Raw genomic sequence first — 43,565 nt, forward strand, 5'->3', positions numbered from 1 at the left:
GATGATCTCTCCCGTCACAGGATCGATCATCACCCCTGTCATCTCGGTCGTGGACTCTGACACGGCCGTCTCCTTTCGGATCAGGCCGGACCCTCACACACCGTTTTTCTTACAGTCCCGTGCCGTCGGCGGGCAGCCGGCGCATGAAGTTAAGGTGCAGCTCGGTGGTAACTACCCAGTCGAGGTCATCTACGTTCATGCGGAGGGATGCTGAAAGGGTGTTATCCAGGATGACTGCAGCGGCGGCCCCTGTCGGCCGGCCGTCCATATCGAGGACCCAGTGGCCGGTGTCCATGGACCCCATGTGAACGCCAAGAAACCCGTCGGGGCGGTCGCTGAGCAGGCTGACCCTCATCATCTTCTCGACATGGCCCCTTATCATCGGGCGCGTGACCGGCAAGTTGGGTCCATCTGAGAGTGGCGCAGTTTCGTTGCGCCCCATTGTGGCGGGGGCGGATCGTGGGTGGTGGCCGGAAGCGGTCATTGACAAAGAGTCACACCTTCGGGTTCGTTGGACGGTCAATTCGGCAAACTAGCAGAGTGGCGAGCATGTCTGATGCATCGATCTTTCCTCGGGAAGTCACTCGCGTGAGCAGGACAAGAGCGTCAGCAGGCTAATAGTCGGTCTGCAGGCGGGCATTACGGCTTTGCACCCACAAGGTGGAGATGCCGTTCACGTCGGGCATGACACATCCCTGGCCGAGAAACCGGGACGGCATGGTTTGGGCCTGCTCCTCTGACTGTAGGGGTTGCCACCAGCCAGTCTTGGGGCAGTGCTCACCCGTGTGGATAGCGAGCGTTTCGGTTCGCGTAGTCATAACGGTCCTAAGAGGAGAAGTAGGGGTTGATGCACCGCTAATTGCGGTGTGTTGTACGAAGAGAGCCTGAAGATCTAGGGGATAGGGCAGCAGAAGGCGGCAGGTACAGGGAAGACGGTCCCGGGGGTGTTGGGTTATTTGCTGACCTTGCCCATGCGGGTGGCGATTGGTGTGGTGAACAGTGGTTGGGTGAGGAACCAGGCGGCAGCGACCACGGCCAGCGATGCTAGGAAGACCACTAGGCCCCACCAGTCCACAAGGTCCCGGGAGGTGTACATGTGGTTCAGGTTCCGTAGTGCCCCAGTGAAGAAGACCAGGAAGATGTGCACGATGGTGAACGCCACGAAGTAGAGCATCACCGGGAAGTGCACTGCACGGGCCCACTCCACCGGGTAGGCCTTGTTGAGCCGTTCGGCTTTCTCCGGCCACCAGGTGGAGAACCGCATCCCGGAGAGGACAGCCAGTGGGGCAGCGATGAATACGGTGACGAAGTAGGCCATGACCTGAAGGGCGTTGTAGTGTGCCCACCCGTTCTCTGAGGGCCAGTCCAGGGAGGCGTATTGGATGGCTGCGGAGGCCATGTTGGGGATGGCGTCCCAGTGGGTGGGCACGATCCGCATCCACTGCCCGGTGGCGAACAACAGCACCACGAACACCAGGCCGTTGGCGACCCAGAGTACGTCCAGGCACTGGTGTAGCCATTGGGTCAAGGAGACCTTCTTCGGGCTGTTGCCCCTTGGAGCGAAGAAGGAGTTCTTCTTCGCCGTCCAATAGCCGGGGGGTTTGCGCTCGGTGCGGACCTGCAGGCCGGTGCGGATGATCAGGACGATGAAGAACATATTCAGGAAGTGCTGCCAGCCCAACCAGGCTGGGATGCCCTCAGGGGCGGACGTCGGTTGGGAGGCGTGCCCGTCATAGGTCGCAATGAACTGTTGCACACCCTCCAGGGTCCGCAGCCACCGGACGCCCAACACGACCGCTGCAGCCACAACCAGCAGCCCGGCGACAGTCAGGGCTGGCTTCAGCCACCTCCGCCGAGCGGTCGATGGCTGGGCCATTCGGGTCGTGGTGGGGGTGCCAGTGCCTTGGGTGGCGGCGGGGCTCCCCGCGCCCGGCGGGGTCTGGGCGGCAGCATGGGTTTGCGCGGCGGACGGTTCCGCAGCTGGCTTGGAAGCTGGGGCGCTTCCCATACGTGTTTTCGGAGCAACATTTTTTTGAGTTTCCGACGTGGCCGTGCCCCGGGCGTCCTGGGTGGATGTTGCCGCGGCTGACGGGGCCTCGGAAGATGTCGGGGTATTGCCCATGCGCCGTTTCCGTGCAGAAGGTGCCGCTCCCACCGTCGCTGGCCTAGTCGTGTCTGCAGTGGCTTGGCTGTGTGCTGCGGCCGGTGAATCCGCCGGCGTCAGGGAGCTCGATGATGTTGCCGCAGTGGGGCCGGGTGTGGGCAGGGGGTGCTCCGCCAGGTGTTCGGCTGCCGGGGCCGGCGCCGGAAGGGGCGAGGACCCATGGTCGGGTTCCTGTTTGTCCGGCGTGGAGGTGGGCCGTGTGTCGCTTGCCGGCACGCCTGGGGGAGTGTCCAGCGGCTTGTAGCCTGCCATGCGGCGCCGTGCCGTGGGCCTGCCTGGGTTGTGATCGCTGGTCATGGTAAGTCTCTGTCCTTGGTTCGGGGGATGGGATGGCCCGCGGCTGCGTCCGGGCGTGCTGTCAATTGCGGCGGTTGTTGATTTCCTTGATGAGCTGCGGGACCACGGCGAAGATATCCCCGACGACCCCGAAGTCAGCGATGTCGAAGATTGGGGCGTCTTCGTCGCTGTTGATTGCCACGATTGTCTTGGCGGTCTGCATTCCGGCGCGGTGCTGGATCGCTCCGGAGATCCCCAGGGCTACGTACAGTTGGGGTGTCACGGTCACGCCGGTCTGGCCGACCTGGTAGGACTGCGGCACGTATCCGGCATCCACTGCCGCCCGGGAAGCACCCACTGCGGCGCCAAGAGAGTCAGCGAGATCCTCCACGAGAGAGAAAGCGTCTTTGGATCCAACACCCCGGCCGCCGGAAACCACGGCCTTGGCCCCGCGCAGCACCGGCCGGCCGGTGTCGGCCGGAATATCCGTGAGCTCGACGATCTTCGCTCCGGGAGCCACCCGGGTTGCCACGGGCGCTGTGGTGACCTGCGGGGCTTCCACAGCCTGCGCGCGGGCTTCGACCGAGCCTGGACGCACGGTCACGATCATCAGCCCGCCCTCCACGGTGGACTCGGTGGTGAAGTCGCCACCGAAGACCGCGTGTGAGGCGATGGCCTCCTGGTCGTCCTCGTCGTAGCGCACAGCGACTGCGTCCGCGGCCACAGATCCACCGGTTACGATGGCCAATCGGCCGGCCACTGCCTTCGAGTCGTTGGTTGCAGGTACCAGCACCACGCGTGCCGAGTAGGCCTGGATCGCGTCGGCCAGGGCACCGACCTGTGCTGAGCCCAAGCCTGTGGCCGCAGGGTCGGCTTCGGCCACGTAGACGTGGGCGGCGCCTAGCGCCCCCAGCCGGGCAGGCAGGTCCTCATCGGTCCCGGGGGCGGCGACCACGACAGCTACGGGGATGCCGAGTCCGGCTGCCGCCCCGAGCAGGGACGCCGCTGTCGACTTGGGCGATCCCGCGCCGGTGGTCTCGATCAACACGAGTACATTTCCAATGTTTGCCATGATGGGTTCCTTTTACCTCTTGGGTAGCACCGGCCAGGGACGCCGGGGGCTGCGGTGGGGCCGTGTTGGGCCTTAGGGATACGACTAAAGACAGGACAGGGAGTGTGTGCCCGGTCAGAGCAGGCGGTTCGAGACCAAAAAGTCGGCCAGCTGGGCTGCTGCAGTGCCGTCGTCTGGGATTTTCGGGCCGGCCTGCTTGGGTGGGCGCGCCGCAGCCGAGACCATCACCGAACGCACGGCCGCGGCCTCCGGCCCGGCCTGGATTCCCAGGTCAGCTAAGGACCACGTCTCCAGCGGCTTCTTCTTGGCCGCCATGATGCCTTTGAAGTTCGGGAACCTGGCCTCCGCGGTTTTCTCCGTCACGGAGATCACCGCCGGGTACCCCGCGGCCACCCGGAGCGTGCCTCCGTCCACCTGGGCCCGTCCCGACGCTTCGCTGGTGGTGATGGCAACTTCGTCCAGTCCCGGCAGCACTGGCCAGCCCAGAATCTCCGCAATCATCGCCGGGACCATTCCTCCCCGCCCGTCGGTGGCCTCGTTGCCGGCCAGCACCACATCGACCGCGCCGATCTTGTCGATCGCGGCGGCCAGTACGCGGGAGGTCTGGACCATGTCCGACCCCGGCAGGGCCGGGTCGTTGACGAGCACCGCCGAATCCGCGCCCATCGACAACAGCTTCCGGAGCGCCTTGTTGGCGTCCTCCGGACCCATGGCCAACACCACTACTTCCGTATCCTTATTGGCGTCCTTGACCAGCAGCGCATTTTCCAAGGCACGCTCGTTGATCTCGTCCGGTATCGGATCGGACGCGGTCCGGTCCAACAGTCCGGACTCCAAATCAATCTTCCGGTTCGACCAGGTATCCGGAACTTGCTTAACCAACACGACAATCTTCACTTCAGTTCTCCTTCTAATAACGCTTTCATCGGGTCCCAAGGCTGTCACTGCTGAGGGGACGGAGAGCTGAGCAATAGCTCAGCGACGGTTGGACCGGTTTGTTACTTGCCATAGGAGGGCGCTGGCAACCAGGGTCAAGGCCCCGAAACCGCCGGACATCACCACGAACGGCGTCGTGCCCAACGGAACAAGGCCCAGTGCAAACGTGCCTAGGGCCGTGCCGGCGTATAGGGCGGAGTTGTTCCATGACAGTGCATAGGTGCGGTTCTTGCCGGCCGAGTGGGCCAGCATTTCCTGGCCGTTACTGACGAAGGCTGATCCTGCCGCAAAGGTCAATCCCCAGCCGGCCAGGGACAACCAGAGGTGACCCGACGCGGTAGCCAGTGTGATGAAGGCGGTCATCACAACGGCGAAGACAAGGTTCAACAACTGTTGCGAGCCTTTCCGGGCTCGAACTGAGTCCACGAGACGGCCTCCGATGGTGGCTCCTATCAGGGAACCCACTCCTACGGTCGCCCCCACGAGACCGAGCTGGGCCGTATCCAGGCCGAACCGGGTGAAGAGTAACGCCCCGGCGAAGGTGTAGGTGGCATAGCGGGTGGCCTGCGCAAAGAAATTCGCCGTCAACAGGAGGCTGAACTCCTGCCGAGCCCACAAATTCAAGGAGTCCGCGAACGCCGCCGTGATCCCGACCTTCTCCGGGACACGGGCTTCCTTGCCCAAACGCAGCCCGATCAGCACAGCCAGCGCTGCACCGAACACGCTGATTGCCAGGAAGGTCCACCGCCACGATGCGAAGGAGGCGATAAGTCCTCCCAGGGGAACACCTATGATCTGCCCGGCAGCAAAGGTCGATGCCACGCCCGCTACGGCCTTGCCCGCCTCGTGGGGTGCCGCAGTCTCTGTCGCAAATGACCACACCGGTGGGCCCATGATCGAGGCGCCTACGGCAGCAACCACCCGGCCCGCTACCACCAGTTCAAGCGTTGGCATGAGCGCCGCCCCTACAACTCCGATACTGAATACCGCCGCGCCGAACCACATGGCCGAACGCCGTGTGAAGCGGTTGGTGACCAAGGCGACTGCCGGGCTGAGCAGGGCGTAAACGAGGGAGAAACTCCACGCAACCACTGATGCCTCGCCGATGCTTACCCCGAAGCCCGCGCTGATCTGTGGCAGCAGCGGCGAGACCATGAACATGTCCATGCCGAGGACGAGGAACAGCGAGGCGGCCAACCGTTGCTTGCCCCACGGGGTGGTCATGACCCTTGAAGTGGTTACCATTGCCCGGCTCCCTGTCCCTGTTGCAGTGCTGCTGTGCACGAAGTGTCATGGTGGTCACGCCTCATGGGCGAGGGCGGGCCTGCCGGCCCGTCGTCGTGGGTCAGAGGCCCATCCTCTTGGCCAGGACGTTCCGCTGGATCTCGTTGGTACCGCCGCCGATCGGGCCGACGCGGGAATCCCGGAAGTACATTTGCATGTCGTATTCCATGGCGTAGCCGGATCCGCCATAAACCTGCAGGCCGATGTCGGAGACCTTGAAGTTGTTCTCTGTGGCGATGATCTTGGCGATCGAGGTCTCCTCGATGGCAGACTCACCGGCATCCAGCAGTTCCGCCACCCGGTAGGTGGCCTGGCGTGCCTGCTCGGCCATGATCCACATGTCGACCAGTTTGTGCTGGATCACCTGGAACTTGGAGATCGGCTGGTCGAACTGGATACGCTGCTGTGCGTACTCGGCGGCATCCTCCGTGATCCGGTAGCAGTTCCCTGCCGAGATCGCGGCCAGGCCGAGTCGTTCCAGGCCGAGCGCCTTCATGAGGTTCTTCCAGGTTTTGCCCTCCTCACCGATGCGGTCTTCGTCGGGGACGAAGACGTTCTCCAGCACAACTTCGTTGGCATGTGTGGTGCGCCGCCCCAGCATTTGCAGCGGGTTGACTGTCACTCCGGCGCTCTTGGTGTTGACCAGGAAGGTGGTGAAGCCTTGGTGCCGCTCAGCGTTCGGGTCCGTCTTGGCGACCACAACGAGGTAGTCGGCCACGTGGGCGCCGGAGATCCAGACCTTGGTACCGTTGAGTACCCAGCCGCCATCCTTCCTGACTGCCTTGGTTCGAAGGCCGGCTACGTCAGAACCGGTTCCTGGTTCGGACATGGCGATGGACATCTTGATCGAGCCGTTGATGATGCCCGGGATGATCCGGTGCTTGAGCTCCTCGGTGCCGAACTTCGCCACGTGCCCGCCAGCGTAAATCGATGTAATCATCACCGCTTGCCCGATGCCGGCGTAATGGTAGCCGAGGGTCTCCATAAAGTTGGTGATGTCCTTGTAGCTGGCGCTTGCGCCTCCGTATTCCTCCGCGAAGAAGAGTCCCAGGAAGCCACTTTCTGCAAGTGCATCGTAGGCGGCATGCGGGAATTCCTTGGCTTCGTCGATCCGACGGATCTCTTCCCGGGGCAGCGTTGCTTCCAGGATCTCCAGGACCGCCTCGCGGACCGCCTTCTGATCCTCGGTGAGCCCCGTGGTGTTGACCAGTAACTTCATTGTTTTGTCTCCAGTGGTAGTCATTTGTGCTGCGGTGTTTGTCGTGCCGATGGGCCGTTAGTTGGCAGCGGGTTCCGGCACGGTTGCCGCTTGTCCTGCCAGCCCGGCCCTGGTGTAGGCCATGGTCTTCATCAGGCCCCGCTGGACTACGGTGTCGTCCTGATTCACGAGCTCCATCAGCCTGACGACCACGCCGCGGTCGAGTTTCGATGTCACCTTGGTGCCCTGGACGGTGGTGCGCAGCCGCACGGTGTCCCCGATGAGGATCGGTGCGAGGAACTGCCATTCGTCCACGCCCAGCGCCGCGATGGCGGTGCCGTCGAAGTCACCCATGCGGGCGCTGAGTCCGGTGACGATCGACATGCCCAGGGTTCCGTGGGCGATCCTCTGTCCCAGGGGGGAGCGTCGGGCGTACTCGGCATCCGTGTGCATGGGGTTCGAGTCCCCGGAAATCCACGAGTAGATGACAATGTCCGTCTCGGTTACCGTTCTTGCCGGGCTTTCGTTGACTTCACCGACGACGAAGTCTTCTACGCATTTGCCCATTCCGCTGTCCCTTCTGCGTGGGCGGCGACCGGTGTGGCATCGACCGGTTGCGGTGCGATGCCGTGTTCCCGAGGTGTCAGGACGATGAGGGCGTCCACAGCCATGGGTCCGTGGTCCCGGGTGATGCGGACGGGGTTGAGTTCGATTTCGGTAGCCAGGCCGTCGAGGTCCCGGACGAGCTGTGAGAACGCGACGATGGTGTCGGCGAGGGCATCAATGTCGTAGGGGGCTTGGCCCCGGGCTCCCTCAAGGACCTTGACCAGCGTCATCTCCGCTATGGCTTCAAGGGCCGTCGGGCGGTCGAGCGGGGTGAGGTAGACCTTGACGTCCTTGAGGATCTCGACCCAGGTGCCCCCGGTGCCGAGCAGCACCAGGGGACCGAATACCGGGTCGAAGCGGGCACCGAGCAGGATTTCGGGTCCGTCTCCGGCCATCTGCTGCACGCTGTAGCCAACGATATGGGCGTGGGCGGCCTCTGAGACTATGCGCGTGGACATGGTGGTGAACGCGTCGTGGACCTCATCGGCGCTGGCAAGCCCGACCTTTACGCCGCCTACCTCGGACTTATGCAGGATGTCCGGGGACACGACCTTAAGTACCACCGGGTACCCCATGGATTCCGCAGCGGTTACTGCCTCGTCCGGGGTCTGGACCACCTGCTCCCCGGGGACTTTGATGCCGTAGCGGGCCACGATCTCCTTGGCTGCAGTTTCCGTCAGGGCAGCCGCCTCGGTGGTCGCAGCCTCCAGCAGTCCGGCCGCGGGATTTCCGGATACGGCATTCGCGGCGGGCTCTGACAATGCTGACCAGTCGGTGCGGGCGTGCCAGTCCATCCACCGTCGGATCGTCCACATGCACCGGGAGGGGGACCGGAAAACGGTGACGGAGGCGTCGCTGTCCAGGTCGCGGCTGCCCGGCCCTTCCAGCCACTCGTTCATCCAGACGGCGGCCAGCGCCGTCGAGGTTTCGCTGGCCACCTCTGCAAGGTACCGGGCCCGCACGCCTGTGGTTGTTTCGTGGACAAAGGTTAGTGGCACCACCACGGCCCCATAACCGGGATCGTCGCAGAAGGAGGTCACTGCTGTTTTGAACGTGGAGATGTCCTTGAGTACCTCGGCGGTAAGGTCCGCCGGGTTGGCCATGGAACCGAAACCCGGGACGATGTCCTGGAGGATGGCAGCGGTAGCGTCGTCCAGCGGAGTCAGTGGCAGGCCGTTTTCTTCGGCCTTGTCGGCGCAGATCACTCCTGCCCCGCCGGAGGTTGCCATTATCCCCACGCCTTCCCCGTTCGGACCCTGGGGATTGCGGGCGAAGAATGTGGCGACTTCCAGGAGCGCCTCGAAGTCCTCGACCAGGACGGCGCCGGCCCGGCGGAAGGCTGAGCGGTAAGCGTCGGCGGAACCGGCGAGTGTCCCGGTGTGGGACAAGGCGGCCTGGCTGCTGGCCTCGCCGTTGGCGGCTTTGTAGACGATGACGGGTTTCCCGGCCCGGCCGGCCTTCAGGATGGCGTCTATGAAGCGGCGGCCGTTCGAGATGCCTTCCAGCAGGCAGACGATGACTGAGGTGTCCGGGTCCTCCGCAAGGTAGGAGACGTAGTCTGCGACGTCCACATCCACCGAGTTTCCGCAGGCGAGGAATTTACTGAAGCCCATGCCGCGGTGGACGCCCTGCAGGAGTGAGTATCCGAGAGCGCCGCTCTGCGAAACCAGGGAGATGCTGCCGGCCTCACCTGAAATCATGCGTCCGCAGTCGGTCATGAAGTTCATGGCGGCCTTGCTCTGGGCATTCACCATGCCGATGCAGTTGGGGCCGGCGAGCCGCAGCCCGCCTTGCCGGGCGGTGTCGAGCAGACGGAGCTGCGCAGCTTCGCCGTCAACATCCCCGGTTTCCCGGTAGCCGGAGGCGTAAACCACGGCCCCTCCTATGCCCAGGCGGGCGGCTTCCTGGATGACCGGCTCTGCCAGGTGCTGGCCCACGCAGACGATGACGCAGTCAGGGACCTCCGGGAGGTCGGCCAGGTTGGCAAAGGTGGGCCGGCCGAGGATCTCGCTGTGCTTCGGATGGATGCCATAGACGGTCCCCGTGAAGTTGGCGAGGTTCTCTAGTGTCCGGCGCCCGAAGCTGCCTTCGGTGGGCGATGCGCCCACCACGGCGATGCTCTTCGGCTCAATGAGCCGGCGCAGATCGTCGCGCCCGTACAGGGGCCGCTGCTGAATCATGTCTCTCCTGAGTGTCAAGGGTTGAACCATTGCAATTGTGGCGTTAGTCTCAAGATACGTCAAGAGCATTCCTTCAAGGCCGCCGCACAGAAACGGCCAGGATTCGTCAGGAGCAAAGAATGGGCAGAGTGGCAGTCATTGGATACGCGGCAACACCGGTAGGCCGGTTACAGCCACGACCAGGGGAAGTCGGCTCCCTTGAGCACGAGGTCCTGGCCGACGTCGTGCTCCGGGCCGTTGAGATGGCCCAAGTGGACAAGACCGATATTGGGGGTCTGAGCTTCGCGCAGCCGCGTCCGTATACCCAGCAAAAGTACTTCGGGACATTCATGGCCAGCTATTTGCAGCTTCCCTGCGACGGGTTCGTGGCTGAGGTCCTTGGCAACGGGATGACTGGTGGCCTCGCCTTTGAGCATGCTGCCGACAACATCCGTTCGGGGCGTGCCAAGGTGGCGCTGGCCCTCGGCGTGAACTACGAAACCGCTGTGACCTCCGGCGAGCACATGATGAGCTCCATGCGCGCCGTCGGGGACGTGGACTTCCAAGCCCCCTTTGGGATCACGCCCATCGCCTGGTACGCCATGGACATGATGCGCTACTTGCACGAGTTTGGCGCGACCCGCGAAGACGTAGCCACTGTGGCAGTGAAGAACCGCCACCATGCCAGCCTGAATCCGCTGGCACAATACCGCAAGCCCATTACCCTCGAAGAGGTCCTGGCCCAGCCGACGATCGTCCACCCCCTGGGGCTCTACGAAGTGCCTCCGCGAAGTGACGGGGCAGTATGCCTGGTCCTGGCCGACGAGGATGTGGCCCGCGCCAGCGGCCGACCCTACGTCCTGGTCCGCGGCACGGGCTTCCACCATGAGGGCGCCCACCAGATCACGGCAACACCCAATGACATGATCGCACTGAACGCAGCACAGAAGGCCGGTGGACAGGCGTTCGACGAGGCCGGGTTGAAGCCCTCCGACCTGGACTTTGCAGAACCTTATGCACCCTGCACGATCGTAGAAGTCCTGGTCAGCGAGGCGCTGGGAATTGTTCCGCGTGGTGCCGGCGCCAAATTTGCGGCAGAAGGCAGGACCTCCCTGGGCGGGGACATTCCCATCTCCACCTCGGGTGGACTGACGTCCCGGGGCCACCCCGCCTACGTGACCCCGCTGTACAACCTCCTGGAAGCCGTGGAGCAGCTGATGCACCAGGCGGGCGGGCGTCAAGTCCAGGACGCAGCGATCGGCCTCGCCACCGCCGAACTTGGCAACTACAACGCAGCTCTTGTACACATCCTTGAAAGGGTTTCCTGATGATAAACACCGTGACGCTGGATCATCCCCACCCGTACCCACCGCGTAAGACCCCTTTTACCACCCCGTTCTGGGAGGCCCTGGCGGAGGGCCGCTTTATCACCACCCGGTCCGGCGCGGACGGGTCGATTACCTTTCCGCCGAGGGACTTCGATCCGGCCACGTGGAACAGGAATATCGAATGGGTGGAGCTGTCGGGCCGCGGAACCTTGTACTCGGTGACCTCGGTCCACGCGGCTCCAGAGGTATTCAGGGAGTTCACGCCGTACCAGGTGGCGATCGTCGATCTGGACGATGGTCCCCGTTTGGCCACTGCGTTCCTCGGACCCGTGGAAACCCCGCTCGACTCCCCGGTGGAAATCGTTGCCCTGCGCTACAGCGACCAGGTCGCTTTTGCTGCCAGGCCGCTGGTCGCATGAAGCCGTGACGGAGGTATTCCAGCCATTCGCAAACGTCAGGCCCCGGCGTGCGGTGGATGAGATCCTCGAACAGATTCGACGTCGGATCCAGTCCAATGAGCTCAAGCCGGGTGAAAGGCTGCCCAGTGAACGGGACCTGGCGGAGCAGCTCGGTGTCAGCCGTAACACTCTTCGTGAAGCTCTCCGGATGCTGGAATCCTCCGGTCTCGTCACCCTGAAAAAGGGCTCCACCGGCGGCGCGTTCCTCAACGATTCGAATTCGGCCGCCCTGACCCAAAGCCTGCTCGATGGGATGGGGCTGCGGCAATACGACGCCAAGGAGCTCATCGATGTCCGGGCGGTGCTGATTAACTACGTTGCTCAGCAGGCGTGTCTGCATGCCACGGACGCTGAAATTGAGGAACTGGCCGCCGTTGTCAGTTCCTCAAAGGAAGCGGAAGCCAACAACATCGAATATGCCGATCGGCTGGAGCTCCACATCCGGTTTCACCGGAAGCTCGCACAAATCGCCCACAATGGAATCTCCGAAGCGCTGATGGGACCGCTCCTGGAGATCACGCGGCAATTCCACGAGGACGCCGGCCCCACCGGCGGACTGGAGACCCACGGAAGCCGCCGCAAACTCGTCCAGGCACTGCGGGACCGCGATCCGGTCGCCGCACAGCAGGCATTGGCCCGGCACTTTGACGCGCTTCACCGAAGCGTCCGGGCCAGGTCGCTCGGGTAGCCCCCGGACACGAAGGAAGCCAGTTCCGGGTTGTACGCCCGGGACTGCTCTTTGCCGTTCAAGCCGGCTCGCACGTCCAATTTTTCTGCAGTTCCTTCATGATCATCCCGCGACTGCATTCGCTGTCGACGAGATGTCATTCGCGTGGTGGTCCGAGAATCGCCCCAGCAAGATGAACTTCCAGATCACCCCACTGTCAAGGCTTCGTGAAGGACATGCGTCAGCAAAGGCCAATGTGTCGCGGTTAGGCCGCCAACTCTGTATGGTTGATCCATTACAAGCGGGTTGAGATTTCGACGCCTGCCAGCTCGAGGAGAGTTGTCGCTGTGGCGATGTCACTCAAACGGCCTGGCCTCACCCGCGCAAGGCTTAACGAAGGTGGACAGTGGATTTCTCAGCACAGCCGTTCGCGCAGGTACAGCCGCGCCGCGCCGTCGATGCAATCATGAAGCAGATCCGCGACCGCATCCAATCAAACGAGCTCAGGCCCGGGCAAAAGCTTCCCAGCGAGCGGTTGCTGGCGGAGCAAATGGGCGTAAGCCGAAACACCGTGCGCGAGGCTATCCGTATGTTGGAGGTGTCCGGCCTGGTCACCTTGAAGAAGGGGGCGACAGGCGGTGCGTTCCTCAATGATTCGAATACGGCTGCCCTGTCCCAGAATATTCGTGATGGGATCAACCTTAACCAGTACGACGCCACGGACCTCATCGATGTGCGCTTGGTGCTGGAGACTTATGCTGTCGAGCGGGCCTGCCTCCATGCGACCGACGAAGAGATTGATGAATTGGCTGCCATTGCCGAGCAGTCGAAGGGTGCCGAGAGCTCCGAACCAAGTTATGAACGCCGGCTGGTTCTGCATATGGATTTTCACCGGAAGCTCGCCGCCTTTGCCCATAACCGCGTGCTTGAGGTATTGACAGAGCCGCTGCTGGAAATGACCCGGCAGTTCCACCTCAAGTCCGGACCAGCCGCGGGAATGGAAACCCACGATATCCGTGCGCGCCTGGTTCAGGCGGTCCGGGATCGCGATCCTGAAACTGCCAAAAAGGTGTTGGCTGAACACTTTAAGGCACTGCAGGACCGCATCTTTGCTGTCTCCCTCCACAGCTGAAAATGACTGATGCTCCGGAGCCCTTGGCTGGGCTCCGGAGCATCAGTGATCAGAATTACACGACGATCCCGGCGGCACGCTCCGCAGCACGGCGCGGCCGGACTCCGCGGCCAGCGCCGCGATGTCCCGTCCCATGCGGTAACCAAACACCAGGGCGGGGCCGATGTGCGAGCCATACCCTGGGTAGCCGCCGCCGAATACGGAGACTGCTGCCGCTCCCACAGAGAACAGTCCCGGGATTCGTGATCCGTCAGCCCGGATCACCGCGTTGTGCGAGTCGACGTCGATTCCGGCGAAGGTGCCCAGGTCACCCATGCGCACTTTGGCGGCAAAGAATGGGCCCTTGTCCAGCGGTGCCAGGTTGGGGTTGGGCTGATGCTCCATGTCGCCACGGAAGTGGTTGTAGGCAGTAGAGCCACGGCCGAACTCGGTATCTTCGCCGGCCACGGCATCCCGGTTGAAGCGCTCGATGGTGGCCCTCAGCCCGGCTGCGTCCACCCCGATTTTCCGTGCCAGCTTCTCCAAGGTGCTGCCCTTGACCAGGTAGCCCATCTTGTAGAAGAGCGCGCGGGGGATTGGCCAGGGTTTGGCATAGCCGATGCCGTACTTGTCCATGAGCTTCCGGTCGCCCACAATCCAGGCGTAGACCGAGTCCTCGTCCTTCATGTGCGCCAGCATCTGCCCGCCGAAATCGTGGTAGCTCAGGGCTTCGTTCCCGAAGCGCTTACCGTGGCGGTCTACCGTGATCATGCCCGGCAGCCCGATCTGGCGCAGGTGCGGGAAGAGCCTCTCCGCGCCGGTGCTCAGATATTTGAATACCGTGACCGGGGCCCAGGAGCCGACCGACGAGACCTCGGCGCTGATCCTGCCTCCGGCCTCTATGGCCATGCGCGCAGAGGAGCCATCGTGGCCCTGGGTGGGCGTGAAATGCTCCCCCCCGTTACGGTCATGCGGAAAGTACTGCCTGCGCAAAGCAGCGTCCCCGGAGAAGCCGCCGCCGGCCAACACCACGCCCAACCTTGCCTGCACCCGGCCTGTATGTTGGCCGCCGAGCATCGCGCCGGTGACCGTGCCGGCGTCGTCACTAACCAGGTGCTCCACGGGAGTGGAGGTCCACACGCGCACGCCGGCGTCCAGGGCGGAAGCGACCATCCGTGTCATCAGGGCCGAGCCGTTGGTACGCCTCAGGGGCTGCTGGAAGAGGGCCGTGTCCGCCCAAGTCCTCAGCAGCTTGCCGGCGGTGTAGGTAAAGGCCTTGAACGACTGGTTGGCCTTCAGGATCGTGCTCAGGTCCGGTCCGACCTGTGGCATGTAGCCGAAAACAGTGTAGGAGCTCAGGTACGGCTGAAGTTCCTTGCGGCGGCTGCCGAGCATGCGGATGTCCGCGTCGGTGGGCAGGATGGCGCGGCCGCCCAGTTTCGCGCCCGGTAAGTCCATCTTGTAATCCGGTGCCTTCTCCGGATAGCTGAAGGTGACCCTGGTGTGGTCCTCGAAGAAGTCAATGGCTTCGGGAACAGTGTCCAGGAATCCGGTGACGCCGTCTTCGTTGAAAGTATTCGGCGCAAGGGCCTTCAGGTACGTTTCGGCCTCGGCACGGGTGTCCCCGGTGGCCTTGGCCCCCTTGCGGTTGCCGGGGACCCAGGCCCACCCTGCGGATAGCGCAGTGGTGCCGCCAAAGTGCGGGGACTTTTCGGCAACGATGACGTTCAAGCCGTCGTGGGCTGCCCGCAGTGCGGTTGCCATGCCGGCCGCACCGGAGCCGACGACGAGTATGTCGCAGCGGTAGATGGGTGTGGAGGTCTCAGTCACGGTCGTTTTCCTAGCGGTTGGAGGTCAAGGCAGCGTTGCCCGAAGAGGGGAGCAGCGTTGCTGCACCGTCAAGTTCGAGGTCCACGTAGGCCAGGTCCTGCACGTTAGGCAGGGAGTAGGGCTTGATGGCCTCGTGGAGGGGATGGGTGTTGTAGACGGTGAGGGCGTTGCGGTCCTCGAAGTCCGCAACGATGACGTGGTCCCATGATTTGTCCGTCTTTAAAACATCAGGTCCGTGGACCAGTGCAAGCAGGCCGGGGATGTTGCCTTCCAGCTGCTCCAGGCCGGCGATCCAGCTGGCGCGGATTTCATCGGTGAAGCTGTCCTTCCAACGGAACATCACGATGTGCCGGATCATGCAGACACCGCCTCGGCGTCGGCCGTGTACTGGGCCGGTTGGCCGGCAAGCCGGCGCCCGGCGAGGTACGCCATGGTCATCAGCGGACCCAGGGTGGCCCCGGCACCAGGGTATCCGGCAGCGTAGGGGCTCTCAGTGGTGTTTCCTGCGGCGAAGAGGCCCGGGATGGGGTTCCCATCGACGTCCAGGACCTGGCCATTGCCGTCAGTGGCCACGCCTCCGCATGTCCCGAAGGCGCCGTTGACCACCTCGAGGGCGTAGTAAGGACCGTACTGCAGGGGACCCAGCGAGGGGTTCGGCCATTGGTTGTCCGCGTCCCCCCAGTAGCGGTCGTATTCCGAGGCCCCGCGGCCGAAGTCCGGGTCCTCGCCCGTGAGTGCGTTGGCGTTGAACCGCGCCACAGTCGCTTCAAGGTTCTCTGCGGGGACGCTGATCCGGGTGGCGAGGTCGGCCAAGGTCGGTGCTTCAATGAGCCAGTCGGGCGTGGGCTGCCCGGCGCGGTGGTCCATGATGCCGTAGCGCTCCAGATAGGACTGGTCGAAGACCACGTGGGCAGGGGTGTTAAGAGTCTGGTTGTTTGCCGAGTCCCAGGAGTGCAGCACGCGCGCGAGGTCGTTGTAGTTCTGGGCTTCATTCGCGAAGCGCTGGCCGTGGCGGTTGATCATGATGGAGCCGGGGCCCTGGCGCTCAAACCGCAGCAGTGAACCGACGGGTTCGCCGTCCCGCATTGTTCCGGTCAGAGACATGGGAGCCCACCAGGCTTCGCGGGTGCCGCGGGTCATGGCGCCGATGCGTTGGGCCATCTTGAGGGCGTCCCCGGTGTTTGAGGGCGGGGAGCACATGGTGTAGAGACGGGTGGCAAGCATGGAGTCTGCCAGTTGCCGGTCCCACTCGAAACCGCCCGCGGCAAGCATCACACCTGCGCCGGCTTCCACCTTGGTGCCATCGCTGAGTACGACGCCGGTCACGCCGCTCCCGCTGGTGAGGAGTCTTTCGGCCCGGGCCTCGACGGCGAAATGGACGCCATTTTTGAGGCATGCGCTAATGAGCATGGCTACCAGTGCGTGGCCCTTGGCTGCAAACCCGTTGGCTTGGCGCTCGTTCAGTTCGTCCCAGGGGAAGGCGGTGAAGGCACCCCAGTCCTCGTATTCCTGCATGGTGTAGGGGAGCCGGCCGTCCGTGCGGACGTGTTCGGCGATCCGGCCGAGGGCCTCGTGACAGTTGAACAATTCGGGTTCCACCGTCCTGCCGCCTTTAACGGCCCCGGGCAGATCCTGGCGGTAGTCCGGAAAGTTGTCCAAAAAAATGAACCGCACGCCGAGCTCGTCGGCAGCGAACCGGAGCATAGTGTCGCCGTGGTCCAGGGCTGCGTCGAGCAGTTCGGAGCGGCCGCGGCCGCGGGCCACAGCCTCCACATAGTCGCGGCCGGCGGACTTGGAGTCGCTGATGCCTGCTTCGCGGGCATAGTGGTTGTCCACCACCCAGAGCATGCCTCCCGACACGGCGGAGGTGCCTCCCAGCAGCTCCGACTTCTCCAGAACGATCACAGACTTGCCCGCATGGGCTGCGGTGGCAGCGGCTGTGAGTGCGCCCGCACCGGAGCCCACCACGACGACGTCATAGCGGCCGGCGTTCTCAGCATTGAGGATGCGCATGTGGTTCTTTCACTCTCCATGGGTCTCACCTCCAGCGGGGATGGCTGGAGCAATGCCCTGATCGTGGCATGTTCACAGGTGCCAGGCCCACATGGTGTTCCATTCATTCGAACAGCAGGTTCGGGATTGGAGCAGGCGCTGCGCTTTCCAGCAAGAAGACCCATAGCCGCAACGTGTGGGCCCAAGGGAGCGCTCAGTTCGGCGCGGCGAGCCTCCGGCCCATTGGACTGATCGGTGCCGGGTTGTAACCAAGGCGGCGGGTTACGGCGCGGGCGGCCATTTGCATTTGGGGTACGAGGGCGGGAACATTTTCCTGGCCCCTGGTGACAATAGCGGTGAGGCACGCCAGGGGTTGTTCTCCCTCGGCGAAGATCGGCACCGAGATCCCACTTGACTCGTCCACGATGATTCCGGCCATGGAGCAATATCCGGTCTGGCGGATGATGGCCAGGACTTTTCGCAGCTCCTGGGGATCCGTCACGGTGGCATCGGTCAGTTTCTCCAGCCGTCGGCTCAAGAACCGTTCCTGGTCCGCTTCTGGGGCGAACGCCATGAAGACCAGACCGCCCGAACAGCCGTGGACCGGCAGGCGGCCGGCGATCTTGGTGATGTTGACGACGGATTCGTTCAGCACCAGGCGCTCAACGTACAGCACATCAGTGCCCTCGAGTACCCCCAGCGACATGTTGTGGCCGGTATGGGCGGCAAGATCCTCCATGACCGGCAGGGCGGACTCACGAAGGCTCGCGGCCCGGGAGCCGCGGGAGGCCAATTCCCAGAGCCGGTGGCCATGCCGCAACCGTCCGGACGGGTCCCGGACCAGCAGGCCCTCAATCTCCAGTTCCCCTACGAGTCGGTGCACGGTGGATACCGGCAGATCGACTTTACGGCTTAGCTCCCGCAAAGGAAGAGCAGGGGCGTCATCGGCGAACGCACCCAGAATCCGCACGACACGGTGTATGACGGATTCCCCGGAGGTTGAATTGGCCACGGACGCCTCTCAATACGGAAGGTACATTTATCATACCGTTGAACGGAACACCAGCCCGGGTGGCATTAGTCGGAGCGCAAAGCGTGCGGCGGCACGAAGGACCCTGCCTGCCAGATGCCGTGCGTGCTATGAAAGACCTTCTCCTCTGGCAGCGCTGCGCCCCGTCCGGTATTGACTATATGGCTTGGATCACTATTATTGTCTCAATGGTTCCTCCATTGACATCCCTGTGATGATTGCCTTCTCCAGCTTCTGAGCTGCTGGAAACCCATGCTTCAATTCACCGCCCCGAGCACCATCCTCACCGGGCCTATCCTTATACAAAGGAGTTTTATGTCCACGACAAATGATCAGGTGCGCGCGTTGACGCCTGAACAGAAGGACAAGGAAGTCCGTCGTGTCGTCGGTTCAAGCTTCCTCGGAAGTGTCATCGAGTACTACGACTTTTTCGTCTATGCCTCAGCCGCATCGCTCGTTTTCGGGTCGGTGTTCTTCTCCAATCTGGATCCGTTGGCAGGAACGATTGCCTCGCTGGCAACTTTTGCGGTCGGTTACGTTGCCCGCCCGGTCGGAGGCCTGATTTTCGGCCATTTTGGTGACCGGCTCGGCCGGAAAAAAATGCTGGTCCTCTCTATGGCAGGGATGGGTGTCGGGTCATTCCTGATGGGCCTGATTCCCCCTGCTTCAGCCATTGGGTCGTGGGGGGCAGTCATTTTGGTTGTACTGCGCCTGGTCCAGGGGATCTGTGTGGGTGGTGAATGGGGCGGTGCCGCGTTGATGTCCCTGGAGCATGCCAAGTCGAAGAAACGCGGCTTTGCCGCTTCGTTCGCGACCGCCGGCAGCTCGTTTGGTACGTTCCTGGGAACCGGCGCCATGGGTGTTGTCGCCCTTCTGCCCCATGAAGCTTTTATTTCCTGGGGATGGCGCCTGCCCTTTATTGCCTCGGCTGCCCTGCTGGTGATCGGCCTGGTGATACGCTCCAAAGTCTCGGAGAGCCCGGTATTCGAAGCCGCCATGGCTGCTGAAGCAGAAAAGAAGAAGGAATCCGCTCCACTCGTGGAGGTGCTTCGCCAGCCCAAGATTCTGATCCTGACCACCCTGAGCTGTATCGCGTTGTTCAGCTTGTCCGCCATGCTCAGCACCTTCGGTGCGACCTATGCCGTCGCTGGCGGTGCCAGCAACTCCGATGTGCTCTTCGCGTTGTCCATTACCGGGCTATTTTCGTCAGCTGGGGTCCTGGTGTTCGGCAAACTGTCTGATACCCTCGGCCGCCGTTGGCTCATGATGGCCGGCGGAACGGCAATCGCGCTGTTGGCGTACCCAGTGTTCGCGGCCATGGGGTCGGGCAACGTGGTCTTGGTATTCGTCGCCTTTGTGACCATTAAGGTCCTCTACTCGATGATCTATGGGCCAATGGCGGCATTCCTTGCCGAGCAGTACCCGCCGCGATCGAGGTACACCGGCATTTCTCTCAGTTACCAACTTGCCAGTTTGATTGGCGCCGGGTTCACCCCCGTCATCCTTGCTTCGCTGTACGCTGCTTCCGGCAAGGACATCGGCCCTGTGATCTGGTTCATCATGGGCATGTGCGTTATCAGCACAGTGGCAATCTTTCTCACACGCGAAACCAAAGACAACGACATTATGACGGGCGCTGCGGTCAAGGATCTTGAAAACAGCCGATAGCAGCACTGGTTCCGGCCGCTGAGCTGAAACAGGGACGCACAGCAGATCTGAACGGGCTTGGCAACAACCAAGGTGGAAACCTTGGTTGTTGCCAAAGGGTTACTGAATGCACGCAGGCCCGGACGAAGGATCTCCCTCTGTCTGGGCCTGCATGCGTTTATGGCAACCAGCGCCTTGAGGCTGTCCCCGCCTCGGCGACGTCGGCCTGGTCCGGTCTGCCGCGACGGAACCACAAGATCGACGGGGCCCAATGAACGGAATTCAAGTGACGCCGTTCGCTGCCGCACCCCCACACTAATTCCAAAGTCACTCACCCGCCCCGGGCGGCAGCAACGAAGCGAGACGATCCATGACAAGAAACATCATTTCCACGCAGGTGGCCATCATGGGCGCCGGGCCCGCCGGGCTGATGCTCTCCCACGTCCTGGCCAAGGCCGGCATCGAGTCCACGGTCATTGAAGTCCGCAGCCACGAGGACATCGCCGAAACCGTCCGCGCCGGCATCCTGGAACACGGCACCGTCAACCTGCTGGTGGACAGCGGGGTCTCGGACCGGGTGCTGCGCCAGGGCGACCGGCATGACGGCATCGAACTGCGTTTCAACGGCGAGAGCCACCGCGTGGACTTCAAGGACCTCGTGGGCGAATCCGTGTGGCTGTACCCGCAGACGGACGTCTTCCTGGACCTCGCCGCACGCAGGAAGGACGACGGCGGCGACGTCCGCTACAGCGTCACGGACACTTCCGTCCACGATCTTGAGGGCAAACCCAAGGTCTGGTTCACCGACGCCGACGGCGTGGAGTTCGAGATCCAGGCGGACTTCCTGGTGGGCGCGGACGGTTCCCGCAGCCACTGCCGGTTCCAGATTCCGGAGGCGCACCGCAAGTGGTACTTCCACGAGTACCCCTTCGCCTGGTTCGGGATCCTCGCCGAAGCCCCGCGCAGCTCGGATGAGCTGATCTACGCCAACTCGGACAACGGCTTCGCCCTGATCAGCCAGCGCACCGAAACCGTGCAGCGGATGTACTTCCAGTGCGATCCCAAGGAGATCGTGTCGGAGTGGGATGACGACCGGATCTGGGCCGAGTTCCGCAGCCGGGTAAACGGCAACGGCTTTGAGCTGAAGGAGGGGCCGGTCATCGAGAAGATGGTGCTGCCGTTCCGCAGCTTCGTCCACACCCCCATGCGGCACGGCAACCTGTTCCTCGCAGGGGACGCCGCGCACACGGTTCCGCCCACCGGGGCCAAGGGCCTGAACCTGGCCATCCATGACGTCAAGGTGCTCTTCGAAGGGCTGGACAGCCACTACAACTCCGGCTCGGACCGGCTGCTGGAGACCTACAGCGACCGCGCGCTGGAGCGTGTATGGAAGGCCCAGCAGTTCTCCTACTGGATGACCACCATGCTGCACACCCCCGCCGACGCCGACGACTTCTCCCGCGCCCGCCAGCTGGGCGAACTCAACTCTGTGGTCTCATCCCGGCACGGCATGGCCTACCTCGCCGAGGCCTACACCGGCTGGCCGGGCGCCAGCTGATCAATCCCCATTCTCCCCTTATTCCTGGCCGGCCCGGCAACCCCAGACCTGAAGCGGCCCCAACCGGAAGTGTGATCCTGTGCAATACAACAAACTTCGTGACCTCACCGTCTCCGCAATTGGTCTCGGGTGCATGGGAATGTCCCATCTCTACACGGGCCATAAGCAGGAGGAGGAAGATTCGATCCGTACTATCCATCGTGCCTTTGAGCTGGGAGTCACCCATTTCGACACGGCGGAGCTCTACGGGCCCTTTAAAAACGAAGTACTTCTGGGGAAGGCGCTGAAGGACCGCCGGGACCAAGTGGTCATAACGTCCAAGTTCGGGCTGATCTCGCACGTGGGAAATCCAGGTCCGGTGGACAGCTCACCCCCAAACATCCGCGCCGCTGTGGAAGGCTCGCTGACCCGTCTCGGCACCGACTACATCGACCTCTACTACCAGCACCGCGTCGACAAGACAGTGCCGATTGAAGATGTCGTTGGAACACTGACTGAACTCATCGCCGAGGGCAAGATCCGCCATATTGGCTTGTCCGAGGCCGGTCCGGACACCATCCGGCGGGCGAATGCCGTCTATCCGATCACTGCCCTGCAGTCCGAATATTCACTGTGGACCAGGGACGGCGAGGACGGCACCCTGGAGCTGTTGAAGGAGCTCGGGATCGGCTTTGTGCCATACTCCCCTCTGGGGCGGGGCCTTCTTAGCGGAAAGATCCGGTCGCTTAGCCAACTCGACCAGGACGACTGGCGCCTGAGCAACCCGCGCTTCATGGATGGAGCGTTGGAAAAAAACCTCGTTCTATTCAGGGAAGTGGAAGCGGTTGCTGAGCAAGCAGGTGCCACTCCGTCCCAGGTTGCCCTGGCCTGGCTGCTGGGCAAGGGCGGGGACTGGTCGCCCATTCCTGGCACCATTCGGGCAGATCATCTGGAAGAAGACCTGCTGGCTATTGACGTCAAGCTCACTGAGGAACAAGTAATGGTTCTGGACAACATCACTCAGCCCGTGGGCGACCACCATACAGCGGCCCAAATGCGGCTTTTCGACCGGAAAGACTCGATCAATTCACAAAAGAGCGCAGCAGTCCGATGAGTGGGCACGCCAAGATAGTCCTGCTCGGCCACAGTGAAGCCGGGTCCGCGGTTGCCGGTGAACTTGTAGCGGGCCCATTCGATGTTGTGGGCTTCAACCCAGGGTCGAAAGTAGCTTCCACCGCCCGGGTCGCCGGGAGCCTAGAGGATGCCATGGACGGAGCGGCGGTGATTCTTGCCCTGGGGTCGACCGTCGCGCCCACCCGGATCGCCGAGCAGGTGGCGCCCCTTCTCGGCAAGAATGCGGTTTATGCGGACCTGGGCCCAGGTGTTCCTTCGTTGAAGAAGGATCTCGCTATGCTTTTTGAAGAGGGTTCGTTTGTGGATGCTGCAGTCCTTGGGAAGGATGATGCCTCCGCCGAGGTGGCTGCCCTGGAGGTCGCCGGCGCCGGCGCCAGGAAACTCATAGAATTGCTCGAACCGTCCGGCCTGCGCCTTGAATACGTTTCGGAGGTACCGGGGGAAGCAACGGCACGTCGTCTTATCCGCAGCCTGTTTGCCAAGGGCATCGCCGGAGTCATCACGGACACCCTGTGGGCTGCGGAAAACATGGGGATGCACACCTGGGCTTACCAGGAAATTCTGGAGACCTTCGAAGCCAGCTCAGCGGAGACAGCCCAGCAGTACTTGTCCGGTACTGCCCAGCACATTAAGCGCCGGCAAATTGAAATCATGGATGTGGTGTCGATGCTTAACGAGACCGGGTATGAGAGCACGATGCTTGCAGGGATCGAGTTCAACTACGGGCGCATACTGCACGGAAAGAAGATTCCGTTCAGTAAGCGCCCGTAGTCGGGCGTTTTAGTATTCGAGCTGCCGTTGCAGGGCGTCGAGTACCACATAGCAGGGAAGGACCTGGGCGACGCTGGAGTTGGGTTCGCGCTTTTCCTTGATGGCTGCCACGAACTCGCGGTCCTGCAGCTCGATGCCGTTCATTGACACCGCCACCTTGGAGACGTCGATGGGGTTTTCCTTGCCGTCGACGAGGTCGTCATACCGGGCTATGTAGGTTTCGGTGTCGCCGATGTAGCGGAAGAAGGTCCCGATGGGGCCGTCGTTGTTGAAGGAGAGTGAGAGCGTGCAAATTTTGCCGTTCTCGCTTTGAAGCTGGATGGACATGTCCATGGCTATGCCGAGGTCAGGATGTTTGGGTCCCTGGATGGCGTTGGCCTTCACAATCTTTTCGCCGGTCTGGTACTGGAACAGGTCGACAGTGTGGGCAGCGTGGTGCCACAGCAGGTGATCGGTCCAGGAGCGGGCCTGGCCGAGGGCGTTGGTGTTGGTCCGGCGGAAAAAGTAGGTCTGCACATCCATCTGCTGGATGGAGAACTCGCCCGCGCTGATCTTGTTGTGCACATACTGGTGTGACGGGTTGAAACGCCGGGTGTGGCCTGCCATGGCGATGAGACCAGTTTCCTTCTGGGCGTCCACGATCTCCTGCACGCCCGCAAGTGAGTCTCCCATGGGGATCTCGACCATGACGTTCTTACCGGCCCGCAGGGCCTCCAGGGTCTGCGCGTGGTGCATCTGGGTTGGGGTAGCGAGGATGACGCCGTCGAGGTCATCCTGCGCCAACAGCTCAGAGTAGCTGGCGAAGGCGCCTTCGGCCCCGTACTTATCGGCTACCTCCTTGGCCTTTTCCAGCGTGCTGTGGGCGACGTACTGGATTTTGGCGTCAGGAATCTGGGCAATAGCGTCGAGGTGCTTGTGGCCGAAGGCGCCCAGGCCTACGACGGCGAGATTAACGGTCATGCTGCCTCCGTCGGTGTAAGGATCAGGTGCCCAACTGAGGTGTTGGACGCCGGTACGTGGTTGAAGCGGTAGACCTCGTCGACTTTGTCGCCGAGGGCGCCGCGCATGATGAGCCACATGATGAGTTCAACACCTTCGGATCCGGCTTCCCTCATGTATTCGAGGTGGGGCTTGTACTGGAGGATTTCGGGCTCGTTAATCAGATCGTCCATGAACTTCTGGTCCCATGGCAGGTTAATGAGACCTGCGCGGGCGCCTTGGATCTGGTGGCTCATGCCGCCCGTCCCCCAGACCTGGACGTTGAGGTCCTCGTCGAACTCCGCCACCGCCCGCCTGATGGCCTTGCCAAGGGAAAGGCAACGTTCCCCGGAGGGCTGGGGGTACATTACAACGTTCACGGCCAGGGGAATGACCTTGGCCGGCCATTTGTCCGGGCTTCCATACATCAGCGACAGCGGGACGGTGAGGCCATGGTCCACTTCAAGCACGTTCAGAACGGTCAGATCGAAGTCATCGAGGATAAGAGACGCAGCCAGATGTGTTGCCAGTTCGGGTGCGCCTTCCACGTCGGGGACAGGGCGCGGTCCGTAGCCTTCATCGCAGATGCCGAAGGATTCGGCGACGCCCACGGCAAAGGTGGGCATGATTTCCATGCCGAAGTAGGAGGCATGGTCGTTATAGACGATGATCGCCACATCCGGGTTGTTGGATTTGATCCAGTCCTTTGAGAACTCATACCCGTCGAACATCGGCTTCCAGTAGTCCTCCTGGGTGCGGCCCATGTCGATAGCTGCCCCAACAGCGGGCACATGGCTGGTCGCAATGCCACCGGTGATCTTTGCCATTACGCTTCGCCTCTTTCTTCTTTGGAGCGCCAGCCTTCGATGTTGCGGCCGCCGGCCAGCATCATCGCCTGGTACTGCTCCACGTTCATGTCGGTCATGGTGCTCACTGCCTGCACGTACGAGAGTCCTTCCGCCGCAAAAATCTTGGACAGGAAGTAAACGTTGCCTCCGGTGTCGAGCATCCTTTGGAAGTCTCGGGTCAGCACGGCCTGCTTCTGGTCTTCGGTCATCTCCCACTCGTCCAGGTACGTGCGCTCATCGGCCAGGAATCGCTGGCGGTTTTCTTCCTTGCGCAGGCTCATGCAAAATTCGTTGAAGTGGAATCCTTCGCGGGCCTTTTCGATGGTGAAGATGGTTGTCCCGGGAAGGTCCTTGAACTGCTTAAAATCGGGCTTCATGATCAGCTCCAGTAGATGTTGTTGGGATTGGTTACGAGCAATTTCTCCTGCAGGGCCGGGGTGGCTGCTATCGATGGGACGTAGTCGACGAGGATTCCGTCGTCGGGCATCTCTTGTTTCATGTTCGGGTGCGGCCAATCCGTCCCCCACAAGACACGGTCAGGGAACTCTTCGACCACGGTCCTGGCAAAGGGCACGACGTCGGCGTAGGCGGGTCCTCCGCTGAGCGTGATGCGGTCCGGGCAGCTGACCTTGGAGATAACGCTGGGGTTCTCCTGCATCAAGCGCAGGAACTGCGCGAACTCCGGGCCGTCCACGGGTTTGGTGACGTCGGGCCGGCCCATGTGGTCAATAACAATGGGAATGTTCAGGGATGTGAAAAAATCCCACTTTTCCTGCAGGTCTGCGGGCTCGAAGTAGAGCACGACATGCCAGCCCAAGGGACGGATTTTTTCGATGATTTCCCGGTAGTACTCGTCCGGTTTCGGATCGACCAGGCGCTTGACGTAGTTAAACCTGACCCCGCGTACACCCAGCTCATGCATCCAGGCCAGTTGTCCGGGCGTGACATCGGGCTTGACGGTGACCACGCCGCGGGCTTTGTCGTTCGAGCGCTCCAAGACGTCCAGGAGAGCGGAGTTGTCTGAACCGTGGCAGGTTGCCTGAACGACCACGTTCTTTTCAAAGCCCAGGAAGTCCCGCAGCGCGAACAGCTGATCCCTGCTGGCATCACAGGGCGTGTATTTGCGTTCGGGGGCGAACGGGAAAACGTTGCCAGGGCCGAACACATGGCAGTGCGCGTCAACGGCTCCGGCCGGAACCTGGAATTGGGGCTTACTCGGGTTAGGGTGCCAGTCGAGCCAGTTGGCGTCTTTGACGAATGTGGCGGTGTTCATCAGACCAGGGCCTCCAGTTTTTGTTTGAGGCGGGGAAAGACTGCCTGGGCGTTGGTGGCGAAGATCTGTGCGCGCTCCTGGTCCGAGATGTCAGCGGCATCGATATAGCGCTTCGTATCGTCGAAGTACTCGCCGGTCTGCGGATCAATCCCTCGGACGGCGCCGATCATTTCAGAACCGAACAGGATGTTTTTGTTGTCAATGACGTTCATCAGCAGGTCGATGCCCGGCTGGTGATAGACGCAGGTGTCGAAGAAGACGTTGTTCATCAGGTGTGAGTCGAGGCCGGGTTGCTTGAGCATGTCGGCGAGGCCCCGGTACCGGCCCCAGTGGTAGGGAACAGCGCCGCCACCGTGCGGGATGATGAACCGCAGGGTCGGAAAGTCTGCAAACAGGTCGCCTTGGAGCAACTGCATGAATGCGGTCGTGTCCGCGTTCATGTAGTGGGCGCCGGTCGCGTGGAAGTTGGGGTTGCAGGAGGCCGAAACGTGAATCATGGCGGGAACGTCGAGCTCCACCATTTTCTCGTAGAGGGGGTACCAGTACTTATCGGTCAGGGGCTGGGAGTCCCATTTCCCGCCGCTGGGGTCGGGATTGAGGTTGCAGCCGATGAAGCCGAGTTCAGTGACGCAACGTTCGAGTTCCTTGATCGATTCTGTCAGGTCTGCCCCCGGGGACTGCGGGAGCTGGCAGACCCCCACGAAGGACTCGGGGAAGAGATCTACGACCCGTTTGATCAGGTTGTTGCAGGCGGTCGTCCACTCGACGCTGATCCGTTGATCACCCTCGTGGTGACCCATGGCGGATGCCCGTGGGGAAAAGATTGTGAGGTCGATAGCGCGGTCGTTGATGAGGCGCAGCTGGTTGGATGCAATCGACTCAATGATGATCTCGTCGGGAATGGTCGGGTAGGCAGGGCTGGGCTGACCGGATCTGAAGGCTGCCAGTTGATCGATCCGCCACTGGTTGTGGAGCTCCGGAGCGGTGGTGTAGTGGCCGTGGCAATCGAGGATCATGCGATCTCCCAGGATGATTGAGGGACGAAAATGGAGCCCGACATCAGCATTCGGGCGGTGCGGAGCAGGGCGGACTTGGTGACGATGGGCTGGCCCGATGAGGTATCCACGTCCATTTGGACTGTGAAAAATCCTGAGGGGTGCTCGACTTGAACCTCAACACCGGCGCCAGAGTTGCTGTGCTCCGTAGCCGGGTCAGCAGTTTGAGCGGCGACGCTGCCGTCGAGCATGCACGCGGTGGCGACCGAAACGGCACCCAGCACACCGATCGATTCATGGACCCGGTGGGGGATGAAGGTGCGGGTACTGATGAACCCGCCTCCCTTGGCCGGGGCCAGCAGGCTCATCTTGGGAACAGTCTTGCTGGTGACATCGCCGAGGTTCATCATGCGCCCAACTTCCAAGCGGATCTCTTCCAACCGGGCCTTCAGCTCGGAATTCGCTTCCAGTTCGGCCGCTGTTTCGTAGCCCGTGATGCCCAAGTCAGAGGCCTTGAGGCAGACCACCGGCATGCCGTTGTCAACACAGGTCACCTCCACACCGTTGACGACGTCCACCACGTTGCCGGTGGGCAGAAGCGACCCACAGGTTGAGCCGGCGACATCTTCAAAGTTGATGGTGATCGGTGCATGCGTTCCAGGAACGCCGTCAATGCGGGCGGAACCACCGTAGTTGACCACTCCGCCCGGGGTCTCCACAAAGGCAGTGGCCTTCGAATCGGTGTTCACCATGTAGATGGAGACCGCCGTGATGCCATCAGTGGCAGGAAGAAGACCCCGTTCGAGGGCAAACGGACCAACGCCGGCCAGGATATTCCCGCAGTTCTGTTGGTCGCCGACCTCGGCCCGGTCCGGCCAGACCTGCAAGAACAGATAATCCACGTCAATCCCGGGCCGAGTGGACCGGCTGATGACAGCCACTTTGGAGGTGAGTGGGTGACCGCCGCCCATACCGTCGATTTCACGTGCATCCGGCGAACCCATTGCTGCCAGCAGGAACGCGTCCCGTGCACCGCGGTCATCGGGCAGATCCTCCGCCAGAAAATAAAGCCCTTTCGAGGTGCCACCACGCATCACCGTGCAGGGCACAGCCACCTGCGTACTGGTCATACCGAATAGTCCTCGTAGACCAGACCCTTGGCTGCAAGCTTGTCGCGCATGTTGTAAATGTCCAGGCCCAGCTCGCCCGACCGGAGACGTGCCCGCTTTGCGGTCTCGTTCGCCTCACGCTCACGGCCTTTGACGAGTACAGTTGCCGCGTCTTCGCGCCGAACAACGCAGACACCATCGACGTCCGCCACGATCACATCGCCAGGGCGAACGAGCTGGTTGGCGATCACGATAGGAACCTGGACGTTGCCCACTGTCTCCTTGACTGTTCCCTGTGCACCAATAGCCCTGGGCCAGACCGGAAACTTCATCTCAGTCAATGTGTCCACGTCGCGGACGCCGGCATCGATGACAAGGCCACGCACGCCGTGGGCAAGCAAGCTCTCGGCAAGCAGGTCTCCGAGGTATCCGTCATTGCAGGGGCTTGTGGGAGTGACCACCAGGATGTCACCCGCTTGGGCTTGTTCGACGGCGACATGGATGGACCAGTTATCACCAGGAGCGACCTCGCAGGTCAGGGCATTTCCCGCAATTCTGGCGGGAAAGATAGGACGAAGGCCGATATCAAGGAGGCCTGTCCTGCCCTGCGACTCATGAACGGTGGCGACACCCAGTTCTGCAAGCCCATCAACAATGTCGAGGTGGGTACGCGGGGTGCCGCGAACTACTCGTGCCATACTTCTCCTTTGAAAATCGCGGATTACATCCCTCCGGCGTCCCTCTCGGAACCCTTGAGGCGCCCGGCCCCACCACGAATCGGAGCTAAGCCGACGCTCGAGGATGACCGAACCAGCAGCAAGCCGTTGCGAGTTGTTATTTATGCTCTCGCGCATTGGTTCATCCATTGATATGGTGGAGGTCACTGGAACTCTTGTCAAGATGGAGGAGAAAGATGCGATCAGAAATTCCACGTCGAACTGGCGCCACCGCACCGGAATCAGCAGGCAGGCCGTTGCTTACTGCTTTGGCTGAATTTGCCCATTCAGCCAAGGGTGGCGCCATCCCCGCCGCCGTGCGCAATCAAGCCAAGCTCTGTCTCCTCGACACGCTGGGATGCATCATCGCCGGTTCTGTAACAGCGGAGGCGTCGGCCCTGAAGCGGGCGGAACGCCGCCTCAGCGGTGGTGCACAAACCCTGCGGTCCCCGGGCGAGGAGGCACGGGTCCTGGGCTATATGGGTGATGTGCTTGAACTCAATGACCTGATTGGAGGACACGCGAGCATAGGCATCGTTGCCGCTACAGTAAGTGCCGGCCGGTCCTTGGGTTCATCCGGCGAGAAGGTCGTCGAGGCAATTGTCGCGGGCATTGAAGTCACTTCCCGTCTCTATGAGTCCCAAACATGGACCAGGAAACCTTACACGGAGTCGGGAATGGTGATGGTGAGTCTGTTTTCCGCCATTGGCGCCGCAGCCGCCGTGGCACGGCTGCGTGGCCTTTCCGTGGAGATGACGGCCCAGGCGATGGCTGTCGCCGGCACTATCGTCAGCTGGGGCCCGGCAGAGGTCATTTTCGGCGACGGCGGGACAATCAAACCGATCTTGTTCGGCGCCTGCCCTGCAGACAGCGGAATCAGAGGCGTTGAGTACGCTCTGGAAGGAATCACAGGACCCCCAAACCTCGTCGAAAGCCCAATCGGACTGATGGCCGCACTGGCTTACAGCTTTGACGAAGCTGAGATCCGTTCCCCCGGAAGGTGGCATCTGCTAACCCCGCAGCGCAAACTTCATGCATCCTGCGGTTACACCCACTCGAGCATCGACGCAGTCGTCGAGCTAGTCCGTCGAGGCGTTAAGGTCGCAGAAGCACACCGAATCAAGGTCCAGGTGCCCGAGTACATGCTGGCCGCGGTACGCAAGGATCACCTTCCGGAAACCTCCAATGAGGCCCGCTTCCACCTGCAGTACTGCCTCGCTCTCGCTGCGAGTGGCGCCGACGTGATCACCCCAGCGCATACTCTCGAATTCGAGCGATATGCTGCGTCCCCGAAGATCGCGTCGTTAATGGAACGGATTGAGGTCTCTCCATTGGAAATTACCGGGACCACGCACGCGAAACCTTACAACGTCTCACGAGTAATCATTGAGGCGCTAGACGGGAACCCTGTCGAAGGCGGCTGCACGGCTCCTCGCGGTTCGGCAGCCAACCCTCTGACTGATGAGGAAGTTGTACAAAAGTTCAGGCGTCTGTCGTCTGCACAAATGACAGATACTCAGATTGAGTCAAGCATCAGCCTGGTCCTGGATCTTGAGGGACAAGGAAATGACAGGGGGCTTTGGGCGATAATCGACAACATCATGGAAACGGACTCGGGGAAGCTCTAGGGTGTGTTTACTAAAGCTGTCAGCCAGATGCTGACTGCCCGGAGAACGGCTCCGCCGCGGTAGGCGAGTGTCAGTTCATCTTTCCTCCGAAGCTCCCGTCGGGAAGCTCCTTAGCAGCAGTAGCGGTGGATAACCTAAGAGAATGGTCCCCGGTTGTGGGCGGCGGCAGCGGGCTGCTTCCACATAGACCTCATCCTCATCTTGTCAGGATGGGTTCCAGGCCCCGTGTCAGGAGAAAAGCCAAGGAGGTACAGCTGCTGCCCGGTGCGTCGGGTTGGGGTGTAGTCCATCCGGAACCGTTGGCAGGCGCCGGAGTGCTCCCGCATAATCCGGGAACGGCAGTTCCGAAAGGAGAAAGCAGCGTGATCAGAGGTTCATCAGTTGCGCGCTCGTTGGCGGTACTGGCGTGGGGTTTCGCCGGTGTCATTGAGGAAGTGGCGGTTGAAGTTGGACAGGTTGGAGAAACCTACTTCATAGCAGATGTCGGAGATCGGTGCGTCGTTGCCCTCTAGCAGGCGGCGTGCGTGAGCGAGACGGAGTTTGCGGACCAGATCGCTGAAGTTCTGGCCGGTGGAGCGTTTGAAGTATTTCGAGAACGTCGGTTCGCTCATGCCGACCAAAGCTGCCGCTTCGGACATCTTGATGTTGCCGGCGTGGTTGGTGAAGACATATTCGAGGACGATGTCGACGACGGCGGCGGCCTGGCCGTCCAGTTGCGGCCTGAACCATTCCTCCGCAAGGTAGCGCCGTTCCTCCTGTGGCGCCCGGGCAAGTATCGTGAAGAGTTCCAGGAGGTGGTGAAGCCGCTCCAGCCCATCCGATCGGCCCATGGCTTCGATGGATACGGCGGCGTTCCGCGCCGTGCGGCCCAGGAACTCGATCCCGCGTGCTGACTGTTCCAGCAGCGGCTTGACCTCCTCCATTTCGGGGACGGTCAAGGCGGTTTGTTGGATCCATTTTCCGTCGAACTGGATGACGGCGTCCCGCTTCTTCAGAACTTCGCCGGGTTCGAGGTCGCTGACCCAGTCGTGGGGCAGCCCTGATCCAACCAGGGATACGTGGCCTGCTTCGAAGGTGCCGATATGGTCGCCGACGATGAATTTTCCGGTGCCCTTCCGGATGAGGTGGATCTCGTATTCCGGGTGGTAGTTCCACCGTGCCACCGGGCTGGGATAGTCGTGCTCGTGCCACCGGACCGAATGCTCCGGGTCGGGCGGGATGACTTCCCGGTTGGCGCGCATCCCCAAGAGCCTTTCGGCAAGCCTGGCCGTTGCTCCGTCATTCGCGTCCGCGGCAGTCATCGTGGTACTCCGTGCTGATGGTTATGAAATATGGACAGCTCCCAAGGGGTCTTCCCCTAGATTAGTGCCCGTTGCCTGTCCACGCATCGGAAAATTTGTATCAGAAATTGGCAACCACGGCGCTAGTTGTGCCCTGTCCCACAGGCTTAATGTTGAGGAACATCAGCGCGGCACATCGGATTCCCCGATCAAATGCGCGCTCCAGTCCGGTACTTCGACGCAGCTGTCGAGTGCAGTGGCTGAGCACCCCCCTTGAAGAACAAAGGAGTCCTCAATGCGCTCAAAAATGCGCGCTGCCTCACTGGCCGCCGGCGCCCTGTGCCTCGCACTTTCTGCCTCGGCTTGCTCCGGGGCCGGCGGCGGCACGGCTGCCGGTGACCAGAACAGCATCAATGTGCTGATGGTGAACAACCCCCAGATGGAAGACCTGCAGCGGCTGACGGCGGACAACTTCACCAAGGAAACCGGCATCAAGGTCAACTACACAATCCTCCCGGAGAATGACGTCCGGGCGAAGATCAGCCAGGAATTCTCCAGCCAGGCCGGTCAGTACGACGTGGCATCTCTCTCGAACTACGAGATCCCCTTCTACTCCGAGAACAAATGGCTCGCGCCCCTGGACAGCGTGGCGAAGGACGCCGATTTCAACCAGGCAGACATCCTTCCCGCCTACACGGCCTCCCTCACCGGCAAGGACGGCAAGCTCTACGGAGAACCGTTCTACGGTGAGTCCTCCTTCCTGATGTACCGCAAGGACATCTTCGACGCCAAGGGAATGACCATGCCGGAGAAGCCCACCTGGGACCAGGTCGCCGACCTTGCGGCCAAGGCCGACGGTGCGGCTCCTGGCATGAAGGGCATCTGCCTGCGCGGCCAGCCGGGCTGGGGCCAGGTCTTCGCGCCGCTGACCACCGTCGTCAACACCTTCGGCGGGACCTGGTTCGACAAGGACTGGAACGCCAAAGTCAACGCCCCCGAGTTCAAGGAAGCGACTGAGTTCTACACCAAGCTGGTGCGCGAGCACGGCGAGGCTGGTGCCGCTCAGGCCGGGTTCACCGAGTGCCTGAACAACATGAGCCAGAGCAAGGTGGCCATGTGGTACGATGCCACCTCCGCCGCGGGCGCCCTAGAAGCCGCGGACTCCCCGGTGAAGGGCAAGATCGGCTACGCCCAGGCCCCGGTGAAGAACACGAAGTCCTCCGGCTGGCTGTGGACCTGGTCCTGGGGCGTGCAGGCTGCCTCGAAGAAGCAGGACGCTGCCGCGAAGTTCATCGCCTGGGCCAGTTCGAAGAAGTACGAGGAACTCGTTGCGTCCAAGCTCGGCTGGGCGAAGGTCCCGTCCGGCAAGCGCATCTCCACCTATGAGAACGCCGAGTTCCAGAAGGCAGCCCCGTTCTTCAAGGCGGAACGCTCGGCCATCGAGAACGCGGATCCGAAGAATCCGGGCGTGCAGGAGCGTCCGGTGGTCGGCATCCAGTTCGTCGGGATCCCCGAATTCGCTGACCTTGGCACCACGGTCTCCCAGGGTGTCAGCTCCGCCATCGCAGGGCAGGGTTCCGTGGAGGACGCGCTGGCCAAGGGCCAGGAAGCCGCTCAGAAAATCGGCGACAAGTACAAGAAGTAACCACCCACCAATCGATGCTGTGGCCCGCTTTACGCTGGGCCACAGCATCGCAGGAGACCGCCATGACAACAGCAACAGCGCGCATTTCCCGTACCGGGCACAGCGCAACGAAACCTTCCAAGAACGCCAGATCCCGTGAACGCGCTCTGGCCTGGGCACGGCGTGCGCCGCTGCTGCCGGCCCTGATCTTCCTCATCATCGTCACCCAGCTTCCGTTCGTGGTGACCCTGATCATTTCGTTCCTGAACTGGAACAGCCTCCGCCCGGACCAGACCGGTTTCGCCGGCTTCGATAACTACATCCAGGTCCTGACCAACGCGGACCTCCGCCAGGCCATCTTCACCACCATCGTCCTGACCGTGTCCGTGGTCCTGGCCAGCCTGGTCATCGGCCTCGGCCTGGCCCTGCTGCTGGATAAGAAGTTCATCGGCCGCGGTCTCGCCCGCACCCTCCTGATCGCGCCGTTCCTCGTAGTGCCCGTCGCCGCCGCGCTGATCTGGAAGCACGCCCTGCTCAATCCGACCTACGGGCTGATCAACGGCATCCTGACCTGGATCTGGTCCCTGTTCGGCAGCAACACACCGCCGCAGCCGGACCTCCTCTCCCAGGCGCCCCTGATGGCCGTCATCATCTCCCTGGTCTGGCAGTGGACCCCGTTCATGATGCTCATCCTGCTCGCCGGCCTGCAGTCCCGGCCCATGGACACCGTCGAAGCGGCCCAGATGGACGGCGCCAGCCCGTGGGACATCTTCCGGCACCTCACCCTGCCGCACCTGCGCCAGTACCTGGAACTCGGAGGCCTGCTCGGCGCGATCTACATCGTGCAGAACTTCGACGCCGTCTTCACCCTTACCTCCGGCGGGCTGGGGACCGCGAACCTGCCCTACGCCATCTACCAGACGTTCTACTTCGCCAACGAATACGGCCTGGCCTCCGCCGCCGGCGTAGTGGTGGTCATCGGCACCATCATCGTGGCGACCTTTGCCCTGCGCACCGTTTTCTCGCTCTTCAAGAAGGAGGCAGCACGATGAGCACGCTCACTCCTGCCGCCCCCCAGAACACCCCCGCCGGTCCCACCGCTCTGAACACCGGAACCCGCCGCCGCGGCAAGTCCCGCATGGACCCCACCCGGAACAATACCGCCGCCGGTATCGCCGCCTGGGCCCTCGCCTTGCTCTTCGCGACCCCGGTGCTGTGGATGATCCTGACGTCCTTCCACTCCGAAACCGACGCGGCCACCAACCCGCCCTCGGTCGCGGCCAACCTCACCCTGGACGCCTACAAGGAATTCTTCGGCGCCAGCTCCGGCATTAGCCCGTGGCCGCCGCTGATCAACTCCGCGACCGCCTCGATCCTCTCCACCGTGCTGGTGCTGGCTCTGGCCATCCCGGCCGCCTACGCCCTCTCCATCCGGCCGGTGAAAAAGTGGACGGACGTGATGTTCTTCTTCCTCTCCACCAAGATGATGCCCGTCGTCGCCGCCGTCCTGCCCCTGTTCCTCTTCGCCAAGACCGTGGGCGCGCTGGACAACATCTGGTTCCTGATCCTGATGTACACCTCGATGAACCTGCCCATCGCGGTCTGGATGATGCGCTCCTTCCTCGCCGAAGTCCCGGTGGAAATGCTCGAAGCGTCACAGATCGATGGCGCCAGCCTGATGCTGACACTGCGGAAGATCATCGCCCCCGTCGCGATGCCCGGCATCGCCGCTACCGCCCTGATCTGCTTCATCTTCAGCTGGAACGAACTCCTGCTCGCCCGCGTCCTCACCGGCGTCATGGCCGGCACCGCCCCGGTGTTCCTCACCGGCTTCGTCTCCTCCCAGGGCCTGTTCCTCGCAAAAGTCTGTGCCGCTGCCGTCGTGATCTCCCTGCCCGTGCTGTTCGCCGGCTTCGCGGCCCAGGACAAACTCGTCCAGGGCCTGTCCCTCGGCGCCGTGAAGTAACGCGCCGGTCCCCACCCATCTCTTTCAAGGATTACTTTCGATGACAACGACCACCACACAGTCACCTGCCTCCAGCTCCGGACTGCCGGCTACCGTGCGGGCTAATATCCTCAAGAGCCAGGGCGATATGGCGATGGAAACCTTGCCCCTCCCGCAGCTCGACGCTGACCAGGTCCTGGTGCAGGTCGCCGCCGTCGGCGTCTGCGGCAGCGACGTGCACTACTACGAGCACGGGCGGATCGGCGACTACGTGGTGGACCACCCGCTGATCCTCGGCCACGAACTCTCCGGCCGGATCGCCGCCGTCGGAACCGCAGTGGACCCGGCGCGCGTCGGCCAGCGGGTCGCCGTCGAACCCCAGCGCCCCTGCCGCACCTGCAAGCAGTGCAAGGCCGGCCGCTACAACCTCTGCCCGGACATCGAGTTCTACGCCACCCCGCCGATCGACGGCGCCTTCGCCGAGTACGTGACCATCCAGTCCGACTTCGCCTACGACATCCCGGACAGCGTGAGCGACGAGGCCGCCGCGCTGATCGAGCCGCTCTCCGTCGGGCTGTGGGCCTGCGAACGTGCCAAAATCCGGCCCGGAAGCCGCGTCCTGATCGCCGGGGCCGGCCCCATCGGCATCATCGCCGCCCAAGCCGCCCGAGCCTTCGGCGCCACCGAAATCTACATCAGCGACATCGCCGAAGACCGGCTCGCGTTCGCCCTGGAACACGGCGCCACCCACGCACTGAACGCGAAGACAGACACTGTGGAAGGGCTCGACGTCGATGCCTTCATCGACGCTTCCGGCGCCCCGCAGGCGGTCCGCTCCGGGATCAAAGCCGTCGCCCCGGCCGGCAGGGTCATCCTGGTCGGGCTGGGGGCGGACGACGTCGAACTCCCCGTCGCCTACATCCAGAACCGTGAGATCTGGCTCTCCGGCGTCTTCCGCTACACCAACACCTGGCCCCTGGCCATCCAGCTCATCGCCGACGGCAAAGTGGACCTGGACATCCTGGTCACCGGCAAGTTCACCCTCGCCGAATCCGAAGAAGCACTCAAAGCCGGCAAACAGCCCGGCCAGCTCAAAGCCGTCGTCTACCCGGGCCGCTGAACCGCATAGCCCCCGAAGCATCAGCAGCTACATCAAGCACCGACCTGCGAGGAAGCAGCCATGTCATCACAAGGGACCGGCCCCGAACCAGAGCTCTCCGACAGCCAAGCCTTGGTCACTGTCATCGGCGAATCACTCGTCGACATCATCGAAGACCCCCGCCACGGGAGCAGCGAACCCGAGATACACCCGGGCGGCAGCCCCCTCAATGTCGCTGTCGGCTGCTCCCGGCTGGGCCTTCAAACCAAACTCATCACGCATTTCGCCGAGGACCGTTACGGGCGCATGATTGCTGACCATCTGGACAGCAACGGTGTCGAGAGCATCGTCGGCGGCTCCGAACCGACCTCAACCGCCCTGGCGTCACTGGACGCCGCCGGAGCAGCGCAATATACGTTCGCCATCAGCTGGGACATCAACGGTGCATCCATCCCGGCCCTGGCAGCCGCGGAGAATTCGCTCCATGTCCACACCGGCTCCATTGCCACGGCCCTGCCCCCGGGCAGCAAATCGGTGATGGGCCTGCTCGAAGGGGCCCGGCACCACGCCACCATCAGTTTCGACCCCAACTGCCGCCCGGCGATCAGCCCGGACAAGGCCACGGCACGGAAGCAGGCAGAGGGCTTCGTGGCTTCCAGCGACATCGTCAAAGCCAGCGACGAAGACCTCCGCTGGCTCTACCCCGACAGGCCCCTGGAAGAATCAATGAACGCATGGCTGGCTCTGGGGCCCGCCTTGGTGGCGTTGACCCGCGGCGCCAACGGACCCGTCCTCCTCAGCCGGACCGGCAGGGTCGACGTCCCCGGCGAAACGGTCACCGTAGCAGACACCGTCGGAGCAGGAGACTCCTTCATGGCCGCGCTGATCTCCGGGCTCATGCAGCTGGACGCACTCGGGGCAACAGGCCGGGAGCGCCTCCACGGGATTACCCGGGACCAGCTTCATGCCCTGGCCCGCTACGCGAACAAAGCAGCAGGCATCACCTGCTCCCGACCAGGCGCAAACCCACCGCGACTGGCCGACCTCGGCCCGCTGGCAATCCCTTCGTCCTTCCTCGGAGCGTAGGCACCCATGCCACCCCTGAGCAGCTGCACCCTGCCCGGCGTTCCCGGCCCGGTCAGCCAACCTGCATACAACAGGTCAAAACTCACAGAGGGCATCGTCCACTTCGGAGTCGGCGGCTTCCACCGCGCACATCAGGCCATGTACCTGGACCGGCTCATGAATGCCGGAAAAGCTCTTGACTGGGCCATCTGTGGAGTCGGGGTCCTGCCCGGCGATGTTCACATGAAGAAAGTCATGGACAGCCAGGACTGCCTGTACACCCTCACCGTGAAGCATCCCGACGGGACCAGACACGCCAGGATTATTGGCTCCATCATCAACTACCTCTTCGCCCCGGACAACCCTGAAGCAGTGATCGAGAAGATGGCCTCACCCGCCATCCGGATCGTTTCGCTGACCGTCACCGAAGGCGGCTACAACTTCCACCACGCCACTGGAGAATTCGACGCGGACAACCCCGACGTCGTCCACGACCTTCAACCAGGGGCCGTACCTCGGACAACCTTCGGCCTCATCACAGCAGCCCTCGCCCGCCGAAGGCAGCGCGGACTGGCCCCCTTCACCGTCATGTCCTGCGACAACATCCAGGGCAACGGCACCATTGCCCGCGAGATGTTTACGGCATTTGCTGCCCTCAAGGATCCCGAACTTGGCGCGTGGGTACGGCGAATTGTCCCATTCCCCAACAGCATGGTTGACCGCATCACCCCCGCCACCACCGGCGAGGACCGCCTGGCCGCATCCCGGGAATATGGTGTCGATGACGCCTGGCCAGTGGTATGCGAACCGTTCGAACAATGGGTCCTCGAAGACAATTTCAGCCTCGGCCGACCCCCTTTGGAGGAGGCCGGTGTCCAACTCGTCGCCGACGTAGAACCATACGAGCTGATGAAGCTGCGGCTGCTCAACGCCAGCCATCAAGGCATGTGCTACTTCGGCCACCTCGCCGGCTACACCTACGCCCACGAAGCCGCCCAGGACCCATTGTTTGCCCGGTTCCTGCTGGACTACATGGACAAGGAAGCAACCCCGACGCTGGAACCCGTACCGGGCATCGACCTCGAAGCCTACAAACGGACGCTGATTGAGCGGTTCTCCAACCAACACGTCAGGGACACTCTCGCCCGCCTGTGCGCCGAAAGTTCCGACCGCATCCCCAAATGGTTGCTCCCTGTCATCCACACCAACCTAGAACGGGGCGGGGAACTACACCGGTCGGCCGCGATAGTGGCCAGCTGGGCCCGTTACGCCGAAGGTGTAGATGAGCAAGGAAACAGCATTGACGTCGTCGACCGGCTCAAAGAACCGCTGATGGCAGCTGCAGCCCGCCACCGCCAGGAGCCCTTGGCATTCGTTTCCAACCGCCAAATCTTCGGAGACCTGATCGAGAACGAGCTGTTCGTCCGGGCCTACACCGAAGCGCTGAACAAACTCCACGAGCGCGGGGCCAGGGCCACCCTGGAATCTCTTACCTCTCAGCCCTAACCGGCACACACCACACGTTCCTGCCGGTCAACGAGGAAGGGGGCACCAATGAGCCACACGAGAAGCAGTCAGTCACACATCCAGACGCAGCATCCCAACCAAAATCGGTCCGAACTTCGCGCCGGCGAGGACGTGGACGTCCGGTACCCGGACGGGCGTGTCGAAATAGCAAAAATTGCTGCGAAGCCGCCCGGCTCCAAAATCATCTGGTTACTTTCGTGCGCCGGGCAGGGGCGGAAGATGTACGGCGACCGGGAAGGCGTCTGTCTCACCTCCCCTGTACGAGAGCACGGTCACGAGTGACCACCCGCGTGCGGCCAGAATGCCGACGCCGGCTGTTGCCCGGGCTTGTCTTCGTCAGCGTCTTCCTTGTTCCCGTGTGGCTGGCTTGGCAGGCAGATGCGCTGCCCGGAAGCAGTCACTGGGATTTGCTTTGGGAGAACCTCCCTCTCTTCTGCGGCTTGTTCCTCTTCGTCCTGATTCCCTCGCCTCTTTTGAAGCCCGCATGTACGCTGCCCAATGAGCAGATCCGCTGTTTCCGATATGCCGTCGGGACAGGAATTCTTCCCCTTGCCAGCCTCTTCAGTGACTGGACAATGGAACTCAACGCCTGGCGGCGCGGCCTGGAAAGAGTACTCCGCGCGCTGCCGGCCACCATCCTGATTTCCGCTGGAAGCACCTTCTACGCGCCTGCCGTCCTGCCCGGGAGCCGTGCATATTTCCTGACGAGCGCTGCAATGGCCGTTTTCCTGGGCGTAGTCCTCATAGAACTGATCAGGGCTCGCCTCAGAAACGTCTGCTCACTAGAGGAACAACTCCGACTCCAAAATGAGTACTTGGGGACATCGCTCACCACGCTGTAGCCCAAGCCTTCCCCAAGCAACCGCGAGAAAAGATTCCACCTCATCGAGAACTAGCAACACCAGCCGAAAAAACAGAACCCCGCCAGCTAACGGCAAAACTCCGGTCAACACCCGCTCTTCAGACGGCAGTTTGCAGTTCACACGGCGGGTACCGGTAAACCCGTCAGCCTGCCGCCGGGAATGCCCTAGCGGCGGCAAGGACACCTGTGCCCCGTCGTCTACCTGGCCTTCGGACCTCGGGACTGTAAGAAAAACGGTGGGAACGGCGTGGCCTGACCGAAAGGCAAGGCTATGACCGAGACCGCAGAGATGATCGATCCCATGACCGGAGAGATCATCGATCAGAAGGAGCTCGCGGAGGCCTGCTGGAGCAGGCGCGCGAGCAGGGCGTGAGCCTGCTGGGCCCGGGTGGGCTGCTGGCAGGCCTGACGATGAACGTGCTCGAAACCGCGCTGGAAGCGGAGATTACCGAGCACCTCGGCCACGAGAGGCACGGGCCGGCCGAGAACGGGAACGTGCGCAACGGGATAAGGTCAAAGACCGTGTTCACAGAGGTCGGCCCCGTTGAGATCGATGTGCCCAGGGACCGTGAGGGCAGCTTCGAGCCGCAGATCGTAAAGAAGCGCCAGCGCCGGCTGGACGGGATCAACGAGGTCGTCTTGTCCCTGACCGCCCGTGGCCTGACGACCGGAGAGATCGCGGCGCACTTCGATGACGTCTACGGCGCCACCGTATCCAAGGACACCATTAGCCGGATCACCGAGAAGGTCTCAGAGGAGATGGCCGAATGGGCCAACCGGCCCCTGGACCGCGTCTACCCGGTGGTCTTCATCGACGCCATCCACGTCAAGGTCCGCGACGGGCAGGTGCGCAACAAGCCCTTCTACGTCGTCCTGGGCGTCACCGTGAACGGCGAACGCGACATCCTCGGAATCTGGGCCGGAGACGGCGGCGAAGGCGCGAAGTACTGGCTCGGAGTCCTGACCGAAATCAAGAACCGCGGCGTTGAGGACGTGTGCATCGCAGTCTGCGACGGGCTCAAGGGCCTGCCCGAGGCAATCACCACGGTCTGGGAGCAGACCACCGTCCAAACGTGCGTGATCCACCTGATCCGCAACACCTTCCGCTACGCGCCCCGCCAGCACTGGGACGAGCTCTCCCGGGACCTTAGGCCCGTATACACCGCCGCGACCGAGGCGGCAGCCCGTGAACGATTCGGGGAATTCAAGGCCAAGTGGGCCACGAAGTACCCGGCGATCGGGCGGCTCTGGCGCAACGCCTGGACCGAGTTCGCCCCGTTCCTTGACTGGGACGCCGAGATCCGCCGGGTGATCTGCTCGACCAACGCGATCGAATCCCTCAACGCCCGCTACCGGCGCGCGGTCCGGGCGAGGGGCCATTTCCCGAATGATGCCGCGGCGCTGAAATGCCTCTACCTCGTGACCCGGTCCCTTGACCCCACGGGGCAGGGCCGGGCACGATGGGCCACGAGGTGGAAGCCGGCATTGAACGCGTTCGCGATCGCATTCGAAGGCAGAATCAACTAACCACAAGCCAGGCCAGACCCACCGTTAATCTGACAGACCCAGTCTGCAAGTTTCCGTCGTTATTCAGCCACCGTGATAGCGATCGTCTGCCCGTTCTGAGACTGAGTGAAAGCATCCAGGGGACGCTCGATGTGCCCGAATGTGACCAGACCTGACGCGTATTCGAAGTTGCGGTAGAAGATGGCGAGGTTACCCCAGAGGGAGTAGTAGGTGATGTATGGCTACATGGCGGCGGTGGACGAATTGCGGTTTATGACGATAGCGACATCTATGTCTGGCTGCCCAAAGGCTATCGACTATGAGTATCAGCAGAACCCGGTAGTTGCACTGCGCCTCGAGGAACCAACAGCTAGGGACCGGGAACGCCTCTTCTTTGGTCCTGCCGGCAGGACCTGCTCGGAGGAGGCCTCCTGCTCGCGCCCGCCCACAGACGACGCCGACGTGCCGATCCTGGTGGACCACGGATTAATGGAGGCCTCCAACGCCGTCCAAGGCCATTTTGGGACAGCGTTCAGCGTCAGCGATGTCCGCAAGCAGCGGGCTCGACTGGGCCCTTTAGGAGACATGCCCTACGCGTAAGGGCCTTCCGGGCGCTTCATATGTTCCTCTATTGCGCCAATGAGTCCGTCTCTATCGCGGGCGTTCAAGAGATCCGCGATGTTCTGGTGTTCGTGAATCAACACATCCGCGCGAGGGTAGGAGATCTCCAGGTTCAAGATGCACATGATTGATTCAGCCGCCAAAGTCTCGTAGATGCTGTTTAGGCGATTGTTCTCGGCTCCAGCGACAAAGGCTTTATGGAACTCCAGGTCCGTGCGGGCGATTGATTGCCAGTCTGACGCAGCAACCCGTTTAGCCATGTCCTTGATGATTCCGCTAAGAATGCGGCAAGTCTTCTTGATCTGCGCGTCCCCACCGTCCAAGAGTGATTTCGCAGCAGCGGTCTCGATAGCCTCTCGAGCGAGGTACACCTCTTTGACGTCCTCCGACGAGAGCTCGCGGACGAAGACTCCGCGGTTACGCTGACTGACTAGCAGTCCCTCTTGGCAAAGCCTTTGAAGTGCTTCACGGAGCGGCCCACGTGACGTCCGAAGCTGACCGGCCAGCACGGATTCATTGATCTGCTGGCCGGGCCGGAAGATTCCCTGAACGATTTGTTCTCGTATGTGACCTGCGATCACTTGCGCGGTGGGCCTTGCCTCCAGCACTAGCATGCTCTCTGCGCTCATCGGTCCCCTTATGTCAAAGTAGCTGACGCCAATCATCTTCCAAGAATCTGTCAATTGTCAACAGTTGCCGTTTGGCCGATGTTTCCTTCGACTCCTAGCAAGCCGATGTCAGGCTTTCACTCACTGAAAGCCTGTGCTGGACAGATCGCGCCACATATGGGGCTGAATAGCGGAAACGCCGGCTACTGTCCGTTTCCATCCAACTTGACGCAGCACCAGACCCCTGACGTGGCGGTACGACAACTGAAGCAATACGCAAATGAATCTGGCAGCAGCATCAAGCCCGGCTCTTTGGCCATCCGAGCTCGCGCAGGTCTGCGTTGCTCGGCCTCCGATGCGACAGATGTAATGGGAGGTGAACTACATGGAGCGGGAGCTCTCGCGGCTACCTCCACTCCTATGCTTCAAACGCCGCTAAATTAGATTCCGTCAACCTGGGGGAGAGGTCCAACGACTCCTTCTCCACGGGCTCAGATCGTCAGGTTGGGGTGCCCCAACTGGACTTCACAAGGCACGCAAGCCAGATTGAGGGGTTTGACCGGGACTGTCCGATAAACGGTGTGTGGAGTCCGGCCGGTTTTCATTATTGAGTGGTTCTTTCGAACCGGCCGGCGAAGGTAATAGCGAACGCGTTCAGCGCAGGCTTCCACCTCATCACCC

40 protein-coding genes are annotated in these 43,565 nt (G+C 62.2%); 18 read left to right on the top strand and 22 right to left on the bottom strand.

Annotated features, from left to right (window positions below):
- Positions 1–109: 109 nt before the first annotated feature.
- The 8 genes from AC57BR_RS00185 to AC57BR_RS00220 form a co-directional block, all read right to left on the bottom strand.
- The gene (locus AC57BR_RS00185; RefSeq protein ID WP_496357779.1) at positions 110–358 is read right to left on the bottom strand and encodes a hypothetical protein; all 249 of its coding nucleotides are present in this window, start codon (positions 356–358) and stop codon (positions 110–112) included.
- A gap of 594 nt (positions 359–952) precedes the next feature.
- Complete coding sequence (locus AC57BR_RS00190) at positions 953–1,876, bottom strand: cytochrome b/b6 domain-containing protein (protein WP_496357780.1); 924 nt, start codon at positions 1,874–1,876, stop codon at positions 953–955.
- A 646-nt stretch (positions 1,877–2,522) separates the two neighbouring features.
- Positions 2,523–3,512 carry an electron transfer flavoprotein subunit alpha/FixB family protein gene (locus tag AC57BR_RS00195; RefSeq protein WP_496357781.1) on the bottom strand — a complete coding sequence of 330 codons (990 nt, stop codon included), beginning with the start codon at positions 3,510–3,512 and terminating at the stop codon, positions 2,523–2,525.
- Positions 3,513–3,626: 114 nt separating this feature from the next.
- Positions 3,627–4,409 carry an electron transfer flavoprotein subunit beta/FixA family protein gene (locus AC57BR_RS00200; RefSeq protein WP_496357782.1) on the bottom strand — a complete coding sequence of 261 codons (783 nt, stop codon included), beginning with the start codon at positions 4,407–4,409 and terminating at the stop codon, positions 3,627–3,629.
- Positions 4,410–4,487: 78 nt separating this feature from the next.
- Positions 4,488–5,693, bottom strand: a complete 1,206-nt coding sequence (locus AC57BR_RS00205) for an MFS transporter (protein ID WP_496357783.1) — start codon at positions 5,691–5,693, stop codon at positions 4,488–4,490.
- A 100-nt stretch (positions 5,694–5,793) separates the two neighbouring features.
- A complete protein-coding gene (locus tag AC57BR_RS00210; protein WP_496357784.1) occupies positions 5,794–6,951 on the bottom strand; it encodes an acyl-CoA dehydrogenase family protein in 1,158 nt (385 codons plus the stop codon).
- 57 nt (positions 6,952–7,008) lie between these two features.
- Entirely contained in the window at positions 7,009–7,497 is a 489-nt protein-coding gene (locus AC57BR_RS00215) for a MaoC/PaaZ C-terminal domain-containing protein (RefSeq protein WP_496357785.1), read from the bottom strand.
- Complete coding sequence (locus tag AC57BR_RS00220) at positions 7,482–9,716, bottom strand: acetate--CoA ligase family protein (RefSeq protein ID WP_496357786.1); 2,235 nt, start codon at positions 9,714–9,716, stop codon at positions 7,482–7,484. Before AC57BR_RS00220 ends, AC57BR_RS00215 begins: the two co-directional genes overlap by 16 nt.
- Before the next feature lie 128 nt (positions 9,717–9,844).
- Between AC57BR_RS00220 and AC57BR_RS00225 the strand changes: the two genes are divergently transcribed.
- The 4 genes from AC57BR_RS00225 (at position 9,845) to AC57BR_RS00240 (ending at position 13,280) form a co-directional block, all read left to right on the top strand.
- Positions 9,845–11,023, top strand: a complete 1,179-nt coding sequence (locus AC57BR_RS00225; RefSeq protein ID WP_496357787.1) for a thiolase family protein — start codon at positions 9,845–9,847, stop codon at positions 11,021–11,023.
- Positions 11,023–11,442 carry a Zn-ribbon domain-containing OB-fold protein gene (locus AC57BR_RS00230; protein ID WP_496357788.1) on the top strand — a complete coding sequence of 140 codons (420 nt, stop codon included), beginning with the start codon at positions 11,023–11,025 and terminating at the stop codon, positions 11,440–11,442. Before AC57BR_RS00225 ends, AC57BR_RS00230 begins: the two co-directional genes overlap by 1 nt.
- 4 nt (positions 11,443–11,446) lie before the next feature.
- Positions 11,447–12,169 (top strand): FadR/GntR family transcriptional regulator, encoded by a 723-nt coding sequence (locus AC57BR_RS00235; RefSeq protein ID WP_496357789.1) that lies wholly within the window; start codon positions 11,447–11,449, stop codon positions 12,167–12,169.
- A gap of 385 nt (positions 12,170–12,554) precedes the next feature.
- The gene (locus AC57BR_RS00240; protein WP_496357790.1) at positions 12,555–13,280 is read left to right on the top strand and encodes a FadR/GntR family transcriptional regulator; all 726 of its coding nucleotides are present in this window, start codon (positions 12,555–12,557) and stop codon (positions 13,278–13,280) included.
- A 42-nt stretch (positions 13,281–13,322) separates the two neighbouring features.
- Here the strand turns inward: AC57BR_RS00240 and chcC2 are convergent, their stop codons facing one another.
- The 4 genes from chcC2 to AC57BR_RS00260 form a co-directional block, all read right to left on the bottom strand.
- Entirely contained in the window at positions 13,323–15,089 is a 1,767-nt protein-coding gene (gene chcC2, locus AC57BR_RS00245) for a 4-oxocyclohex-2-ene-1-carboxylate 5-dehydrogenase (RefSeq protein ID WP_496357791.1), read from the bottom strand.
- 10 nt (positions 15,090–15,099) lie between these two features.
- Positions 15,100–15,447 (bottom strand): Dabb family protein, encoded by a 348-nt coding sequence (locus AC57BR_RS00250; RefSeq protein ID WP_496357792.1) that lies wholly within the window; start codon positions 15,445–15,447, stop codon positions 15,100–15,102.
- Positions 15,444–17,102, bottom strand: a complete 1,659-nt coding sequence (chcC1, locus tag AC57BR_RS00255) for a 4-oxocyclohexanecarboxylate 2-dehydrogenase (RefSeq protein WP_496357793.1) — start codon at positions 17,100–17,102, stop codon at positions 15,444–15,446. The genes AC57BR_RS00250 and chcC1 overlap by 4 nt, the downstream gene beginning before the upstream one ends.
- Positions 17,103–17,295: 193 nt before the next feature.
- Positions 17,296–18,093, bottom strand: coding sequence for an IclR family transcriptional regulator (locus AC57BR_RS00260; RefSeq protein ID WP_496357794.1), 798 nt, complete (start codon positions 18,091–18,093; stop codon positions 17,296–17,298).
- A gap of 333 nt (positions 18,094–18,426) precedes the next feature.
- Between AC57BR_RS00260 and AC57BR_RS00265 the strand changes: the two genes are divergently transcribed.
- The 4 genes from AC57BR_RS00265 to AC57BR_RS00280 all read left to right on the top strand — a co-directional run bounded on the left by AC57BR_RS00265 (position 18,427) and on the right by AC57BR_RS00280 (position 23,200).
- Entirely contained in the window at positions 18,427–19,779 is a 1,353-nt protein-coding gene (locus AC57BR_RS00265) for an MFS transporter (protein ID WP_496357795.1), read from the top strand.
- Between the two features lie 349 nt (positions 19,780–20,128).
- Entirely contained in the window at positions 20,129–21,316 is a 1,188-nt protein-coding gene (locus AC57BR_RS00270) for a 4-hydroxybenzoate 3-monooxygenase (protein WP_496357796.1), read from the top strand.
- 79 nt (positions 21,317–21,395) lie between these two features.
- Entirely contained in the window at positions 21,396–22,409 is a 1,014-nt protein-coding gene (locus tag AC57BR_RS00275; protein ID WP_496357797.1) for an aldo/keto reductase, read from the top strand.
- A 152-nt stretch (positions 22,410–22,561) separates the two neighbouring features.
- The gene (locus AC57BR_RS00280; protein ID WP_496357798.1) at positions 22,562–23,200 is read left to right on the top strand and encodes a hypothetical protein; all 639 of its coding nucleotides are present in this window, start codon (positions 22,562–22,564) and stop codon (positions 23,198–23,200) included.
- 9 nt (positions 23,201–23,209) lie between these two features.
- On the opposite strand, the gene AC57BR_RS00285 is transcribed toward AC57BR_RS00280, so the two are convergent.
- Genes AC57BR_RS00285 through AC57BR_RS00315 form a run of 7 tightly spaced genes read right to left on the bottom strand, consistent with a single transcriptional unit; the run spans position 23,210 to position 29,101 of the window.
- Complete coding sequence (locus AC57BR_RS00285) at positions 23,210–24,160, bottom strand: Gfo/Idh/MocA family oxidoreductase (protein WP_496357799.1); 951 nt, start codon at positions 24,158–24,160, stop codon at positions 23,210–23,212.
- The gene (locus tag AC57BR_RS00290) at positions 24,157–25,005 is read right to left on the bottom strand and encodes a class III extradiol dioxygenase subunit beta (RefSeq protein WP_496357800.1); all 849 of its coding nucleotides are present in this window, start codon (positions 25,003–25,005) and stop codon (positions 24,157–24,159) included. Before AC57BR_RS00290 ends, AC57BR_RS00285 begins: the two co-directional genes overlap by 4 nt.
- A complete protein-coding gene (gene ligA / locus AC57BR_RS00295; RefSeq protein WP_496357801.1) occupies positions 25,005–25,403 on the bottom strand; it encodes a protocatechuate 4,5-dioxygenase subunit alpha in 399 nt (132 codons plus the stop codon). The genes AC57BR_RS00290 and ligA overlap by 1 nt, the downstream gene beginning before the upstream one ends.
- Before the next feature lie 2 nt (positions 25,404–25,405).
- On the bottom strand, positions 25,406–26,299 hold the full coding sequence (locus tag AC57BR_RS00300) for an amidohydrolase family protein (RefSeq protein ID WP_496357802.1): 894 nt from the start codon (positions 26,297–26,299) through the stop codon (positions 25,406–25,408).
- Positions 26,299–27,315: an amidohydrolase family protein gene (locus AC57BR_RS00305; RefSeq protein ID WP_496357803.1), complete on the bottom strand. Its 1,017-nt coding sequence runs from the start codon at positions 27,313–27,315 to the stop codon at positions 26,299–26,301. The genes AC57BR_RS00300 and AC57BR_RS00305 overlap by 1 nt, the downstream gene beginning before the upstream one ends.
- Positions 27,312–28,424 carry a 4-oxalomesaconate tautomerase gene (locus AC57BR_RS00310; protein WP_496357804.1) on the bottom strand — a complete coding sequence of 371 codons (1,113 nt, stop codon included), beginning with the start codon at positions 28,422–28,424 and terminating at the stop codon, positions 27,312–27,314. The genes AC57BR_RS00305 and AC57BR_RS00310 overlap by 4 nt, the downstream gene beginning before the upstream one ends.
- Entirely contained in the window at positions 28,421–29,101 is a 681-nt protein-coding gene (locus tag AC57BR_RS00315) for a 4-carboxy-4-hydroxy-2-oxoadipate aldolase/oxaloacetate decarboxylase (protein ID WP_496357805.1), read from the bottom strand. The genes AC57BR_RS00310 and AC57BR_RS00315 overlap by 4 nt, the downstream gene beginning before the upstream one ends.
- A gap of 215 nt (positions 29,102–29,316) precedes the next feature.
- Between AC57BR_RS00315 and AC57BR_RS00320 the strand changes: the two genes are divergently transcribed.
- Positions 29,317–30,747, top strand: coding sequence for an MmgE/PrpD family protein (locus tag AC57BR_RS00320; protein ID WP_496357806.1), 1,431 nt, complete (start codon positions 29,317–29,319; stop codon positions 30,745–30,747).
- Positions 30,748–31,124: 377 nt separating this feature from the next.
- On the opposite strand, the gene AC57BR_RS00325 is transcribed toward AC57BR_RS00320, so the two are convergent.
- Complete coding sequence (locus AC57BR_RS00325; RefSeq protein WP_496357807.1) at positions 31,125–32,048, bottom strand: AraC family transcriptional regulator; 924 nt, start codon at positions 32,046–32,048, stop codon at positions 31,125–31,127.
- Between the two features lie 274 nt (positions 32,049–32,322).
- Here AC57BR_RS00325 and AC57BR_RS00330 point away from each other — a divergent pair, with 274 nt between their 5' ends.
- The 8 genes from AC57BR_RS00330 to AC57BR_RS00365 all read left to right on the top strand — a co-directional run bounded on the left by AC57BR_RS00330 (position 32,323) and on the right by AC57BR_RS00365 (position 41,676).
- Positions 32,323–33,672: an ABC transporter substrate-binding protein gene (locus AC57BR_RS00330; RefSeq protein WP_496357808.1), complete on the top strand. Its 1,350-nt coding sequence runs from the start codon at positions 32,323–32,325 to the stop codon at positions 33,670–33,672.
- Positions 33,673–33,734: 62 nt separating this feature from the next.
- A complete protein-coding gene (locus tag AC57BR_RS00335; RefSeq protein ID WP_496357809.1) occupies positions 33,735–34,703 on the top strand; it encodes a carbohydrate ABC transporter permease in 969 nt (322 codons plus the stop codon).
- Complete coding sequence (locus AC57BR_RS00340) at positions 34,700–35,617, top strand: carbohydrate ABC transporter permease (RefSeq protein ID WP_496357810.1); 918 nt, start codon at positions 34,700–34,702, stop codon at positions 35,615–35,617. The genes AC57BR_RS00335 and AC57BR_RS00340 overlap by 4 nt, the downstream gene beginning before the upstream one ends.
- A gap of 40 nt (positions 35,618–35,657) precedes the next feature.
- Complete coding sequence (locus AC57BR_RS00345) at positions 35,658–36,716, top strand: NAD(P)-dependent alcohol dehydrogenase (RefSeq protein ID WP_496357811.1); 1,059 nt, start codon at positions 35,658–35,660, stop codon at positions 36,714–36,716.
- 60 nt (positions 36,717–36,776) lie between these two features.
- Positions 36,777–37,781 (top strand): carbohydrate kinase family protein, encoded by a 1,005-nt coding sequence (locus AC57BR_RS00350; RefSeq protein WP_496357812.1) that lies wholly within the window; start codon positions 36,777–36,779, stop codon positions 37,779–37,781.
- A 6-nt stretch (positions 37,782–37,787) separates the two neighbouring features.
- Positions 37,788–39,266 (top strand): mannitol dehydrogenase family protein, encoded by a 1,479-nt coding sequence (locus AC57BR_RS00355; protein ID WP_496357813.1) that lies wholly within the window; start codon positions 37,788–37,790, stop codon positions 39,264–39,266.
- Between the two features lie 299 nt (positions 39,267–39,565).
- Complete coding sequence (locus AC57BR_RS00360) at positions 39,566–40,129, top strand: hypothetical protein (RefSeq protein ID WP_496357814.1); 564 nt, start codon at positions 39,566–39,568, stop codon at positions 40,127–40,129.
- A gap of 362 nt (positions 40,130–40,491) precedes the next feature.
- Positions 40,492–41,676 (top strand): IS256 family transposase, encoded by a 1,185-nt coding sequence (locus AC57BR_RS00365; RefSeq protein ID WP_496357817.1) that lies wholly within the window; start codon positions 40,492–40,494, stop codon positions 41,674–41,676.
- Between the two features lie 59 nt (positions 41,677–41,735).
- Here AC57BR_RS00365 and AC57BR_RS00370 read toward each other — a convergent pair whose 3' ends face one another.
- Positions 41,736–41,891, bottom strand: a complete 156-nt coding sequence (locus AC57BR_RS00370; RefSeq protein WP_496357818.1) for a cyclophilin-like fold protein — start codon at positions 41,889–41,891, stop codon at positions 41,736–41,738.
- A gap of 55 nt (positions 41,892–41,946) precedes the next feature.
- On the opposite strand from AC57BR_RS00370, the gene AC57BR_RS00375 reads away from it, so the two are divergent.
- Positions 41,947–42,255 carry a hypothetical protein gene (locus AC57BR_RS00375; protein WP_496357815.1) on the top strand — a complete coding sequence of 103 codons (309 nt, stop codon included), beginning with the start codon at positions 41,947–41,949 and terminating at the stop codon, positions 42,253–42,255.
- Here AC57BR_RS00375 and AC57BR_RS00380 read toward each other — a convergent pair.
- Positions 42,246–42,905, bottom strand: coding sequence for a GntR family transcriptional regulator (locus AC57BR_RS00380; RefSeq protein WP_496357816.1), 660 nt, complete (start codon positions 42,903–42,905; stop codon positions 42,246–42,248). The genes AC57BR_RS00375 and AC57BR_RS00380 overlap by 10 nt on opposite strands.
- Positions 42,906–43,565 lie beyond the last annotated feature (660 nt).

The organism is Arthrobacter sp. BGA-UO-ETr-C19, from assembly GCF_059568005.1.

Excerpts from the sequence above, each read along its gene's own strand:
- AC57BR_RS00285 (WP_496357799.1), bottom strand. The coding sequence starts at position 24,160 with ATGACCGTTAATCTCGCCGTCGTAGGCCTGGGCGCCTTCGGCCACAAG.
- AC57BR_RS00335 (WP_496357809.1), top strand. The coding sequence starts at position 33,735 with ATGACAACAGCAACAGCGCGCATTTCCCGTACCGGGCACAGCGCAACG.
- AC57BR_RS00340 (WP_496357810.1), top strand. The coding sequence starts at position 34,700 with ATGAGCACGCTCACTCCTGCCGCCCCCCAGAACACCCCCGCCGGTCCC.
- AC57BR_RS00320 (WP_496357806.1), top strand. The coding sequence starts at position 29,317 with ATGCGATCAGAAATTCCACGTCGAACTGGCGCCACCGCACCGGAATCA.
- AC57BR_RS00330 (WP_496357808.1), top strand. The coding sequence starts at position 32,323 with ATGCGCTCAAAAATGCGCGCTGCCTCACTGGCCGCCGGCGCCCTGTGC.
- AC57BR_RS00190 (WP_496357780.1), bottom strand. The coding sequence starts at position 1,876 with ATGGCCCAGCCATCGACCGCTCGGCGGAGGTGGCTGAAGCCAGCCCTG.
- AC57BR_RS00305 (WP_496357803.1), bottom strand. The coding sequence starts at position 27,315 with ATGATCCTCGATTGCCACGGCCACTACACCACCGCTCCGGAGCTCCAC.
- AC57BR_RS00300 (WP_496357802.1), bottom strand. The coding sequence starts at position 26,299 with ATGAACACCGCCACATTCGTCAAAGACGCCAACTGGCTCGACTGGCAC.
- AC57BR_RS00315 (WP_496357805.1), bottom strand. The coding sequence starts at position 29,101 with ATGGCACGAGTAGTTCGCGGCACCCCGCGTACCCACCTCGACATTGTT.
- AC57BR_RS00310 (WP_496357804.1), bottom strand. The coding sequence starts at position 28,424 with ATGACCAGTACGCAGGTGGCTGTGCCCTGCACGGTGATGCGTGGTGGC.
- ligA (WP_496357801.1), bottom strand. The coding sequence starts at position 25,403 with ATGAAGCCCGATTTTAAGCAGTTCAAGGACCTTCCCGGGACAACCATC.
- AC57BR_RS00215 (WP_496357785.1), bottom strand. The coding sequence starts at position 7,497 with ATGGGCAAATGCGTAGAAGACTTCGTCGTCGGTGAAGTCAACGAAAGC.
- AC57BR_RS00345 (WP_496357811.1), top strand. The coding sequence starts at position 35,658 with ATGACAACGACCACCACACAGTCACCTGCCTCCAGCTCCGGACTGCCG.
- AC57BR_RS00375 (WP_496357815.1), top strand. The coding sequence starts at position 41,947 with ATGTCTGGCTGCCCAAAGGCTATCGACTATGAGTATCAGCAGAACCCG.
- AC57BR_RS00210 (WP_496357784.1), bottom strand. The coding sequence starts at position 6,951 with ATGAAGTTACTGGTCAACACCACGGGGCTCACCGAGGATCAGAAGGCG.
- AC57BR_RS00325 (WP_496357807.1), bottom strand. The coding sequence starts at position 32,048 with ATGACTGCCGCGGACGCGAATGACGGAGCAACGGCCAGGCTTGCCGAA.
- AC57BR_RS00380 (WP_496357816.1), bottom strand. The coding sequence starts at position 42,905 with ATGAGCGCAGAGAGCATGCTAGTGCTGGAGGCAAGGCCCACCGCGCAA.
- AC57BR_RS00280 (WP_496357798.1), top strand. The coding sequence starts at position 22,562 with ATGGACGGAGCGGCGGTGATTCTTGCCCTGGGGTCGACCGTCGCGCCC.
- AC57BR_RS00230 (WP_496357788.1), top strand. The coding sequence starts at position 11,023 with ATGATAAACACCGTGACGCTGGATCATCCCCACCCGTACCCACCGCGT.
- AC57BR_RS00350 (WP_496357812.1), top strand. The coding sequence starts at position 36,777 with ATGTCATCACAAGGGACCGGCCCCGAACCAGAGCTCTCCGACAGCCAA.
- AC57BR_RS00265 (WP_496357795.1), top strand. The coding sequence starts at position 18,427 with ATGTCCACGACAAATGATCAGGTGCGCGCGTTGACGCCTGAACAGAAG.
- AC57BR_RS00220 (WP_496357786.1), bottom strand. The coding sequence starts at position 9,716 with ATGATTCAGCAGCGGCCCCTGTACGGGCGCGACGATCTGCGCCGGCTC.
- chcC1 (WP_496357793.1), bottom strand. The coding sequence starts at position 17,102 with ATGCGCATCCTCAATGCTGAGAACGCCGGCCGCTATGACGTCGTCGTG.
- AC57BR_RS00355 (WP_496357813.1), top strand. The coding sequence starts at position 37,788 with ATGCCACCCCTGAGCAGCTGCACCCTGCCCGGCGTTCCCGGCCCGGTC.
- AC57BR_RS00195 (WP_496357781.1), bottom strand. The coding sequence starts at position 3,512 with ATGGCAAACATTGGAAATGTACTCGTGTTGATCGAGACCACCGGCGCG.
- AC57BR_RS00205 (WP_496357783.1), bottom strand. The coding sequence starts at position 5,693 with ATGGTAACCACTTCAAGGGTCATGACCACCCCGTGGGGCAAGCAACGG.
- AC57BR_RS00250 (WP_496357792.1), bottom strand. The coding sequence starts at position 15,447 with ATGATCCGGCACATCGTGATGTTCCGTTGGAAGGACAGCTTCACCGAT.
- AC57BR_RS00270 (WP_496357796.1), top strand. The coding sequence starts at position 20,129 with ATGACAAGAAACATCATTTCCACGCAGGTGGCCATCATGGGCGCCGGG.
- AC57BR_RS00290 (WP_496357800.1), bottom strand. The coding sequence starts at position 25,005 with ATGGCAAAGATCACCGGTGGCATTGCGACCAGCCATGTGCCCGCTGTT.
- AC57BR_RS00185 (WP_496357779.1), bottom strand. The coding sequence starts at position 358 with ATGATGAGGGTCAGCCTGCTCAGCGACCGCCCCGACGGGTTTCTTGGC.